The sequence below is a fragment of the Pseudomonas sp. FW300-N1A1 genome (assembly GCF_058789115.1).
This window is the reverse complement of record NZ_JBYTBK010000023.1, coordinates 1-57,671: the sequence shown is the minus strand read 5'-3', so window position 1 is coordinate 57,671 and position 57,671 is coordinate 1. Positions and strand designations below refer to the sequence as shown.

Annotated in this window: 53 protein-coding genes (1 of these 53 running past the window's edge); 33 read left to right on the top strand and 20 right to left on the bottom strand. The window is 60.1% G+C overall.

Annotated features, from left to right (window positions below; all coding sequences use genetic code 11):
• The 4 genes from AC3WQN_RS16490 to AC3WQN_RS16475 all read left to right on the top strand — a co-directional run.
• On the top strand, positions 1-988 hold the 3' portion of the coding sequence (locus tag AC3WQN_RS16490) for an imelysin family protein (protein ID WP_103400825.1). It extends 77 nt beyond the left edge of the window; 988 of the gene's 1,065 nt are visible here — the last part of the coding sequence; its start codon lies off the left edge, out of view; the stop codon is at positions 986-988.
• A gap of 14 nt (positions 989-1,002) precedes the next feature.
• Complete coding sequence (locus AC3WQN_RS16485) at positions 1,003-2,100, top strand: DUF1513 domain-containing protein (protein WP_103400826.1); 1,098 nt, start codon at positions 1,003-1,005, stop codon at positions 2,098-2,100.
• A 267-nt stretch (positions 2,101-2,367) separates the two neighbouring features.
• Positions 2,368-3,519: an efflux RND transporter periplasmic adaptor subunit gene (locus AC3WQN_RS16480; protein ID WP_492589411.1), complete on the top strand. Its 1,152-nt coding sequence runs from the start codon at positions 2,368-2,370 to the stop codon at positions 3,517-3,519.
• A gap of 13 nt (positions 3,520-3,532) precedes the next feature.
• The gene (locus AC3WQN_RS16475; RefSeq protein ID WP_103400828.1) at positions 3,533-6,559 is read left to right on the top strand and encodes a multidrug efflux RND transporter permease subunit; all 3,027 of its coding nucleotides are present in this window, start codon (positions 3,533-3,535) and stop codon (positions 6,557-6,559) included.
• 95 nt (positions 6,560-6,654) lie between these two features.
• On the opposite strand, the gene AC3WQN_RS16470 is transcribed toward AC3WQN_RS16475, so the two are convergent.
• The 5 genes from AC3WQN_RS16470 to colR all read right to left on the bottom strand — a co-directional run bounded on the left by AC3WQN_RS16470 (position 6,655) and on the right by colR (position 10,405).
• Positions 6,655-6,882 carry a hypothetical protein gene (locus AC3WQN_RS16470; protein ID WP_103400829.1) on the bottom strand — a complete coding sequence of 76 codons (228 nt, stop codon included), beginning with the start codon at positions 6,880-6,882 and terminating at the stop codon, positions 6,655-6,657.
• Between the two features lie 2 nt (positions 6,883-6,884).
• A complete protein-coding gene (locus AC3WQN_RS16465; protein ID WP_103400830.1) occupies positions 6,885-7,598 on the bottom strand; it encodes a lipopolysaccharide kinase InaA family protein in 714 nt (237 codons plus the stop codon).
• A gap of 4 nt (positions 7,599-7,602) precedes the next feature.
• Positions 7,603-8,274 carry a class I SAM-dependent methyltransferase gene (locus AC3WQN_RS16460; RefSeq protein WP_371918515.1) on the bottom strand — a complete coding sequence of 224 codons (672 nt, stop codon included), beginning with the start codon at positions 8,272-8,274 and terminating at the stop codon, positions 7,603-7,605.
• 171 nt (positions 8,275-8,445) lie between these two features.
• A complete protein-coding gene (locus AC3WQN_RS16455) occupies positions 8,446-9,732 on the bottom strand; it encodes a sensor histidine kinase (RefSeq protein WP_103400831.1) in 1,287 nt (428 codons plus the stop codon).
• Positions 9,722-10,405: a two-component system response regulator ColR gene (gene colR, locus AC3WQN_RS16450; RefSeq protein WP_095080045.1), complete on the bottom strand. Its 684-nt coding sequence runs from the start codon at positions 10,403-10,405 to the stop codon at positions 9,722-9,724. Before colR ends, AC3WQN_RS16455 begins: the two co-directional genes overlap by 11 nt.
• Before the next feature lie 233 nt (positions 10,406-10,638).
• On the opposite strand from colR, the gene AC3WQN_RS16445 reads away from it, so the two are divergent.
• Complete coding sequence (locus AC3WQN_RS16445) at positions 10,639-11,370, top strand: phosphatase PAP2 family protein (protein WP_103400832.1); 732 nt, start codon at positions 10,639-10,641, stop codon at positions 11,368-11,370.
• 77 nt (positions 11,371-11,447) lie between these two features.
• On the opposite strand, the gene groL is transcribed toward AC3WQN_RS16445, so the two are convergent.
• The 4 genes from groL to AC3WQN_RS16425 form a co-directional block, all read right to left on the bottom strand.
• Positions 11,448-13,088, bottom strand: a complete 1,641-nt coding sequence (groL, locus tag AC3WQN_RS16440; protein ID WP_103400833.1) for a chaperonin GroEL — start codon at positions 13,086-13,088, stop codon at positions 11,448-11,450.
• Positions 13,089-13,138: 50 nt separating this feature from the next.
• Entirely contained in the window at positions 13,139-13,432 is a 294-nt protein-coding gene (locus AC3WQN_RS16435; RefSeq protein ID WP_019827816.1) for a co-chaperone GroES, read from the bottom strand.
• Between the two features lie 245 nt (positions 13,433-13,677).
• Complete coding sequence (locus tag AC3WQN_RS16430) at positions 13,678-14,154, bottom strand: FxsA family protein (RefSeq protein WP_095145183.1); 477 nt, start codon at positions 14,152-14,154, stop codon at positions 13,678-13,680.
• Between the two features lie 66 nt (positions 14,155-14,220).
• Entirely contained in the window at positions 14,221-14,952 is a 732-nt protein-coding gene (locus AC3WQN_RS16425; RefSeq protein WP_103400834.1) for a HugZ family pyridoxamine 5'-phosphate oxidase, read from the bottom strand.
• A 164-nt stretch (positions 14,953-15,116) separates the two neighbouring features.
• On the opposite strand from AC3WQN_RS16425, the gene AC3WQN_RS16420 reads away from it, so the two are divergent.
• Positions 15,117-15,875 carry an SDR family oxidoreductase gene (locus tag AC3WQN_RS16420; protein ID WP_095145181.1) on the top strand — a complete coding sequence of 253 codons (759 nt, stop codon included), beginning with the start codon at positions 15,117-15,119 and terminating at the stop codon, positions 15,873-15,875.
• 142 nt (positions 15,876-16,017) lie between these two features.
• Here the strand turns inward: AC3WQN_RS16420 and apbC are convergent, their stop codons facing one another.
• Positions 16,018-17,112: an iron-sulfur cluster carrier protein ApbC gene (gene apbC, locus AC3WQN_RS16415; protein WP_095080039.1), complete on the bottom strand. Its 1,095-nt coding sequence runs from the start codon at positions 17,110-17,112 to the stop codon at positions 16,018-16,020.
• Positions 17,113-17,445: 333 nt separating this feature from the next.
• Here apbC and metG point away from each other — a divergent pair, with 333 nt between their 5' ends.
• The 8 genes from metG (at position 17,446) to AC3WQN_RS16375 (ending at position 24,540) form a co-directional block, all read left to right on the top strand.
• Positions 17,446-19,497, top strand: coding sequence for a methionine--tRNA ligase (gene metG / locus AC3WQN_RS16410; RefSeq protein WP_103400835.1), 2,052 nt, complete (start codon positions 17,446-17,448; stop codon positions 19,495-19,497).
• A 119-nt stretch (positions 19,498-19,616) separates the two neighbouring features.
• On the top strand, positions 19,617-20,204 hold the full coding sequence (locus AC3WQN_RS16405) for an Rnf-Nqr domain containing protein (protein WP_103400836.1): 588 nt from the start codon (positions 19,617-19,619) through the stop codon (positions 20,202-20,204).
• Positions 20,201-21,415 carry an electron transport complex subunit RsxB gene (gene rsxB / locus AC3WQN_RS16400; protein WP_103400837.1) on the top strand — a complete coding sequence of 405 codons (1,215 nt, stop codon included), beginning with the start codon at positions 20,201-20,203 and terminating at the stop codon, positions 21,413-21,415. The genes AC3WQN_RS16405 and rsxB overlap by 4 nt, the downstream gene beginning before the upstream one ends.
• Positions 21,402-22,400 carry an RnfABCDGE type electron transport complex subunit D gene (locus tag AC3WQN_RS16395; RefSeq protein ID WP_103400838.1) on the top strand — a complete coding sequence of 333 codons (999 nt, stop codon included), beginning with the start codon at positions 21,402-21,404 and terminating at the stop codon, positions 22,398-22,400. The genes rsxB and AC3WQN_RS16395 overlap by 14 nt, the downstream gene beginning before the upstream one ends.
• On the top strand, positions 22,397-23,002 hold the full coding sequence (locus AC3WQN_RS16390) for an RnfABCDGE type electron transport complex subunit G (protein WP_103400839.1): 606 nt from the start codon (positions 22,397-22,399) through the stop codon (positions 23,000-23,002). The genes AC3WQN_RS16395 and AC3WQN_RS16390 overlap by 4 nt, the downstream gene beginning before the upstream one ends.
• Complete coding sequence (locus AC3WQN_RS16385) at positions 22,999-23,589, top strand: Rnf-Nqr domain containing protein (protein WP_103400840.1); 591 nt, start codon at positions 22,999-23,001, stop codon at positions 23,587-23,589. The genes AC3WQN_RS16390 and AC3WQN_RS16385 overlap by 4 nt, the downstream gene beginning before the upstream one ends.
• Positions 23,590-23,614: 25 nt before the next feature.
• Positions 23,615-24,253, top strand: a complete 639-nt coding sequence (nth, locus tag AC3WQN_RS16380) for an endonuclease III (protein ID WP_095080032.1) — start codon at positions 23,615-23,617, stop codon at positions 24,251-24,253.
• Positions 24,254-24,360: 107 nt separating this feature from the next.
• Positions 24,361-24,540 (top strand): PA3496 family putative envelope integrity protein, encoded by a 180-nt coding sequence (locus AC3WQN_RS16375; protein WP_095080031.1) that lies wholly within the window; start codon positions 24,361-24,363, stop codon positions 24,538-24,540.
• Positions 24,541-24,708: 168 nt separating this feature from the next.
• On the opposite strand, the gene AC3WQN_RS16370 is transcribed toward AC3WQN_RS16375, so the two are convergent.
• Positions 24,709-25,335 (bottom strand): response regulator transcription factor, encoded by a 627-nt coding sequence (locus tag AC3WQN_RS16370; protein WP_095080030.1) that lies wholly within the window; start codon positions 25,333-25,335, stop codon positions 24,709-24,711.
• 405 nt (positions 25,336-25,740) lie between these two features.
• Here AC3WQN_RS16370 and AC3WQN_RS16365 point away from each other — a divergent pair, with 405 nt between their 5' ends.
• Positions 25,741-26,556, top strand: coding sequence for a hypothetical protein (locus tag AC3WQN_RS16365; RefSeq protein WP_256587310.1), 816 nt, complete (start codon positions 25,741-25,743; stop codon positions 26,554-26,556).
• Positions 26,557-26,669: 113 nt separating this feature from the next.
• On the opposite strand, the gene AC3WQN_RS16360 is transcribed toward AC3WQN_RS16365, so the two are convergent.
• Complete coding sequence (locus AC3WQN_RS16360; protein WP_103400841.1) at positions 26,670-27,887, bottom strand: argininosuccinate synthase; 1,218 nt, start codon at positions 27,885-27,887, stop codon at positions 26,670-26,672.
• Between the two features lie 128 nt (positions 27,888-28,015).
• Positions 28,016-28,924, bottom strand: a complete 909-nt coding sequence (locus AC3WQN_RS16355) for a flagellar protein MotY (protein ID WP_103400842.1) — start codon at positions 28,922-28,924, stop codon at positions 28,016-28,018.
• 156 nt (positions 28,925-29,080) lie between these two features.
• On the opposite strand from AC3WQN_RS16355, the gene pyrC reads away from it, so the two are divergent.
• Both pyrC and rnt read left to right on the top strand, forming a co-directional pair.
• A complete protein-coding gene (pyrC, locus tag AC3WQN_RS16350; RefSeq protein WP_103400843.1) occupies positions 29,081-30,127 on the top strand; it encodes a dihydroorotase in 1,047 nt (348 codons plus the stop codon).
• The gene (gene rnt, locus AC3WQN_RS16345; protein ID WP_095080027.1) at positions 30,124-30,795 is read left to right on the top strand and encodes a ribonuclease T; all 672 of its coding nucleotides are present in this window, start codon (positions 30,124-30,126) and stop codon (positions 30,793-30,795) included. The genes pyrC and rnt overlap by 4 nt, the downstream gene beginning before the upstream one ends.
• 72 nt (positions 30,796-30,867) lie before the next feature.
• Here rnt and AC3WQN_RS16340 read toward each other — a convergent pair whose 3' ends face one another.
• A complete protein-coding gene (locus tag AC3WQN_RS16340; protein WP_103400844.1) occupies positions 30,868-31,470 on the bottom strand; it encodes a peroxiredoxin in 603 nt (200 codons plus the stop codon).
• 316 nt (positions 31,471-31,786) lie between these two features.
• Here AC3WQN_RS16340 and AC3WQN_RS16335 point away from each other — a divergent pair, with 316 nt between their 5' ends.
• Both AC3WQN_RS16335 and bfr read left to right on the top strand, forming a co-directional pair.
• On the top strand, positions 31,787-32,005 hold the full coding sequence (locus tag AC3WQN_RS16335) for a bacterioferritin-associated ferredoxin (protein WP_093423249.1): 219 nt from the start codon (positions 31,787-31,789) through the stop codon (positions 32,003-32,005).
• A gap of 200 nt (positions 32,006-32,205) precedes the next feature.
• Positions 32,206-32,679, top strand: a complete 474-nt coding sequence (gene bfr / locus AC3WQN_RS16330; protein WP_095080025.1) for a bacterioferritin — start codon at positions 32,206-32,208, stop codon at positions 32,677-32,679.
• Between the two features lie 98 nt (positions 32,680-32,777).
• Here bfr and grxD read toward each other — a convergent pair whose 3' ends face one another.
• A complete protein-coding gene (gene grxD / locus AC3WQN_RS16325) occupies positions 32,778-33,119 on the bottom strand; it encodes a Grx4 family monothiol glutaredoxin (protein ID WP_095080024.1) in 342 nt (113 codons plus the stop codon).
• A gap of 97 nt (positions 33,120-33,216) precedes the next feature.
• Entirely contained in the window at positions 33,217-35,325 is a 2,109-nt protein-coding gene (locus AC3WQN_RS16320) for a molybdopterin oxidoreductase family protein (RefSeq protein WP_103400845.1), read from the bottom strand.
• 452 nt (positions 35,326-35,777) lie between these two features.
• Here AC3WQN_RS16320 and argF point away from each other — a divergent pair, with 452 nt between their 5' ends.
• Entirely contained in the window at positions 35,778-36,698 is a 921-nt protein-coding gene (gene argF, locus AC3WQN_RS16315) for an ornithine carbamoyltransferase (RefSeq protein WP_103400846.1), read from the top strand.
• Positions 36,695-37,804 (top strand): ABC transporter ATP-binding protein, encoded by a 1,110-nt coding sequence (locus tag AC3WQN_RS16310; protein WP_103400847.1) that lies wholly within the window; start codon positions 36,695-36,697, stop codon positions 37,802-37,804. The genes argF and AC3WQN_RS16310 overlap by 4 nt, the downstream gene beginning before the upstream one ends.
• 106 nt (positions 37,805-37,910) lie before the next feature.
• On the opposite strand, the gene AC3WQN_RS16305 is transcribed toward AC3WQN_RS16310, so the two are convergent.
• Both AC3WQN_RS16305 and ybaK read right to left on the bottom strand, forming a co-directional pair.
• Positions 37,911-38,693 carry a PhzF family phenazine biosynthesis protein gene (locus tag AC3WQN_RS16305; protein ID WP_103400848.1) on the bottom strand — a complete coding sequence of 261 codons (783 nt, stop codon included), beginning with the start codon at positions 38,691-38,693 and terminating at the stop codon, positions 37,911-37,913.
• Positions 38,694-38,793: 100 nt separating this feature from the next.
• On the bottom strand, positions 38,794-39,264 hold the full coding sequence (gene ybaK / locus AC3WQN_RS16300; protein ID WP_103400849.1) for a Cys-tRNA(Pro) deacylase: 471 nt from the start codon (positions 39,262-39,264) through the stop codon (positions 38,794-38,796).
• Between the two features lie 369 nt (positions 39,265-39,633).
• On the opposite strand from ybaK, the gene AC3WQN_RS16295 reads away from it, so the two are divergent.
• The 11 genes from AC3WQN_RS16295 to AC3WQN_RS16245 all read left to right on the top strand — a co-directional run bounded on the left by AC3WQN_RS16295 (position 39,634) and on the right by AC3WQN_RS16245 (position 52,582).
• The gene (locus AC3WQN_RS16295) at positions 39,634-40,485 is read left to right on the top strand and encodes an MIP/aquaporin family protein (RefSeq protein WP_103400850.1); all 852 of its coding nucleotides are present in this window, start codon (positions 39,634-39,636) and stop codon (positions 40,483-40,485) included.
• Positions 40,486-40,562: 77 nt separating this feature from the next.
• Positions 40,563-42,068, top strand: a complete 1,506-nt coding sequence (gene glpK, locus AC3WQN_RS16290) for a glycerol kinase GlpK (protein ID WP_103400851.1) — start codon at positions 40,563-40,565, stop codon at positions 42,066-42,068.
• Between the two features lie 275 nt (positions 42,069-42,343).
• Entirely contained in the window at positions 42,344-43,099 is a 756-nt protein-coding gene (locus AC3WQN_RS16285; protein WP_095080016.1) for a DeoR/GlpR family transcriptional regulator, read from the top strand.
• A 343-nt stretch (positions 43,100-43,442) separates the two neighbouring features.
• Positions 43,443-44,978 (top strand): glycerol-3-phosphate dehydrogenase, encoded by a 1,536-nt coding sequence (glpD, locus tag AC3WQN_RS16280; RefSeq protein ID WP_103400852.1) that lies wholly within the window; start codon positions 43,443-43,445, stop codon positions 44,976-44,978.
• Between the two features lie 365 nt (positions 44,979-45,343).
• Entirely contained in the window at positions 45,344-46,258 is a 915-nt protein-coding gene (locus AC3WQN_RS16275) for a glutamate/aspartate ABC transporter substrate-binding protein (protein ID WP_103400853.1), read from the top strand.
• A 355-nt stretch (positions 46,259-46,613) separates the two neighbouring features.
• Positions 46,614-47,360: an amino acid ABC transporter permease gene (locus tag AC3WQN_RS16270; RefSeq protein WP_095080013.1), complete on the top strand. Its 747-nt coding sequence runs from the start codon at positions 46,614-46,616 to the stop codon at positions 47,358-47,360.
• Complete coding sequence (locus tag AC3WQN_RS16265; protein ID WP_095080012.1) at positions 47,360-48,031, top strand: amino acid ABC transporter permease; 672 nt, start codon at positions 47,360-47,362, stop codon at positions 48,029-48,031. Before AC3WQN_RS16270 ends, AC3WQN_RS16265 begins: the two co-directional genes overlap by 1 nt.
• Positions 48,028-48,762, top strand: coding sequence for an amino acid ABC transporter ATP-binding protein (locus tag AC3WQN_RS16260; RefSeq protein WP_095145155.1), 735 nt, complete (start codon positions 48,028-48,030; stop codon positions 48,760-48,762). Before AC3WQN_RS16265 ends, AC3WQN_RS16260 begins: the two co-directional genes overlap by 4 nt.
• Positions 48,763-49,000: 238 nt before the next feature.
• Positions 49,001-50,902 carry a two-component sensor histidine kinase AauS gene (gene aauS, locus AC3WQN_RS16255; protein ID WP_103400854.1) on the top strand — a complete coding sequence of 634 codons (1,902 nt, stop codon included), beginning with the start codon at positions 49,001-49,003 and terminating at the stop codon, positions 50,900-50,902.
• A 44-nt stretch (positions 50,903-50,946) separates the two neighbouring features.
• Positions 50,947-52,224, top strand: a complete 1,278-nt coding sequence (gene aauR, locus AC3WQN_RS16250) for a two-component response regulator AauR (RefSeq protein WP_371918516.1) — start codon at positions 50,947-50,949, stop codon at positions 52,222-52,224.
• 28 nt (positions 52,225-52,252) lie between these two features.
• Positions 52,253-52,582 carry a GlpM family protein gene (locus AC3WQN_RS16245; RefSeq protein WP_172736522.1) on the top strand — a complete coding sequence of 110 codons (330 nt, stop codon included), beginning with the start codon at positions 52,253-52,255 and terminating at the stop codon, positions 52,580-52,582.
• Positions 52,583-52,713: 131 nt separating this feature from the next.
• On the opposite strand, the gene AC3WQN_RS16240 is transcribed toward AC3WQN_RS16245, so the two are convergent.
• A complete protein-coding gene (locus AC3WQN_RS16240; RefSeq protein WP_103400856.1) occupies positions 52,714-53,748 on the bottom strand; it encodes an alpha/beta fold hydrolase in 1,035 nt (344 codons plus the stop codon).
• Between the two features lie 335 nt (positions 53,749-54,083).
• Positions 54,084-56,396, bottom strand: coding sequence for a 5-methyltetrahydropteroyltriglutamate--homocysteine S-methyltransferase (metE, locus tag AC3WQN_RS16235; RefSeq protein ID WP_103400857.1), 2,313 nt, complete (start codon positions 56,394-56,396; stop codon positions 54,084-54,086).
• A gap of 108 nt (positions 56,397-56,504) precedes the next feature.
• Between metE and metR the strand changes: the two genes are divergently transcribed.
• Positions 56,505-57,422: a transcriptional regulator MetR gene (gene metR / locus AC3WQN_RS16230; protein ID WP_103400858.1), complete on the top strand. Its 918-nt coding sequence runs from the start codon at positions 56,505-56,507 to the stop codon at positions 57,420-57,422.
• Positions 57,423-57,671 lie beyond the last annotated feature (249 nt).

Genomic DNA, 57,671 nt, shown 5'->3' with positions numbered 1-57,671 from the left:
CGTCACCTCCGCCGCCATTGCCAAGCAAGTGATCCTGCCGACCTACAGCCGCTGGGTCGACGCCGACCGCCAACTGGCCGTCAGCGCGCTGGCTTACTGCGAAGGCAAGTCGGACCTGGCGACCGCCCGTGCCGACTTCCTGCATGCGCAAAAAGCCTGGGCCGAACTGCAGCCCCTGCTCGTAGGCCCACTGGCTGAGGGCAACCGCTCCTGGCAGATCCAGTTCTGGCCGGACAAGAAAAACCTGGTCGGTCGCCAGGTCGAACAATTGCTGACCGCGCAGCCGCAAATCGACGCCGCCGCCCTGGCCAAGTCCAGCGTAGTCGTCCAGGGCCTCTCGGCCTATGAGTACATTCTGTTCGACGAGAAGAGCAACGTCGCCGATGCAGCGCAAAAAGCCCGTTATTGCCCGCTGCTGACCGCCATCGGCGAGCGCCAGAAGCAATTGGCCGAAGAGATCCTGGCGAGCTGGAACAGCACCGACGGCATGCTCGCGCAGATGACCAAGTTCCCGAACCAGCGCTACGCCGACTCCCATGAGGCCATCGCCGATTTGCTACGCGCGCAAGTGACGGCACTGGACACTTTGAAGAAAAAACTCGGTACGCCGATGGGACGTCAGAGCAAGGGCATCCCGCAACCCTTCCAGGCGGACGCTTGGCGCAGCCAGTCCTCGCTGCAAAGCCTGGAAGCCAGCCTCGCGGCCGCCCGGACCGTCTGGGTTGGCGTCGACAACAAAGGCCTGCGCGGCCTGTTGCCCGCCGAGCAGAAGCCACTGGCCGACAAGATCGATGCTGCCTATGCCGCCTCGATCAAGCTGTTCGACAGCAGCCAGCGCTCACTGACCGAAATGCTCAACGACGATGCCGGCCGCCAGCAACTCAACGACCTCTACGACAGCCTCAACGTCGTGCATCGCCTGCACGAGGGCGAACTGGCCAAGGCGCTGGGCATTCAACTGGGCTTCAACGCCAACGACGGTGACTGATGAGGGTTAGCTCCATGCTGCGACGCCAGGCTCTGACTTTCGGCAGTTTGTTGCTGGGTGCCGTGACGCTGGGCGGCTGGAAGCTGTTCAAGCAAAAGGACACCGGTCCTTTGCTGCTTTCGGCCCGCGACGACAGCGACGGCAAGCACTACGCCGTCGGCTATCGACTGGATGGCACGCGCGTGTTCGCCACCGAAGTCGGCCAGCGCTGCCACGACATCATCAATCACCCCGAGCTGCCGATTGCGCTGTTCGTTGCCCGGCGACCGGGTACCGAGAGCTACCTGGTCGACCTGCGCGACGGCACGCTGCTGCAGACCCTGGCCTCGCAAGCGAACCGGCACTTCTATGGCCATGCGGTCATTCACAAAGGCGGTGAGTGGCTGTACGCCACGGAAAATGACACCACCGACCCGGGCCGCGGCCTGCTCGGGGTGTACCGTTTCGAGAACGAGCGACTGGTGCACCGCGGTGAAATCTCCACCCACGGCGTCGGCCCCCATCAAGTGTCGTGGATGCCTGATGGTGAAACCCTGGTGGTGGCCAACGGCGGCATCCGCACCGAGGCCGAAAGCCGGGTGGAGATGAACCTCGATGCCATGGAGCCGAGCCTGGTGTTGATGCAGCGCGACGGCACCCTGCTGAGCAAGGAAACCCTGGCCCAGCAGATGAACAGCGTTCGGCACATGGGCATTGCCAGCGACGGCACCATCGTCACCGGCCAGCAATTCATGGGGGCCGCCCACGAATCGTCCGAACTGCTGGCGATCAAGCGTCCCGGCCAGCCCTTTGTCCCGTTCCCGGTCGATGAGCAGCAGTTGCAAGCCATGGGGCATTACACCGCCAGCGTCGCGGTGCACAGTGACCTGCGGCTGGTGGCGCTGACCGCTCCACGGGGCAACCGGTTTTTCATCTGGGACCTGGACAGCGGTGAAGTAAAACTCGATGCGCCCCTCCCCGATTGCGCCGGGGTCGGCGCGGTGGCCGATGGTTTTGTCGTGACCTCGGGTCAAGGGCGTTGCCGCTACTACGATTGTCGCCAGGCAACGTTGGTGGCCAAACCCCTCGAACTCCCCGCAGGACTCTGGGATAACCATCTGCACCTGGTCTGATCGTCATGTTCCCCGTGGCGAGCGAGCTTGCTCGCGCTGGGGCGCGCAGAGCCCCCATTCAGGCGACCGCGGTCTTTCAGCAAGCCCTCGTCCACTTTTTTAGGGGCTGCTGCGCAGCCCAGCGCGAGCAAGCTCGCTCGCCACGGGCAGGTGTTCGTGAGTTCAAGGCCGTCGCTCCGACAGCCCCCAAAACATCCATTGGAAACGCCAGCACTCTCGGAGTAATGTGCGGCCTGTCTCACCTGATTTTTTCCAAGGAAGTGGAATATGCTGCGTCGCCGCATGCTGATCATGTTGGGGGGTGTACTGCTGATCGTCCTGGTGCTGGGAGGCTACAAGGCCTTTTCCATTTACCAGGTGATGCAGACCTTCGCTGTGCCGAAACCACCGGTAAGTGTTGCCGTGGCCACCGCCACCGAACGCCCCTGGCAAGTGCGCCTGCCCAGCGTCGGCACCCTCAAGGCGCTGCAAGGGGTCGACCTGAGCCTGGAGGTCGCCGGCACCGTCACCGAGGTGCAATTCCAGTCCGGGCAGAAGGTCAAGGCCGGCCAGCCGATCCTCCAGCTCGACAGCGCCGTTGAAAGCGCCCTGCTGGAAACCGCCCGGGCCGACCTTGGCCTGGCACAACTGGACTATGGCCGGGGCAGCCAACTGGTGGGCAGCGAGGCCATTTCCAAGGGCGAGTTCGACCGACTCACCGCACAACTGGCCAAGAGCAAGGCGACGGTCAATCAACTCAAGGCCTCCCTGGAAAAGAAACACATCGTTGCCCCCTTCAGCGGCACCATCGGGATTCGCCAGGCCGACGTCGGCGACTTCCTGGCCAGCGGCACCGTGATTGCCACCCTGCAGGACCTCAGCAGCCTGTATGTCGACTTCTACGTTCCGGAACAGGCGGTGCCGAAAATCGCCCTCGGCCAGCCGGTACAGGTAAGCGTCTCGGCCTACCCGACCCTCAACTTCCCCGGCACCATCAGCGCCATCAATCCCAAGGTCGAAAACACCACCCGCAACGTGCTGGTGCGCGCCACGCTGGCCAACCCCGACGGCAAACTGCTGCCCGGCATGTTTGCCAGCCTGCAGGTGCTGCTGCCCGACCCTCAGCCAAAGATCGTCGTCCCTGAAAGCGTGATCACCTACACCCTGTACGGCAACTCACTCTATGTGGCGGCGCAGAAAAAAGACGCGCAAGGCAACCTCGAAAAAGACGACCAGGGTCAGCCGGTGCTGGTCGCCGAGCGTCGGTTCATCGAAACCGGTGAGCGCCGCGACGGTCTGGTGTTGATCAACAAAGGCGTGAGCAACGGCGAGCAAGTGATCAGTGCCGGCCAGATCAAGCTCGACAACGGCGCTCACATCGTCATCAGCCCCGACAAGAACCTGCCGGCCGAACAGAACAGCCAGCCGCACGCTGACTGATCAGGGAATCACCATGGCATTTACCGACCCGTTCATCCGCCGCCCGGTGCTCGCGACCGTGGTCAGCCTGCTGATCGTGCTGCTGGGCTTCCAGGCCTGGAGCAAGCTGCAGCTGCGCCAGTATCCACAGATGGAAAACGCCCTGATCACCGTCACCACGGCTTACCCCGGGGCCAACGCCGAAACGATTCAGGGCTACATCACCCAGCCCTTGCAACAAAGCCTGGCGAGCGCCGAAGGCATCGACTACATGACCTCGGTCAGCCGACAGAACTTCTCGGTGATCTCGATCTACGCCCGCATCGGCGCCAACACCGACCGCTTGTTCACCGAGTTGCTGGCCAAGGCCAACGAGGTCAAGAACCAGCTGCCGCAAGACGCCGAAGACCCGGTACTGAGCAAAGAGGCGGCTGACGCCTCGGTGCTGATGTACATCAGTTTCTTCAGCGAGGATTTGAAGAATCCGCAGATCACCGACTACCTGTCGCGGGTGATCCAGCCCAAGCTCGCCACCCTGCCCGGCATGGCCGAAGCCGAAATCCTCGGCAATCAGGTGTTTGCCATGCGCCTGTGGCTGGACCCGGTAAAGCTCGCAGGTTTCGGCCTGAGCGCCGCCGACGTGACGACTGCCGTGCGCCAGTACAACTTCCTGTCCGCCGCCGGTGAAGTCAAAGGCGAGTATGTCGTCACCAGCGTCAACGCCAACACCGAACTGAAATCCGCCGAAGCCTTTGCCGCGATCCCGCTGAAAGTCGATGGCGACAGCCGAGTACTGCTCAGCGATGTCGCTCGTGTGGAAATGGGCGCGGAAAACTACGACACCATCAGCTCATTCGGCGGCATCCCCTCGGTGTACATCGGGATCAGGCCCACCCCCGGCGCCAACCCGCTGGACGTGATCAAGGAAGTGCGCAAGCTGATGCCGGAGCTGGAATCCCAGCTGCCGCCCAACCTCAAGGCCGACATTGCCTATGACGCCACGGAGTTCATTCAAGCCTCGATCGACGAAGTGGTGAAAACCCTGTTCGAAGCGGTGCTGATCGTGATTGTCGTGGTGTTCCTGTTCCTGGGCGCACTGCGCTCTGTGGTCATTCCGGTGATCACGATCCCGCTGTCGATGATCGGCGTGATGTTTTTCATGCAGCTGATGGGCTACTCGATCAACCTGCTGACCCTGCTGGCCATGGTACTGGCCATCGGCTTGGTGGTGGACGACGCCATCGTGGTGGTGGAGAACATTCACCGCCACATCGAAGAAGGTAAAACGCCGCTGGACGCGGCGCTTGAGGGCGCGCAGGAGATCGCCATGCCCGTGGTCTCGATGACCATCACCCTGGCCGCGGTTTACGCGCCTATCGGCTTCCTGACGGGGCTCACGGGGGCACTGTTCAAGGAGTTCGCCTTGACCCTGGCCGGTGCCGTGGTGATTTCGGGGATCGTGGCCCTGACCCTGTCGCCGATGATGTGCGCCATGCTCCTGCGCCACGATGAAAACCCGACGGGGCTCGCCCATCGCCTGGACCTGATTTTCGAAGGTCTCAAGCAGCGTTACCAGCGCCTGCTGCATGGCACGCTGAACACCCGGCCGGTGGTGCTGGTGTTTGCGGTGATTGTGTTATGCCTGATTCCGGTGCTGCTGATGTTCACCAAGTCGGAACTGGCACCGGATGAGGACCAGGGCATCATTTTCATGATGGCCAATGCGCCGCAACCGACCAACCTGGATTACCTGAACGCCTATACGGACCAATTCATCACGATCTTCAAGGAGTTTCCCGAGTACTACTCCTCGTTCCAGATCAACGGCTTCAACGGCGTCCAGTCGGGTATCGGCGGCTTCCTGCTCAAGCCCTGGAACGAACGCAGCCGCACCCAGATGGAGATCCTGCCCGAGGTCCAGGCCCGGCTGGCGGCGATCTCCGGGCTGCAGATATTTGGCTTCAACCTGCCCTCGCTGCCCGGTACCGGCGAAGGCCTGCCCTTCCAGTTCGTGATCAACACCGCCAATGACTATGAGGCGCTGCTGGCCGTAGTCGACCGGGTAAAAAAGCGTGCGCTGGAGTCTGGCAAGTTCGCCTTCGTCGACATCGACCTGGCCTTTGACAAACCGGAGGTGGTGGTGGATATCGACCGCGCCAAGGCCGCACAGATGGGCGTATCGATGCTCGACCTGGGCACCACGCTGGCAACGTTGCTGGCGGAGGCCGAGATTAACCGCTTCACCCTCGAAGGCCGCAGTTACAAGGTGATCGCCCAGGTCGAGCGGGCCTACCGGGACAACCCCGACTGGTTGAGCCACTACTACGTGAAAAACACTCAGGGACAACTGCTGCCCCTGTCGACCTTGATCACTGTCAACGACCGTGCCCGACCGCGCCAGCTCAACCAGTTCCAGCAATTGAACTCGGCGATACTCTCAGGCTTCCCGACGGTCAGCATGGGCGAAGCGATCGATGCCGTACGCCAGATCGCCGAGGAAGAAGCGCCACCCGGCTTTGCCTTTGATTACGCGGGGGCTTCACGGCAGTACATTCAGGAAGGCCGCGCGTTGTGGGTGACCTTCGCCCTGGCCCTGGCGATCATCTTCCTGGTGCTGGCCGCGCAGTTTGAAAGCTTCCGTGATCCACTGGTGATCCTGGTGACCGTACCGCTGTCGATCTGCGGCGCGTTGATTCCGCTGTTTCTGGGCTGGTCGAGCATGAACATCTATACCCAGGTCGGGTTGGTGACCTTGATCGGCCTGATCAGCAAGCACGGGATCCTGATCGTCGAGTTTGCCAATCAGTTGCGCAAGGACAAAGGCCTGAGCGCCCGTGAAGCCGTGGAAGAAGCCGCTGCCATTCGCCTGCGCCCGGTATTGATGACCACGGCCGCCATGGTGTTTGGCATGGTGCCGTTGATCCTCGCCACAGGCGCCGGGGCCGTGAGCCGCTTCGATATCGGCACCGTCATCGCCACCGGGATGTCCATCGGGACGCTGTTCACCCTGTTCGTGTTGCCCTGCGTCTACACCGTGCTCGCCAAATCCGATCAACCGTAAGGACGGCCGGCCAGGCGGCGTGCCTGTGACACCGTTTCGCAGGCAAAACAAAAGGCCCCGCATGTGCGAGGCCTTTTCGTTGCGCTTCAATGTCTTCAGCTCTGCGGTCTCATTCCCTGGCTCATACTGAACATGAACAACAACAAATCATGATCAGGCTGGGTCGCCACTGACGATTTCTCAACCCGTGGCAATAAACAATGCTCGCTGCCGTGCGCGGTACTGAGGACTTGCGTGCGGGGCTGCTCCCATGCGGCCACCGCCAATGAAGCAACTGCCAAGGCTCCTACTAGAAACAAACCTCGCGCAATTTCGAGTTTCATCACTATAAACCTTTGATAGCGCTGCCAAACGCCGTCCTATAAAAATAGACGAGCTTGTCCCAGTCTGCCGGTTTCCACGACGAATGGCGCCGTAACTGCTTCATGTCGTGCACGGCCGCCTGCTTGCTCAGCAAACGTTGACGGCATTTCTCCAGGTCCAGCAAGGCCACTTCGGCCTTGGCCGCTGCCCCCTCGCCGGTGACCCGCACAAAGATATGCTTGATGTACAAGCAACCGTGCTGCCAACGACCCTTGTGCATTCGCGCCAGGTTTTCAGCCAGTTCCTTGAGCATACTGTCATGCAAGGCCTCGCCATGACGCTCGCGGCCACCATTGGCATACCAGTCTTCAATCTCGACAAAGCCGTCCAGAGACTTGGTGACCAGCAACGCACGCCACTGGTGTACCGGGTCTGGCTGGGCACCGCAGAACACGATTTCCGGCACTCGGACGTTCAACGCCTGCAGGCCGGTCAGGGCATCAAGCTCGCGCAACACGGTCGGACGGCCGAACGGATGCAACCAGTCTCGATAGATATGCCCGGTCTGGCGCTTGGCATACAGCAATTGGCCACTAGGTGTATGGATACGCTGTACGCCACTTTCTCCACCGCGACGTACATTGGGCTCTTCCACCCATTCGCCACGCTGGCTCCAGAAATACTCGAAGCGATCGTCGGGCGCGTGTTGCGTTTCCGATACCTGTTCAACTGCCATGCTGTTACCTCTTTCGCAAAATATAAACGCGCCACATGGCGTAGAGCGGAATGAAGTCCAAATGTTCCTGAATGCGGAAACCCGCCTGCTCAAACTCTGCTTCTACCGTTGCGGCTGGTAATACAAAGCGGTTTTGGTAGCCCTGTTGCGCACGGTTTTTCTCCAAACGCTTGCGTTTCCAGGCCTTGAAATTGCCGTCGACCCACAAGGAAAGGATGACGCTGTCGCGAGTGACACGCTGGAATTCCTTCAAGATGGCCAGTCGATGCTCGGCCTCACCAATGTGGTGCAGCAAACGCATGCAGAAGATGCTGTCCACGGAGCTGTCAGGCAAGGCGATATCGAATGCAGAGGTCTGCAAAGGGCGTACCCGCTTGACCACGTCGGCAGGTTGCGCCTGGGTTGCGATCTTTACCATTGACGCGGAGTTGTCTGCCCCGATGATCACACGGTTGGATTTTTCCGCCAGCATCGGCCAGAAGCGTCCGGCACCGCAGGGCAAGTCCAGCACCAGGCCCGGTTCACCTACGCGTTTGAGCGCGGTACGCGCCAATTGCAAGTCACGCTTGTGCGACAGTTGGCGACCGAGACCGTCCTTATGCTTGCGCAGATAGCGCTTGGCATGTTCGTCATCGTACTTTTCGGAAAATTCAAGTTTGACCGGGTCATCCATCATCAATGTCTCCTGAACTGATGACGGCTACCTTAGGGAGCGCAATGTGAGTTCCAAGTCATCCAGTTGTGAAAGTTTCGTTAAAAAAATAAGAAATCATTACAGAATTTTACACATTCAAAGTGAGCTTAGCCGGTCTGTGACACAGGATACGCCTCAAGAATGCCTGCCCACCTACGCCTCCCCTCCCTCGAGGAGTAACTCGACATGGAAGCGACAACCGTTCGGTTCCATGGTGCTGAGGCTGACGCTCCACCCCTGGTTCTCACAGATCCGCTGTACCAGCGACAGGCCCAGCCCCAGGCCCTCACCGCGATTTTCTGAGCCACGCACAAAGGGTTCGAACATGGCCTCGCGCTTCTCCTCGGGAATCCCCACGCCACTGTCCTCGACCAGAAAGCCGCTGGGCAGGAGCGTCAGCCGGATAAAACCGCTGTCGGTGTAATGCAATGCATTGCGCAGCAGGTTGCCCATGACGGCGTGCAGCAATGTCGCGTTGTAACGCGTATCCAGCGGGTTCCCGGTGTTGTAGACCAGTTCCAGTCCCTTGGACTCGACCGGCGCGCGCCACAAGCCGATCAGGTCCTGCGCCACCTGCCCCAGGGTCATCTGCGGCGCCACGCTGGTTTCGTCACGCTGCGAACGGGCCAGCATCAGGAAGGTCTGCACCAGCTCACGCATCTCTCCACAGGCCCTTGCAATGCGCTCGACCTGGGCCCGGCCGCGCTGGTCGAGGCCCGGGTTCTCCAGCAGCAACTCACAGGAGCTGGCCAGCACCATCAAGGGGGTGCGCAACTCATGACTGACGTCACTGGTAAACAGCCGCTCGCGGTTCAATGCCTGGCGCAAGCGACCGAGCGTGGCGTCGAAGGCGACCGCCAACTCGCCCACTTCATCGGTGGCATAGTCTGGGGCCAAAGGGGGGGCAAGACCGAGCAACTGGTCACGGTGACGCACCTGGCGAGCCAACCGGACCACCGGCGCCATCACTTTACGGGCCAGGACCCAGCCCAGGAATACCGCTAATGCCAGGCTCAACACAAACCCCACTAGCACCACGGCAAACAGCACCCGCTCACGCTCTTCGAAATCGCTCTGATCCTGCAGCAGCACGTAACGCCTGCCGTCGACGATCTCGACCATCGCGTGGTACGACAGCTGCTCGCGAAACACCTCATGGAACCCGGAGTCCAGATGACGCAGGTCCTTGGGCAAGTCGAAGGCACCGGGGCCGCCACTGAAATAGAACAGCTGGTCAGGCTCCGGCCGATGGCTCCATTCGGACATGTTGTCCATCAGCAGCATCCGCTGCAAATCGCCCCCCAGCCCGGCAGAGATCAGCTTCTCCTCAACCACGTGCACAGTCGCCACGATGCCCATGGCGAATGCCCCTGCGACCAACGCACTCATCAACGCAAAGGCGATGATGATCCGTTGTGCAAGGCTCTGCTTAAACTCCATCACGCCCCTCGGCCAAGCGATAGCCCACACCGTGCACCGTATGCAGCAACGGCTTGGCGAACGGCTTGTCGATCACCTGGCGCAATTGGTGGACATGGCTGCGCAAGCTGTCACTGTCCGGGCAATCATCGCCCCACAGGGCTTCTTCGAGAATTTCACGACGCAGCACATGCGGACTCTTCTGCATCAACACGGCCAACAACTTGAGGCCTACCGGGTTGAGCTTGAGCAGGCGCCCTTCGCGGGTCACCTCCAGGGTATCGAGGTCATAGCTCAAATCGCCGACCTGCAACGCACGTCGACCGCCCCCTTGGGTACGTCGCATGACCGCCTCGACGCGCGCGGCAAGTTCCGACAGCGCAAAGGGTTTGATCAGGTAATCGTCGGCACCGGACTTGAAGCCCTGCAAGCGGTCATCCAACTGGTCACGGGCGGTCAGCATGATCACCGGCGTATCGCGCCGGGCGTCTTCGCGCAGGCGTTTGCAAAGCGTGTAACCGTCAATGCCGGGCAACATGATATCGAGCACGATCAGGTCGTAATGCTCGGTGGCCGCCAGGTGCAACCCGGACAGGCCATCCTGTGCGCAATCCACGGTATAGCCTTTGAGCCCCAGGTAATCCGCCAGGTTGGCGAGGATATCGCGGTTGTCTTCAACCAATAGAATTCGCATGGGCATCTGCTCCGTACACAGTTACGGCCGTCTTGGCTCGCGCAGCTTAAGGCCAAGTCTGGCTCAGGGCCAGCGCTGTCTGATGGGCCAAATCCCGTCAAACCCATTCACGAAAGGCATCACGAAATTTTCACCCTGAGTTCACGTACAGCTTACGGCGTCAGGCGCAGAGTGCGGCCCTTTGAGTACACGAACCGTCGCTGGCCCTCTCTTCCTCGTTCAGGACTCCTTACATGCCATCCACTGTTTCACGCCCCCTGAATTTCTGGATCTGCCTGGGCATCCCCGCCGTGACGGCAGTCACGTTGGTGTTGCTGGAACTGACGTCGCTGGACATGAACCTGGCTCAGCTGTTCTACGACCCAACGGCCGGAGGCTTCATCGGTCGCCACAGCTACTTTCTGGAAAATATCCTGCATGACCGGGCCAAGCAGGTGGTGATCGGGTTTTCGGTGCTGGCCATCCTTGGCTTCATCGGCTCGTTCATGCTGACACGGCTCAAGCCGTTCAAGCGTGAGCTGGGCTGCCTGGTGCTGTCATTGGGCCTGGCGACCGCGTTCGTCACGCCCGTCAAAGCGGTGACTGCCGTGCAGTGCCCCTGGAGCCTGAAGGAGTTCGGCGGCAAGGAAACCTACAGCGAACTGCTCAGCCCCCGCCCCGCCACTGACAAGCCTGGGCGTTGCTGGCCGGGCGGTCATGCGGCCACGGGCTTTGCCTTGTTTGCATTGTTCTTCGTATTGCGTGACCGGCGGCCGAAACTGGCCCGCGCGGCCTTCCTGCTTGCATTCGGCCTGGGCACGGTGTTTTCCATCAGCCGGATGATGCAGGGCGCGCATTTCTTCTCGCACAACGTATGGACAGCGGTGTTTTGCTGGCTGATTTGCCTGGGGTCTTACTACTACGTGCTGTATCGGCCGGCGACCAGGATCGAGGTTGCGGCCAGGACACAACCTGCCCGTGCCTGAGTCGACTTAATCGCGGGCAATAAAAAACCCCGCTGGCTTAACGCCGGCGGGGTTTTTTCGTACAGGGTGAGGCTGGCTTACATCATGCCGCCCATGCCGCCCATACCGCCCATGTCTGGCATGCCGCCAGCTGGAGCGTCTTCCTTGATCTCGGCGATCATGGCTTCGGTGGTGATCATCAGGCTGGCAATCGACGAAGCCGCTTGCAGAGCCGAACGAGTCACTTTGGCCGGGTCCAGGATACCCATTTCGATCATGTCGCCGTATTCGCCGGTCGCTGCGTTGTAACCGAAGTTACCCACGCCTTGCTTGACCTTGTCGACGACAACGCTTGGCTCGTCACCGGAGTTGGCAACGATCTGACGCAGCGGCGCTTCAACAGCGCGACGCAGCAACTGGATGCCCACGTTCTGGTCATCGTTGTCGCCTTTCAGCTCGCTGATGGCCTGCAGAGCGCGAACCAGTGCCACGCCACCGCCAGGTACCACGCCTTCTTCAACGGCTGCACGGGTAGCGTGCAGGGCGTCTTCAACGCGGGCTTTCTTCTCTTTCATTTCAACTTCGGAGCCAGCGCCAACCTTGATCACTGCAACGCCGCCAGACAGCTTGGCCAGACGCTCTTGCAGTTTTTCACGGTCGTAGTCCGAGGAAGTTTCGGCAACCTGGGCACGGATCTGGGTGATGCGCGCTTCGATGTCGCCTTGTACGCCAGCACCGTCAACGATGATGGTGTTTTCCTTGGACAGGGTCACGCGCTTGGCGCTACCCAGGTGTTCCAGGGTGGTGCTTTCCAGGCTCAGGCCGATCTCTTCGGAGATAACGGTACCGCCGGTCAGAACGGCGATGTCCTGCAACATGGCCTTGCGACGGTCGCCGAAGCCTGGAGCCTTGACGGCTGCGACTTTGACGATGCCACGCATGTTGTTCACAACCAGAGTCGCCAGGGCTTCGCCTTCAACGTCTTCAGCCACGATCAGCAGTGGGCGGCCGGCTTTGGCAACGGCTTCCAGCACTGGCAGCATTTCGCGGATGTTCGAGATCTTTTTGTCGACCAGCAGGATCAGCGGACCGTCGAGCTCGGCAGTCATGGTCTCTGGCTTGTTGACGAAGTACGGGGACAGGTAGCCACGGTCGAACTGCATGCCTTCTACAACCGACAGTTCGTTTTCCAGGCCCGAGCCTTCTTCAACGGTGATCACGCCTTCTTTACCGACTTTTTCCATGGCTTCGGCAATGATGTCGCCGATGGAGTTGTCGGAGTTGGCCGAGATGGTGCCGACCTGAGCGATTGCCTTGGTGTCAGCGCATGGCTTGGACAGGGCCTTGAGCTCTTTGACGATAGCGATGGTCGCTTTGTCGATACCGCGCTTGAGGTCCATCGGGTTCATGCCGGCAGCGACGGCTTTCAGGCCTTCGTTGACGATCGATTGAGCCAGAACGGTAGCGGTGGTGGTGCCGTCGCCTGCGTCATCGTTGGCACGGGAAGCAACGTCCTTGACCAGTTGCGCGCCCATGTTTTCGAAGCGATCTTTCAGTTCGATTTCTTTGGCAACCGAAACGCCGTCCTTGGTGATGGTCGGAGCGCCGAAGCTCTTCTCGATGATCACGTTACGGCCTTTAGGGCCCAGGGTCGCTTTTACTGCGTCAGCCAGGACGTTGACACCGGCGAGCATTTTCTTACGGGCGGAATCGCCGAATTTAACTTCTTTAGCAGCCATGATCGATATTCCTTAAATACTTGAGTAGTCGCGGGAAAATGAGCGGGGTATCAGCCTTCGATAACAGCGAGAATCTCGTTCTCAGCCATTACCAACAGGTCTTCGCCGTCGACTTTGACGGTGTTGCTGCCCGAGTACGGGCCAAACACAACCTTGTCACCCACTTTCACGGCCAGCGCACGCACTTCACCGTTGTCCAGCACGCGGCCGGTACCGACAGCGAGGATCTCGCCGCTGTTGGCTTTTTCAGCAGCCGAACCTGGCAGAACGATACCGCCAGCGGTTTTCTTTTCTTCTTCGCTGCGACGGATGACGACGCGGTCATGCAGAGGACGAAGCTTCATTGTCGATCTCTCCTAATTGTGGTTTCAGCGGCCGGTGTAGTCCCGGCGGGTTAATTTCCGGCGTGGCCGGTTGCGGCTCGTCGAGCGAGACGCGGAAGTCTGTCTGGCGATCATCGCCAGAAACCTTGCGGTGACCGTTACATAAGGGCGCGCAAGCTCATTACAAGGGCAGCACAGCGAAATTTTTTACTGCACGGCCCGGCAAAACGAACACGGCACCCGAAGGTGCCGTGTGGTACATGCGCTTACTTGGAATCACGGTGCTCGAATTCACCCTCGATCACGTCAGGTTCACGCCCCAACGGTTGCCGCGGAACCGGACCTCCACGCGGTTGCAGGTCATCGGCAAAGGCGCGCTGGCGAATGGCTTGTTCCTCGGCACGCTGGCGCATCTTGTTGGCCAGCAGGCGCCGGGTGAGCGGCAGCATCATGACCAGGCCCAGCACACTGCTGATGAAGCCCGGGATGATCAACAGGCCACCACCCAGGGCCAGCATCAGGCCTTCGAGCATGGTCTGGGCGGGCAGTTCGCCACGGCTCAGGCTTTCACGGGCACGCAACGCGGTCGCCAGGCCGGCGATACGCAGTACAAACACCCCGAACATCGAGCCGAGGATGATCAGCAGCAGCGCCGGGAAAAACCCGATGGCCGCACTGACTTTTACGAATACGAACAGCTCCAGCACCGGAAACAGCAGAAAGAGCAATAGAAAAGGGCGCATCAAAAGGTTCCTCAACGCAAGAATGCCTTGCAAGTAAGCCTTAGATGACGTCGCCATTTCGTGATTTCAAGCCTCGCTCGTCTCATTTGTTGGCCAGTGCTCGGCGCGAGCCAGTAAAACCAGGGCTTCACGCACTTGTGTCGGCGTATTGCAAAGCGTTGGGAACGGCAACCAGTACACACCTTGGCCAATCCGCAGGTGCATGCCTTCGGGGTCGATACCGACCATTTCGGCCGGAGATGTCTTCGGCAAACCGGCCAGCTCGACGTAATGGGCAATGGCCTTGGCGTGGTCGGCATTCATGTGCTCGATCATGCTCGCCTCTGCCTTGCCGGCAAACGGGTTGGCCAGGGTCAGTTCGTTGACCCAGTGAATGGCGCCGAAACCGCCAATGTAGCGATGACGAACAGGCTCCAGCACCCAGAAGTCGAAATCATGGGCCTTGTGATAGTTCCTCGAGTCCGGGAAATAGCGGTAGTAGCGCTCGGCGGCGGCTTCGATCGCGGCGGCGTCCTCGATCATCCGTGCCTCGGCCAGATAGGTCAGTCGCCCCACGGCCTGTACGTCTTCGGCCTCGCGCTCACCCACCAGCAGTGAACATTTAGGGTCTTTTTGCAAGTTGTGGGTGTGCTGGGCGATTCGACTGATCAATATCAGTGGGCGGCCCTGCTCGTTCAGGCAGTATGGAACCACGGAGCCAAACGGGAAACCGGGCATCGCCTTGGAGAGTGTCGAGAGCACCCCGCGGTATTCCTTGAGCAGCAATTCTCGTGCATGCTTGGCAGCTTCAACGCTCAATTTATGACTCCTTATATAGAACTAGTCGAAAAAACGGACAGGCTTCTGGAGAAAGTTCCAGCAATGCCTTCGGGGCAGTTCTCATGTGCAGCCAGGCCACGTCAGGCGCAGATCGAGAGGCTCTCTAAAAGGAATCCACTCAGACCTGCAATTAAGGCATGCGAATGCAACTCACTGACAAAGTAATCATTATCACTGGCGGCTGCCAGGGTTTAGGCCGCTCGATGGCCGAGTATTTCGCCGCCAAGGGCGCGAAGCTGGCACTGGTCGACCTGAACCAGGAGAAACTCGACCAGGCCGTTGCCGCGTGCAAAGCCGCCGGCGTCGAGGCGCGCGCCTACCTGTGCAACGTCGCCAATGAAGAACAGGTGACCCACATGGTCGCCCAGGTGGCCGAAGACTTCGGCGCGATCCACGGCCTGATCAACAACGCCGGGATCCTGCGCGACGGCCTGCTGATCAAGGTCAAGGACGGCGAAATGAGCAAAATGAGCCTGGCCCAATGGCAAGCCGTCATCGACGTCAACCTGACCGGCGTGTTCCTGTGCACCCGTGAAGTGGCGGCGAAGATGATCGAACTGAAGTCGTCCGGCGCGATCATCAACATCTCCTCGATCTCGCGCGCCGGCAACGTCGGCCAGACCAACTACTCCGCCGCCAAGGCCGGTGTCGCTGCGGCCACCGTGACCTGGGCCAAGGAACTGGCGCGCTACGGCATCCGCGTGGCCGGCATCGCACCGGGGTTCATCGAAACCGAAATGACCCTGGGCATGAAGCCTGAAGCCCTGGACAAAATGACCGCCGGTATCCCGCTCAAGCGCATGGGCAAGCCGGAAGAAATCGCCCATTCGGCGGCTTACATTTTCGAGAACGACTACTACACCGGCCGGATTCTGGAAATGGATGGCGGGTTGCGGATCTAAGGCCCGACTCAAAACCAATGTGGGAGCCGCGGTGCGGCGATCCGACTTGCTCGCGAAGGTGGTGTGTCATTCAAAAAATAAATTGACTGAACTACCGTCTTCGCGAGCAAGCCCGCTCCCACAATGGATCGTATTCAGATCATCAATCGTCGCTGATGCTGATACTCGGCATGGCTGGCGACAAAGCCTCCTGCAGGACAATCCGCGCGCCCACGTGGCGGGCCAGTTCCTGGTAGACCATGGCGATCTGGCTGTCGGGTTCTGCGATCACCGTTGGCTTGCCGCCATCGGCCTGCTCGCGGATAACCATCGACAACGGCAACGAGGCCAGCAACTCGACGCCATACTGGCTGGCCAGCTTCTCGCCACCGCCTTCGCCGAACAGGTGCTCGGCGTGACCGCAGTTGGAGCAGATGTGCACGGCCATGTTTTCCACCACGCCCAGCACCGGGATGTTGACCTTGCGGAACATTTCCACGCCTTTGCGCGCATCCAGCAATGCCAGGTCCTGCGGCGTGGTAACGATGACCGCACCGGCCACCGGGACCTTTTGTGCCAGGGTCAACTGGATGTCACCGGTGCCTGGCGGCATGTCGATCACCAGGTAGTCCAGGTCGCCCCAGGCGGTCTGCGTCACCAACTGCAGCAAGGCGCCGGACACCATCGGACCGCGCCAGACCATCGGGGTGTTGTCATCGGTCAGGAACGCCATGGACATCACTTCGACGCCATGGGACTCGATGGGCACGAACCACTTCTGGTCCTTGACCTTGGGCCGGGTGCCTTCAGGGATACCAAACATGATGCCCTGGCTCGGACCGTAGATATCCGCATCAAGAATCCCGACCCTGGCGCCTTCACGGGCCAGGGCCAGCGCGAGGTTGGCGGCGGTGGTGGATTTGCCCACGCCGCCCTTGCCGGATGCCACGGCGACCACGTTCTTGACGTTGGCAAGCCCGGGGATCTGCGCCTGTGCCTTATGTGCCGCGATCCGGGTGGTGATCTCGACGCGGGCCGACGCCACGCCGTCCAGGCTTTCGATCGCCATCTGCAGCATCTGCGCCCAACCGCTGTTGAACAGACCCGCGGCATAACCCTGTTCCAGCTGGACGCTGACGCGATCGCCCTGGATATCGATGCCACGCAGGCAGCCGGCGCTGATCGGATCCTGGTTCAGGTAAGGGTCGGTGTACTGGCGAAGGACGGCTTCCACCGCTGCGCGATTGACGGCGCTCATGGGTAACTCCGATAACAGGACTTGGAAAAGATGACGGGTATCGTACCTGTTCCGCGACCGAGGCGGCATGCCTGTAGATCATTTGTTGCCCAGGAAATCCTGTGCCGAGGGAGCTTGCTCCCGCTGGATGGCAAAGCCGCCCCAATTCCGGCTACCCGGTTCGACAGATAGATCGCATCAGTCTGATTACGACTACTGCGCAGCCGAACGGGAGCAAGCTCCCTCGCCACAGGTTTTGGCAATCGATACGTCCGGAAACAGGCCTTGAGGGTGAAAAAACTTCGCCGGCGCTTTATAGTGGCCGACCTCCGTTTCATCAAGTAGCCGAGCCCCATGTCCGAGCCACGCAAGATCCTCGTCACCAGCGCCCTGCCCTATGCCAATGGTTCGATCCACCTTGGCCATATGCTGGAATACATCCAGACCGATATGTGGGTGCGCTTCCAGAAGCACCGCGGCAATCAATGCATTTATGTCTGCGCCGACGACGCCCACGGATCGGCGATCATGCTGCGCGCGGAAAAGGAAGGCATCACCCCGGAACAACTGATCGCCAACGTCCAGGCTGAACACAGCGCCGACTTTGCCGAGTTCCTGGTGGACTTCGACAATTTCCACTCCACTCACGCTGAAGAAAACCGTGAGCTGTCGAGCCAGATCTACCTGAAGTTGCGTGACGCCGGGCACATTGCCACGCGTTCGATCACCCAGTACTTCGACCCGGAAAAGAAAATGTTCCTGGCCGACCGCTTCATCAAGGGCACCTGCCCGAAATGCGGCACCGAAGACCAGTACGGCGACAACTGCGAAAAATGCGGCGCGACCTACGCACCGACCGACCTGAAGGATCCGAAGTCGGCGATCTCCGGCGCCACTCCGGTGCTCAAGGATTCCCAGCACTTCTTCTTCAAGCTGCCAGACTTCCAGCAAATGCTGCAAACCTGGACCCGCAGCGGCACCCTGCAGGATGCCGTGGCCAACAAGATCGCCGAATGGCTGGATGCCGGCTTGCAACAGTGGGACATCTCCCGCGATGCGCCGTATTTCGGTTTCGAGATTCCTGACGAGCCGGGCAAATACTTCTACGTGTGGCTGGATGCGCCGATCGGCTACATGGCCAGCTTCAAGAACCTGTGCAACCGCACGCCGGAGCTGGACTTCGATGCGTTCTGGGGCAAGGACTCCACCGCCGAGCTGTACCATTTCATCGGCAAGGACATCGTCAACTTCCACGCCCTGTTCTGGCCGGCCATGCTCGAAGGCGCGGGTTACCGCAAGCCGACCGGCATCAACGTTCACGGCTACCTGACCGTCAACGGCCAGAAAATGTCCAAGTCCCGCGGCACCTTCATCAAGGCCCGTACCTACCTGGACCACCTGTCGCCGGAATACCTGCGTTACTACTACGCGTCCAAGCTGGGCCGTGGCGTCGACGACCTGGACCTGAACCTCGAAGACTTCGTGCAGAAGGTCAACTCCGACCTGGTGGGCAAGGTCGTCAACATCGCCAGCCGCTGCGCCGGTTTCATCAACAAGGGCAATGCCGGCGTGATGGTCGACACCAACGCCGCGCCTGAGCTGACCGAAGCCTTCCTGGCCGCCGCGCCAGGTATCGCCGACGCCTATGAGGCCCGCGACTTCGCCCGCGCCATGCGCGAGATCATGGGCCTGGCCGACCGCGCCAACGCCTGGATCGCCGACAAGGCGCCGTGGTCGTTGAACAAACAGGAAGGCAAGCAGGATGAAGTCCAGGCCATCTGCGCCACGGGCGTCAACCTGTTCCGCCAGTTGGTGATTTTCCTCAAGCCTGTACTGCCGTTGCTGGCCGCCGACGCCGAGGCATTCCTCAACGTCGCGCCACTGACCTGGAACGACCACGCGACTTTGCTCAGCAACCATCAGTTGAACGAGTTCAAGCCGTTGATGACCCGGATCGACCCGGTCAAGGTGCAAGCCATGACCGACGCCTCGAAAGAAGACCTGACCGCCAGCCAGACCGACACCGGCGCAGCCGCACCTGCCGGCAATGGCGAACTGGCCAAGGATCCGCTGTCGCCGGAAATCGAGTTCGACACCTTCGCCGCAGTCGATTTGCGCGTCGCCCTGATCGTCAAGGCGGAACACGTGGAAGGCGCCGACAAGCTGTTGCGCCTGACCCTGGACATCGGTGACGAACAGCGCAACGTGTTCTCCGGGATCAAGAGCGCTTACCCGGATCCGTCCAAGCTCGATGGTCGCCTGACCATGATGATCGCCAACCTCAAGCCACGGAAAATGAAGTTCGGTATCTCCGAAGGCATGGTGATGGCGGCCGGCCCTGGCGGTGAAGAGATCTACCTGCTCAGCCCTGACAGCGGCGCCAAGCCGGGCCAGCGCATCAAGTAATTCGCCTGGCTGGACCGATCCCACCGTCACGCTGACGCGCGACGGTGGGATTTTCATATCTGCGCCGCCGGATACTGCCTAATCTTTAAGCACAGGCCCTCGTTCAACCCGGCTCACCCATGACCGACATTCTACTTACGCTCATCAGCACCGCCCTGATCAACAACTTCCTGTTGTACTGGCCGCTGGGCGTCGATCCGCTGTTGCAGTCGACGCGCGATCCCGCGGCCGAACGACGTCAGGTGCATGCCCTGGGCATTGCGACCACAGGCTTGATGCTGCTCAATGGCGTGTTGGGCTATGGGGTGTATCACTGGCTGCTCGAGCCGCTTGGGCTTGCGTCCCTGCACCTGATGGTGTTTTTGCCACTGAGCGTGTTGCTCATCACGCCGCTGCTCAAGGTGCTGGCGCGCGTGCTGCCTCAGCTACCGTTCGACGGCCTGTGGCCGTTGTTGCTGGGTAACGCGGGCGTGCTAGGGCTGAGCCTGCTCGGTTTGCAGAATGACAACGGTTTTGCCGGTCACGCCGCGTTGAGCCTCGGTGCCGGGCTGGGATTCTGGCTGGTTCTGAGCCTGTTCAGCGATTTGCGCCAACGCACTCTCAATAACGATGTGCCCCTACCCTTTCGCGGCTTGCCGATCGACCTGATCAGCGCCGGATTGATCGCCGTGGCATTTCTCGGTTTCAGCGGACTGATCAAACTATGAGTCTGATTCAACGCATCGACGCCCTTCTGCCACAGACTCAATGCGGCAAGTGCGGTCACCCAGGGTGCAAGCCCTACGCCGAGGGCATTGCCAACGGTGAAGCCATCAACAAGTGCCCGCCAGGTGGTCGTGAAACCCTTGCCGCGCTGGCCAGACTGCTGAACGTCCCGGAGCTGGAACTCGACACCAGTCGTGGCACCGCACCGGCACAGATTGCGTTTATCCGTGAAGCCGAGTGCATCGGTTGCACCAAGTGCATTCAGGCGTGCCCGATCGATGCGATTGTCGGCGCGGCCAAGCTGATGCACACAGTGCTGATCGACGAATGCACGGGCTGTGATTTATGCGTAGCACCCTGCCCGGTGGATTGCATCGAGATGCATCCCCTGCCCTCGCCACAGGTGGTGCCCATTGTCGGCGACCTGGCCTTCACCCCGGAACAACGCGACGCCAGAAGCGCCAAGCGCGACCATGCCCGACAACGCTTCGAGCTGCGCAACGCGCGCCTGCGTCATGAAGAAGAGCAGAAACTCGCTGAACGCGCCGCGCGTGCGCAAAAAGCCGCGCAACCCGACACGACCGGCAACAACCCGGTGCAAGACGCCATCGCCCGGGTGCAGGCGCAAAAAGCCGCAGCCGCCGATGCCGCGCTGAAAAAAGCCAAGATCGATGTGGCGATGAGCCGGGCGCAACTGCACAAATCACTGAAAGCCTTTGGTCACCCACCGACCTTCGAGCAACAGTCGCAGTTGATCGTTCTCCAGCAGCAGTTCGAAGCCGCCGAGCAGGCCTTGGCAGTCCTGGAGGCCAGCGCGACGCCGGTGCCCGCGAAGGTGGCACTGCCCGCCAACGACGCCGAACTCAAACGGGCGAAAATTCAGCTGGCCATGCGCCGTGCCGAACTGAAAAAAGCCCAGGCCGGCGACGCCCCGGCCGAGCAACTGGCCGCACTCGGTGAGGCGCTGAACCAGGCTGAACAGGCACTGCACGCGGCGGAAAACGCCAGCGAAAAACCGGCTCCGGATCTGGTACGCGTCGAGAAACGGCCGATCGACCCGCAGCTGCGGCACCTGAAAACCGAACTGGCCTACGCCCGCGCCGACCTCAACAAACTCGAACGCAGCGTCGATACGTCGACAGCGTTGCTGACCCAGGCTCGCGCCAGGCTGTGCGAGGCAGAACGTCGGGTGAACGACTATGTCGCCCCTTGAACCGGTTGACGATCGCCTGCAACAGGCGATGAAGCGGGTGTTGCTGGCCACCGTGCCCGGCGTGCTGGTGCTGTTCTGGTGGTTTGGCTGGGGAGTCCTGATCAACTTGCTGCTGGCCTGTGGCAGCGCGCTGGCGGTGGAAGCCGCCGTGCTCCGCCTGCGCAAGTACCCGCTCAAGCCATCCTTGAGCGATGGTAGCGCCTTGGTCAGCGCCACCCTGCTGGCCCTGGCATTACCGCCGTACTGCCCGTGGTGGCTGACGGTGAGCGCTACGGCCTTCGCGATGCTCTTCGGCAAGCACCTGTATGGCGGCGTGGGTAAAAACCCGTTCAACCCGGCGATGCTCGGTTTTGCCCTGGTGCTGGTGTGTTTCCCGCAACAGATGGTCCAGTGGCCAGCATCTCATGGAACGGGTCTACTTGAAGGTCTGCAGCACATTTTCGGCTTCGCTTTCAGCGATGCACCTCTTCCTGATGCCTGGGCGCAGGCCACCGCGCTGGACAGCCTGCGCATCAACAGAAGCCTGACCATGGATGAGCTCTTCGCCGGCAATCCGGCGTTTGGGCACGTTGGCGGTACCGGCATCGAATGGGTGAACCTGGCCTTTCTCGCCGGTGGCGCGTTTCTGTTGCAACAACGGGTGTTCAGTTGGCACGCCCCCGCCGGAATGCTGGGCAGTCTTTTCATCATCAGCCTGCTGTGCTGGAACGGCTCGGGCTCGGACTCCCATGGCTCTCCGCTGTTCCACCTGCTGACTGGTGCGAGCATGCTCGGCGCATTCTTTATCGTCACCGAACCGGTGTCGGGGGCAAGGGCCCCCAAGGCGCGGTTGTTGTTTGGGGTCGGCGTCGGCGTGCTGACCTACCTGATCCGGACCTGGGGCGGGTATCCCGACGGCGTGGCCTTTGCCGTGCTGTTGATGAACCTGTGCGTACCGGCTCTGGAGCGTCTCTTCGCTGGACAACCAGAGCCTAGTACGCCATGAACCGATACCTCAGCGTACTGATCCTGGTGCTCGTGGCCGGACTGGGAGCCGGTGCAACACTCCTTGTGCAGCGGGCCCTCACCCCCCATATTTCCAGCCAACAGCGCCTGATCGAAAACCAGCGCCTGCTCGACATGCTGCCAACGAGCAGCTACGACAATCAGCCGTTGGACCACCCCCTGGCGCTGAAGGACGTTGCCCTGGCTAACAGCACACTACTGGGCGGGTACCTGGCGACCCTCGAGGGCCAAACCAGCGCAATCCTGCTGCTGAGCCGGTCAATGGGCCATGAAGCGGCGATCGACCTGCTGATCGCCATCGATCCTCGCGGCAAACTGTTGGGCGTCAAAGCCCTCAAGCAAGCGGAAACACCGGGGCTGGGAGGTACAATCGCCACTCAGCCCAATCCGTGGCTACGAGGCTTTATCGGAAAATCCCGTCAGGACCCGACCGACAGTGGCTGGGCGCTGAAAAAGGATCAGGGGCGGTTTGATCAACTGGCCGGCGCAACTATCACCTCTCGAGCAGTGATCGGTGCCGTGCACGATGCGTTACGTTACTTCGACGAACATCAGCCCCAACTGGTCGGGAGCGGACAATGAACAACGCCAGGGCATTACAGAGCTCGCTGATGCTCACCCCGTTGATCGGGGCCAGCGACACACTGGTCAACGCCCTGAGCCTGGTACTGCTATCCCTGCTGGTCATCAGTGTCTATGGCATGAAGATGAGCCTGCTGCGCCCCCGGATCCTGCCGTCCCTGCAGTTGATCACCGCTACGCTGCTCGCGGCGGCGTTGACCAGCCTTGCCGCGCTGGCCCTGCAAGGCTGGGCGTTTGAACTGCACCAGCAGTTGGGCATTTATGTCGGGCTGCTGGCCCTGCAATGCGTGGTGCTGGAGTACAGCGGGTTTTTCAGCCAGCCCCTCATGCCTGATCGATTGCGCCTGTGTGCCCTGTTCGGCGCCGCGATGGTTATTCTGGGTGCTTTGCGCGAAGGCTTGGGCCACGGCTCATTCGCCAGTCACCTGCAATGGTTGGTCGGGATCACGGATTCGAACGGACCCGGCTGGGTATTGATCGAAGGTGGCGGCCTGCGACTGGCTGTCATCACGCCTGGCGGGTTTATTCTGCTGGGACTGCTCCTGGCAGCCAAACGAGCCTGGTCTGGCACCTCAACTTCACACTGAACGTCTTCAAGGAACTGCTCTGCCCATGAATGCCGCAAAACGCCTGGAAATTTTCCGTCGGCTTCACGAAGACAATCCGGAACCGAAAACGGAATTGGCCTATGCCTCCCCCTTCGAACTGCTGATTGCGGTGATCCTCTCCGCCCAGTCCACGGACGTCGGCGTGAACAAGGCCACGGCCAGGCTGTTTCCGGTCGCCAATACCCCCGCGGCGATCCATGCTCTCGGCGTAGAGGGCCTGTCGCACTACATCAAGACGATCGGCCTGTACAACAGCAAGGCGAAGAATGTCATCGAGACGTGCAGGTTGCTGGTGGAGCGCCATGGCGGCGAAGTCCCGCAAACCCGCGAAGAATTGGAGGCATTGCCCGGTGTGGGCAGGAAGACCGCAAACGTGGTGCTCAATACCGCCTTTCGACAACTGACCATGGCGGTGGACACCCATATTTTCCGGGTCAGTAATCGTACAGGTCTGGCGCCCGGGAAAAATGTGCTGGAAGTGGAAGCCAAATTGATGAAGTTTGTTCCCAAGGAATATCTCCTCGACTCCCATCACTGGCTCATCCTGCATGGACGCTACGTATGCCTGGCCCGCAAGCCTCGTTGCGGGAGTTGCCGGATCGAGGACCTGTGCGAATACAAGCACAAAACCTCCGACGATTGAGGCGCTATTGCATTTATTGATTTATCGATTGAAAAAATCTTTTTTACCCGCCAGGAGATTGTCGATATAAGAAGCGCCAATGGCAGTCTTAGCCTGGAGTTGACCTTATGAGCACTGGCAAAGAACAACTGGACGTAGAAGACGACTTCACCCCTGTTGAGGCCGATGATGTTGAGCCCGTGGCAGAGGTGGCAAAGACCAACCTGAGCAAGCGTCGCACCATCGATAACCTCCTGGAGGAGCGCCGCCTGCAAAAGCAACTGGCCGACTACGACTTTGATCTTTAACACTGAAAGCCTCCTTGACGGGAGGCTTTTCATTTAGCCATCACTCACTGCCCTCACCCATCACCTGAACAGTTTTCTCCGGATAAATCGCTCCAGGAGGACTAAAGCCGTTCAACAACCTCCCAAGCGCCCCCCACTGCTTACCAAAATCACTGGAGCCCTGCGCGCTCAAACCAGGCCGTTACGTTGCGCCAGCTCGATCAAATCGACCAGCGAGCGCGCGTTCAGTTTGAGCAGCAGACGGGTTTTGTAAGTGCTGACGGTCTTATTGCTCAAAAACATCCCATCGGCAATTTCCTTGTTGGTCTTGCCTCGCGCCAGCTGCTGCAACACCATCATTTCCCGTCCGGAAAGCCGATCCACCATATCGGCTTCACTGGCATTCCCCAAACTTGAACGGACCGTGTGCAACGCTTGATTCGGGAAGTAGCTGTACCCCGACAGCACAGCCTTGATAGCGCTCAACAATTCGGTGAGATCCTGCTGCTTGCAGACATACCCGGCAGACCCCGCCTGCATGCAGCGCATCGAGAAATGTCCCGGAGCCTGAGACGTCAGAACCAGTACTTTCGCAGGCGAGGGCGTCGAAGACAATCGCGCAATAACTTCCAGGCCATCAAGTTTCGGGATGCCGATGTCCAGTATTACAATATCCGGTAGATGCTCACGAGCAAGTTGCAACGCGTCTACGCCATTATCCGTTTCAGCAATGACTTCGTAGCCATGACGTTCCATTAGCATACGTACAGCAAGACGAATGACGGGGTGATCATCCACGATCAGCACTTTATTCATGGGCAATTCCAATTTTCGCTGTTCGAATGTTTAGAACCCGCACAATAGCCTAGTCGTTTCGACCTTGGGATGGTGACCTGCCCAACCACCCACACCAAGAGACATTCCCTACAAATATTAAGGACGCATCCTACAAGAACTCACAAAAAACTATGTCTCTTAAAGTTTACTTGGTGCTCCACAAGCCAGACTCCCTGACATTTCCCGCTCAGCACACAACACAAAAAAAAGCCGAGACAATGAAAATACTATTGCGACTTTCTTTCAACACTGACCTATCATAAAACAAACCACCAACAACAAACCGATACCAAAACACACTAACTCATCTAAAAAAAACATCATCCACCTAATAACTTTCACACACCTTAAAATCCAAGAACAGGACACTTACGAGAACCCAACATGAAAAAACCTCAAAAGAAAATAATAAACCCAATGAGTATCATCGCGATATTCGCGACTCTCTCCGAAACATCCGCGGCCGTCTCGCTCCCGTTCCTTGACGAGGATGACCGGGAGATTTACATCTGGTTCCTGATCAGCTTCCCCTTCTACCTGCTCTTCCTGTTCTTTTACACTTTAAACTTTAACTACAAGTCACTGTACGCGCCTTCCGACTTCCAAAAGAGCAAGCAGTTTATAAAAGTCATTGACGATACTGCACGATCAGAAACGAACAGAGGCACCAACCTTGCCAAGATGGATAAACAAACCCTGCAAGCGCCAGCAAAAAAAGAGCACGTGGAACGGTCAAATAAACGGCGTCGGGCAGAGCTGTACGCCAGGTCCGACTATCTGCCTCCAAGTATGCAAGACCCGCCAGGCATCGCTGCCAGTGACTACCTGAGCGCACAACATCAAATCTCTTTACCGAAATCGATACAGACTATTCGCATCATGGATGCCCGCTGGATCCGCAAGAAAAAAGAACTCAGACACCTGGCTGCCGGCGTCAATGAACGCGAACAAAATCACCGCAAAGCCATCATACTTCTTAGTTGCCATGACTCCGCACACATCGTTAACGGAAACTCATTCAAGGAGACGAGTACAAAGACACCCACCCTCACAAACGGTTTTTACATGATTTACAACTTGAGCACGCAGGCAGTAACCGTCATCGATCAGGACTCCAATTCACCCGACTACCCGAGTGAGGAAAAATCGCGACAGAACAACGCAAGAGAGAAGGAAGACAGGAAGATTTCAGAGCACTGAAGCGTCAACTTCAGTCACAGGGACTCAACGCAGGATCGACACACACAAAATTCTTCGCTCGAATTGTGGCCCCGCACCACGCGGGACCACAGTTCGTAACTAGCAAGGCAACATCAGAACAGCTTGCGGCCTTTATTCGCCGCGATGCGCATACGCAGCGCATTGAGCTTGATGAAGCCGGCGGCATCAGCCTGGTTGTACGCGCCGCCATCTTCTTCGAAGGTTGCGATGTTGGCGTCGAACAACGACTCGTCAGACTTGCGACCGGTGACGATCACGTTGCCCTTGTACAGTTTCAGGCGAACGACGCCACTCACGTGCGCCTGGGAGGCGTCGATCATCTGTTGCAGCATCAGGCGCTCAGGGCTCCACCAGTAGCCGGTGTAGATCAGGCTGGCATACTTGGGCATCAACTCGTCTTTGAGGTGAGCCACTTCGCGGTCCAGGGTGATCGATTCGATGGCACGGTGAGCGCGCAGCATGATGGTGCCGCCAGGTGTCTCGTAGCAGCCACGGGATTTCATGCCGACATAGCGGTTCTCGACGATATCGAGACGGCCGATACCGTGTTCGCCACCGATGCGGTTGAGGGTCGCCAGCACGGTAGCCGGGCTCATCTCGACGCCGTCCAGTGCAACGATGTCACCGTTACGGTAAGTCAGTTCCAGGTACTGCGGCTTGTCCGGTGCTTTCTCCGGGGAGACGGTCCAACGCCACATGTCTTCTTCATGCTCGGTCCAGGTGTCTTCCAGCACGCCGCCTTCATAGGAGATGTGCAGCAGGTTGGCATCCATCGAGTACGGGGATTTTTTCTTGCCGTGGCGCTCGATCGGGATCGCGTGCTTCTCGGCATAGTCCATCAGCTTCTCGCGGGACAGCAGGTCCCACTCGCGCCATGGAGCGATGACTTTCACGCCCGGCTTGAGTGCATACGCGCCCAGTTCGAAACGTACCTGATCGTTGCCCTTGCCCGTGGCGCCGTGAGAAATGGCGTCAGCGCCGGTTTCGTTGGCGATTTCGATCAAGCGCTTGGCGATCAGTGGACGCGCGATGGAAGTACCCAGCAGGTACTCGCCTTCGTAAACGGTGTTGGCGCGGAACATCGGGAACACGAAATCACGCACGAACTCTTCGCGCAGATCGTCGATGTAGATTTCTTTTACGCCCATGGCTTGTGCCTTGGCGCGAGCTGGTTCGACCTCTTCGCCCTGACCCAGGTCAGCGGTGAAGGTCACCACTTCACAGTTATAAGTATCCTGCAGCCACTTGAGGATCACCGAAGTGTCCAGGCCGCCGGAATACGCCAGAACGACCTTGTTTACGTCCGCCATGCCATCACTCCACGGGGTTCTACGGAAAGCCGATAAGTCTAACGCTGCGGGAGGATAATTTACAGAGGCGCGACAGCTTATGACGACGAAGCGACAGATTATGTCGAGCGGGCGACGATTTCAGCCGTTCAGGATGCCGTACCCGCGCTGCCGCTGGAGCTGACTTGCGGGGCAGGATCCTGCACGGGCTCGACCCGCTCAAGTTGTACATTGACCCGGCGGTTTTTCGCCCGATTGGCCGTATTGGTATTGGGGGCCAGGGGGTAACGTTCACCATGGAAGCGCAGGGTGATCTGCGACTCGGCAATGCCATTGGCCTTGAGGTAATCCATCACCGCCAGCGCCCTGCGCCGGGACAAATCACGATTGGTCAGACGGTTGCCGCTGTTATCGGAATGCCCGTCGACCTCAATGTGATTGACCGTCGGATCAGCCTTCATGAACACCAGCATCACCTGCAACCTGGCCTTGGCCTGTGCGTCCAGTTCAATACCGCCGCCCGGAAAACCGACCTGGGCCTGCTTCACCTGGTCATAATTCATGGGCAGCAACTTGGCGACACAGCCCTGGTAATCGGCATAGGCCTTGCTGAACCTGACCGGCAGCAAACGTACTTCCGACACCCGGCCATCACGCGCGTAATGCCGAACCAGTGGACTGCGCCCGTCCATCAAGCCGCCGATGAGGCGCCCGGCCTGAAGCTGCGAACTGTCGAACAACACGTCGCCGCTGCCCAGCCTGACTGAGCCCAGGTTGATATCACCCCGCCCAGGCTGCCACGGCGCCGCGGCGGCCAGCAAGGTCGCCGAGCCACCGGCCAGCATCGGGTTATAGGCCTTCAAGCGAAACGTCGCCTGCTCGCCCGCTCGCCGCACGAACTCACCCGAACCGAAATCGGTAATCGGCTGTGTCAGGCGGCATTCGAACTTGTCACCTTCGACCTTCCACTCAATGCTCTCCAGGCGTGTCTGGAAAGTGAGCGCCATGGCGGGAAGGCTGGCAAACACACTGAGCAAGGCTAGATAACGCTGGCGCACGGGAGGCTCCACTGACTTCTACAATAAAAAGACCGACACACACGTTTACGGCATACCTTTGTAATATCGGAAGCCTACGACAAAACTTGATAGCGGGTGCCTGCGAGAGTCTTTTCCGGTAGCATTCCCATGAGTTTTACCCGCCTGGAATCCCCAATGTCCGACCGCCTGACCCTGCTGCGTCCCGACGACTGGCATATTCATCTTCGCGATGGTGCTGTGTTGCCCAATACAGTGGCGGATGTCGCGCGCACCTTTGGTCGCGCCATCATCATGCCTAACCTGGTACCGCCGGTGCGTAACGCCGCTGAAGCCGACGCCTATCGCCAGCGTATTCTCGCTGCGCGCCCGGCCGGTAGCCGCTTCGAACCGCTGATGGTGCTCTACCTGACCGACCGCACGACCGCCGACGAAATTCGCACGGCCAAGGCCTGCGGTTTTGTTCACGCCGCCAAGCTGTATCCGGCCGGTGCGACCACCAACTCGGATTCTGGCGTAACCAGCATCGACAAGATCTTCCCTGCGATCGAGGCCATGGCCGAAGTCGGGATGCCCTTGCTGGTCCACGGTGAAATCACCCGTGGCGACGTCGACGTCTTCGACCGCGAAAAGATCTTCATCGACGAGCACATGCGTCGTGTCGTGGAACGTTTTCCAACGCTCAAGGTAGTGTTCGAACACATCACCACCAGCGATGCCGTGCAGTTCGTCAATGAGGCTTCGGCCAACGTGGGCGCGACCATCACCGCCCATCACCTGCTATACAACCGCAACCACATGCTGGTCGGCGGGATTCGCCCGCACTTCTATTGCCTGCCGATCCTCAAGCGCAACACCCACCAGGTCGCCCTGCTGGATGCCGCCACCAGCGGCAGCGAGAAGTTCTTCCTGGGCACCGACTCGGCGCCCCACGCCCAGCACGCCAAAGAAGCAGCCTGTGGCTGTGCCGGGTGCTACACCGCCTATGCCGCGATCGAGATGTACGCCGAAGCCTTTGAACAGCGCAACGCGCTGGACAAGCTCGAAGCCTTCGCCAGCCTCAACGGCCCGCGCTTCTATGGCCTGCCGGTGAACACTGACCGCATCACCCTGGTCCGCGAAGAATGGACCGCCCCAACCAGCCTGCCGTTCGGCGAGCTGACTGTCATCCCGCTGCGCGCCGGTGAAAAACTGCGCTGGCGCCTGCTGGAGGAACACGCGTGAGTGAAGACCATTACGACGACGAACAGGAAGGCCAGGGCGGCGGTTCACGCCACCCGATGGCTGCCCGGTTCCGTGGATATCTGCCCGTCGTCGTCGACGTTGAAACCGGTGGTTTCAACTGTGCCACTGACGCCTTGCTGGAAATCGCCGCGACAACCATCAGCATGGACGAAAAGGGCTTTGTGTACCCTGATCACACCTATTTCTTCCGTGTCGAGCCGTTCGAAGGCGCCAACATCGAAGCCGCTGCACTGGAGTTCACCGGGATCAAGCTCGATCACCCACTGCGCATGGCGGTGAGTGAAGAGAGCGCGCTGACCGACATCTTCCGTGGTGTGCGCAAGGCGTTGAAAGCCAACGGCTGCAAGCGGGCCATCCTGGTCGGCCACAACAGTAGCTTCGACCTGGGTTTCCTCAACGCCGCGGCCGCGCGCCTGGATATGAAGCGTAACCCGTTTCACCCGTTCTCCAGCTTCGACACCGCCACACTGGCCGGCCTGGCTTACGGCCAGACCGTACTGGCCAAGGCATGCCAGGCAGCGGACATCGACTTCGACGGACGTGAGGCCCACTCGGCTCGCTACGACACCGAGAAGACCGCTGATCTGTTCTGCGGCATCGTCAACCGCTGGAAGCAAATGGGCGGCTGGGAAGACTTCAACGACTGATCGAGTCGCAGGTTTCTTGCGCCCATGAAAAACCGGCCACTGAGGCCGGTTTTTTTATACCTGACGCTTGGCTTACAGTGCCGCAGCGTGCTCGGTCAGGTAAGCAGCAACGCCTTCTGGCGAAGCGGTCATGCCTTTGTCGCCTTTTTTCCAGTTGGCCGGGCAAACTTCACCGTGCTCTTCGTGGAATTGCAGGGCGTCGACCAGACGGATCAGCTCTTCCATGTTACGGCCCAGCGGCAGGTCGTTGACGATCTGCGAGCGGACAACGCCTTTGTCGTCGATCAGGAACGCGCCACGGAACGCCACGCCGCCTTCGGACTCAACGTCGTAGGCCTTGGCGATGTCGTGCTTCATGTCAGCAGCCATGATGTACTTGACCTGACCGATGCCGCCGGCGTTGACCGAGGTGTTGCGCCAGGCGTTGTGGGTGAAGTGCGAGTCGATCGAAACAGCGATCACTTCAACGTTACGCGCCTTGAAATCAGCCATGCGGTTGTCCAGAGCAATCAGCTCGGACGGGCAAACGAAGGTGAAGTCCAGCGGGTAGAAGAACACCAGGCCGTATTTGCCTTTGATGGCCGACGACAGGGTGAAGCTGTCGACGATTTCGCCATTGCCGAGTACGGCCGGAACGGTGAAGTCAGGGGCTTGTTTGCCTACGAGTACGCTCATTGAATATTTCCTGGTGTGGTGGCGTGATGAACGGTATCGAACCAGTCTGTCGGGATTAAACGACAGGTTGATGAATCGACTGCCCTTCGCGAGGACCGACCATCATACACTGCGTTTTTGACCTGTCCTCAACGGTTTTTCCAATGGGCCAAAAAACCCGGCAACGGGCCTGCAGACAACCTCAGGGAGCGCTTCGTACCGTTCGTCAGGCGAATGTGGATCCGCCACACATCGCCGGGAAAGCACTTTGACAATCATTCTCGTTAACATTAAGATCCATCGCAATTGAGCCCTAACCAGCGACGGTTCTCACCTTATGTATGTCTGCCTCTGCACTGGCGTCACCGACGGTAAAATCCGCGATGCAATCTACGAAGGTTGCTGCAGCTACCGTGAAGTGCGCGAAGCCACCGGCGTTGCCAGTCAATGCGGCAAATGTGCCTGCCTTGCCAAGCAAGTGGTCCGCGAAACCCTCGCCGACCTGCAGTTGAGCCAGGCCGCTATCCCCTACCCTGTAGAATTTTCTGCAGCGTGAAATAGAGCATTCCAAAGAACCGGACCCAGCGTCCGGTTTTTTTATGCCCATAATTCAATCGCTTAGCGTTCGGATGCGGAACACAAACATTCTTATTCCGATTAATTTTTATATATTATTCAATAACTTAGGTTTGACACTAAGTACTTGCCGGCTCAAACTCTGCCTTATATACGGTAATTAAAGGGCAGGACCCCATCATGAAAGGCGACGTCACAGTCATCCAGCACCTCAACAAGATTCTTGCCAATGAGCTGGTCGCAATCAATCAGTACTTCCTGCATGCGCGCATGTATGAAGATTGGGGCCTGAACAAGCTTGGCAAGCACGAGTACCACGAATCCATCGACGAGATGAAACACGCGGACAAGCTGATCAAGCGCATCCTGTTCCTCGAAGGCCTGCCCAACGTCCAGGACCTGGGCAAGCTGCAGATCGGCGAGCACACCAAGGAAATGCTGGAGTGCGACCTGCGTATCGAGCGTACCGGCCATGCCGACCTCAAGGTCGCGATCGCCCATTGCGAAACGGTCGGCGACTTCGGCAGCCGTGAACTGCTCGAAGATATTCTTGAATCCGAAGAAGAACATATCGACTGGCTGGAAACCCAACTGGGCCTGATCGACAAAGTGGGCATGGAAAACTATCTGCAATCGCAGATGGGCGACGAGTAAGTTACCGCTCGTTAAATCCGCCACACTAAAAAGCCCCGCCCTCTTACGAGAGGCGGGGCTTTTTATTACCTGCAGGGGCCGCGGCCCCTACTGGTGGATCAGGCTTCTGTCTTGGCTGCAGCGGCTTTGGCCGAAGCATCCTTGATCAGTGCCTGCAACGAACCGTCTGCAGCCATTTCGATCATGATGTCGCTACCGCCGACCAGTTCGCCACCTACCCACAGTTGCGGGAAGGTTGGCCAGTTGGCGTACTTTGGCAGGTTGGCGCGAATTTCCGGGTTCTGCAGGATGTCCACGTAAGCGAACTTCTCACCACAGCCCATGACCGCCTGAGCGGCTTTCGCGGAAAAGCCACACTGTGGCGCATTCGGCGAGCCTTTCATGTAAAGCAGAATGGTGTTGTTGGCAATCTGCTCTTTAATAGTTTCGATGATATCCATGAAGCACCTCGGCTGAACTTTCCGACTCAGTTGTCGGCACGGTGGCGCATTGTAACGGAAAGCCGGGCGCGATGCTCGGCCTCCCCGACAGACATGCCTACGCGGCGGCCACCGTCACCGGCACCCCATTGAGCGCCGCATTGCCGGACAACTCATCCAGTTGCTGCTCATCGGTCAGGTCATTGGCGCTGGAGCCAGGCTGCCCCATGGCGATGGTCATCTGCACGCCCGGCCGGGCATGTCCCCAGCCATGGGGCAGACTGACCACCCCCTTCATCATCTCGACACTGCCCAGCACCTCGACCTCGATCGCCCCGACCCGCGAGCTGACCCGCACCCGCTGACCGTCGTTGAGCCCGCGGCTGGCAAGATCCTCCGGGTGCATCAGCAACTGATGACGCGGCTTACCCTTCACCAGGCGGTGATAATTGTGCATCCACGAATTGTTGCTGCGCACATGGCGACGGCCGATCAACAACAACTCATCAGCGACCGGTACCTGTTGCGCGGCAAATCGCGCCAGGTCGCCCAGGATCGCTGGCGGCGCGGCCTGCACTCGCTGATTCGCAGTTTTCAGGCGCGGTGCAAGGTTGGCCTTGAGCGGCCCCAGGTCGATGCCATGGGGGTGATCGAACAGGCTCGCCACCGACAGTTTGTACGGTGAAGCATCGCCATAGCGGCCGGCGCGCAAACCAAAATCGATCATCTGCGCCGGTGGCATCGTGGGCTTGAGTTCTTTGCCGGTCCGGGCCGCAAACGCCTTGGCCAACCCGACGAAAATCTCCCAGTCATGCAGCGCGCCCTCGGGCTTGGGCAGGATGGCCCGGTTGAATCGGCTGACATTGCGCACGGCGAACATATTGAACGTCGTATCGTAGTGATCGTTTTCCAGCGCAGAGGTCGACGGCAGGATCAGATCGGCATAGCGCGTGGTCTCGTTGATGTACAAGTCGATGCTGACCATGAACTCCAGCCCATCCAGCGCCTGTTCCAGCTGTCGACCATTGGGAGTCGACAGCACCGGGTTACCGGCCACGGTCACCAGCGCACGCACCTGCCCCTCCCCTTCGGTGAGCATCTCTTCGGCCAGCGCCGACACCGGCAACTCACCGCCGTATTCCGGGCGCCCGGACACACGGCTTTGCCACTGATTGAAATGCCCGCCCGAGGTCGACGCCACCAGATCGACAGCCGGTTCGGTGCACAGTGCGCCTCCGACCCGATCCAGGTTACCGCTGACCAGGTTGATCAACTGCACCAGCCAATGGCACAGGGTACCGAACGCCTGGGTGGAAATGCCCATGCGGCCATAACAAACCGCGGTCCTGGCGGCGGCGAAATCCCGGGCCAGTTGCCGAATCTGCCCGGCCGGTACAGCGCACAGCGGGCTCATCGCTTCAGCACTGAAGCCGCTGACCGCCTGGCGAACCTCCTCAAGCCCATCGACCGGCAAATGACTGTCGCGCGTCAGGCCTTCGCTGAACAGGGTATTGAGCAAGCCGAACAACAGCGCCGCATCGCCTCCCGGGCGGACAAACAGATGCTGGTCGGCAATCGCCGCTGTCTCGCTGCGCCTCGGGTCGACCACCACCACCTTGCCGCCCCGTGCCTGAATCGCCTTCAGGCGCTTTTCCACGTCCGGCACGGTCATGATGCTGCCATTGGAGGCCAGCGGGTTGCCGCCCAGGATCAGCATGAAGTCGGTGTGATCGATGTCGGGAATCGGCAACAGCAGCCCGTGGCCGTACATCAAATGACTGGTCAGGTGATGGGGCAACTGGTCGACCGAAGTCGCGGAGTAGCGGTTTCGGGTTTTCAGCAGGCCGAGAAAATAGTTGCTGTGGGTCATCAACCCATAGTTGTGCACGCTGGGGTTGCCCTGATACACCGCGACGGCGTTCTGGCCATGGCGCTCCTGAATCGCTGCAAGGCGCTCAGCCACCAGGGCAAAAGCGTCTTCCCAGGCAATCGCTTGCCACTCGCTGCCCACGCGTTGCATGGGGTGGCGCAGGCGATCGGGATCGTTCTGGATATCCTGCAAGGCCACTGCCTTGGGGCAGATATGGCCGCGACTGAAGCTGTCTTGCGCGTCGCCCTTGATCGAGGTGATCTGCAGGCCGGCATCGTCGGTTGCCGTGGCTTCGATGGTCAAGCCGCAAATGGCTTCACACAGGTGGCACGCACGGTAATTGAGAGTCTTGGTCATGGCCAGTCTCTGTTTTATTCGGGGCAACCAACGCACGGTTGCGGGAACAAAACTATGGGCCGTGACCGGCCGCCGCGCCAGCGACGTTCGTCTTGTGAATCGCCGGCCATCAGGCCTGCCGATAGCGGCCCCGGGCACCGGGCCCTATCAGTCAGAAACCGACCAGGGCGACACCTTGAACGCCTCGCTCGATTGCCAAGGCGCGCGAGGGCAGTGTACAAAGGAGTGGCTGCAGTCAGGAAACAGGCTTCATAAGCGCTACCGCGATCGTCCCGTAGCCCCTCTGAAATCCCCTAAAAACCGTAGCCTATTGGTAAGACGCGACATTTAGTGTCAATATCGCGCCTTCCCCTATTTCGTCGCCCCGTGCGGCTTACGCCGCAGGTCTCGCCCGTTTTCCAATGAAACAAGGCTTTGAGTATCTGCGGTCCGTTGCAAAAAGGTAGTCAATGATGAGCGCAAGGCACTTTCTCTCCCTGATGGATTGCACGCCCGAAGAGCTGGTCAGCGTGATCCGTCGAGGCATTGAGCTCAAAGACCTGCGTAACCGCGGCGTACTGTTCGAGCCGTTGAAAAACCGCGTCCTGGGCATGATTTTCGAGAAGTCCTCGACCCGCACTCGCCTGTCGTTCGAAGCCGGCATGATCCAACTGGGCGGCCAGGCGATTTTCCTTTCGCCGCGCGACACCCAACTGGGGCGCGGCGAGCCGATCGGCGACTGCGCCATCGTCATGTCGCGCATGCTCGATGCGGTGATGATCCGCACCTTCGCCCACAGCACCCTGACCGAATTTGCCGCCAACTCGCGCGTACCGGTGATCAACGGCTTGTCCGATGACCTGCACCCGTGCCAGCTGCTGGCCGACATGCAAACCTTCCTTGAGCATCGTGGTTCGATCCAGGGCAAGACCGTCGCCTGGATCGGCGATGGCAACAACATGTGCAACAGCTATATAGAAGCCGCCATCCAGTTCGACTTCCAGTTGCGCATCGCCTGCCCCGAGGGTTACGAACCCAACCCGGAATTCGTGGCAAGAGCAGGTGACCGCGTGACCATCGTCCGCGATCCCAAGGATGCCGTGCTGGGCGCTCATCTGGTCAGCACCGACGTCTGGACCTCCATGGGCCAGGAAGAAGAAACCGCCAAGCGCCTTACATTGTTCGCGCCGTTCCAGGTCAATCGCGCCCTGCTCGATCTGGCCGCAGAGGATGTCCTGTTCATGCACTGCCTACCCGCCCACCGCGGCGAAGAAATCAGCCTCGACCTGCTGGATGACCCGCGCTCGGTCGCCTGGGACCAGGCAGAAAACCGTCTTCACGCACAAAAGGCCTTGCTCGAGTTTCTCGTCGAGCCTGCGTACCATCACGCATGAGCCATCCATTACTGCTGAACCTGCGCAACCTGGCCTGCGGTTATCAAGACCAGCGGGTCGTTCAGAACCTCAACCTGCACCTCAATGCCGGTGACATCGGCTGCCTGCTCGGTTCATCCGGTTGCGGCAAGACCACAACCCTGCGTGCGATTGCAGGCTTCGAGCCGATTCACGAAGGGGAAATCCAGCTGGCGGGTGAAACCATCTCCAGCGCCGGCTTTACCCTCGCCCCGGAGAAACGCCGGATCGGCATGGTGTTCCAGGACTATGCCCTGTTTCCGCACCTGAGCGTGGCCGACAACATTGCCTTCGGCATTCGCAAGCACCCGGACAAAGAACGGGTCACCGCCGAGATGCTGGAGCTGGTCAATCTCAAGCACCTGGGCAAGCGCTTCCCCCACGAACTGTCTGGCGGCCAGCAGCAACGGGTCGCACTGGCCCGGGCCCTGGCGCCAGAGCCACAACTCTTGTTGCTGGACGAACCGTTTTCCAACCTCGATGGCGAATTGCGCCGCAAGTTGAGCCACGAAGTCCGGGATATCCTCAAGAGCCGGGGCACCAGCGCGATTCTAGTGACCCACGACCAGGAAGAAGCCTTCGCGGTCAGCGACCAGGTCGGGGTGTTCAAGGAAGGTCGACTGGAACAGTGGGACACGCCCTACAACCTGTACCACGAACCACTGACGCCTTTCGTTGCCAGTTTCATCGGCCAGGGCTACTTCATTCGTGGTCAGTTGCAGACCCCCGAATCGGTGCAAACCGAGCTCGGCGAGCTGCGCGGTAATCGTGCTTACACTTGGCCAATCGGCGGTGCCGTGGACGTGTTGCTGCGTCCCGACGACATTGTCTATGCCCCCGACAGCCCGTTGAGAGCGCGGATCGTGGGCAAGTCGTTCCTCGGTGCCTCGACCCTGTATCGCCTGCAACTGCCGACGGGCAGCCAGCTGGAGTCGATCTTTCCAAGCCACGCCGACCACCTGGTCGGTGCCGAAGTCGGGATTCGCGTGGCGGCTGAACACCTGGTGCTGTTCCAGGCGTCCGGTAGCATGGCCGCGCAGATTGAGTCGATCGAGTCAGGGGTTCGGCGGTACAGTACTGCCATCTGAACAGAGTTCGCTTGATCATTCCCACGCTCTGCGTGGGAATGCCTCAAGGGACGCTCCCTCGGAGCGTCACGAACTGCATTCCCACGCGAAAGCATGGGTACAATCATCAATCCAACATCAACGTCCCGCTGGCCACCAGCGTCGCGTGACCGCCGATTTTCACCCGACTGCCTTCCAGGCGGCAGAACAACTCCCCTCCCCGCGCCGAACGCTGAAACGCCGTCAGCCTGGTTTTGTCCAGACGCTGCGCCCAATAGGGGATCAACAGGCAATGGGTCGACCCGGTGACCGGGTCCTCGTTGATACCGATGGCCGGGGCAAAATACCTCGACACGAAATCATGCTGTGCTCCACGGGCCGTCACGATCGCCCCCAGCCAAGGCAGCTTCGCCAGCGCAGCCATGTCAGGCTGGCAATCGATGACTGCCTGCTCTGACTCCAGCACCACCAACAATTCGTTTGAACCCAGCACCTCGACCGGTTGCACCCCCAGCGCCCGCGCCACTTGCTGGTGATCCTGCACTTCACGGGCCTCGATGGCAGGAAAGTCCAGCCACAGCCGCCCGTCTTCCCGAGTCACACTCAAGGGCCCGGACTGGCTGATGAAGTCCAGGCGCTCGGCCGGCTCGTGAAAGACCTCAAACAATACATAGGCACTGGCCAGCGTCGCATGCCCACACAAGGGTACTTCGGTAGCTGGCGTGAACCAGCGGATGCGCCAACCCTCGGCTTCGCGCACCACAAACGCTGTTTCGGCGAGGTTGTGTTCGGCGGCGATTTGTTGCATCAGCTCATCGTTGAGCCAGGTATCGAGCCGATAGACCATCGCCGGGTTGCCACTGAACGGGCGCTCGCTGAACGCATCGACCTGATGAAACGCTAACTGCATGGCACTGACCTCCTTGTGATAAGTCGGACGCGAGCATGCAGTAACCGTCGCCAGCCGGGCAGAGACAGAGCCGGCCAATTTTCACCATACAGCGCGGTCGTCAGCCGCGACCGATATCGGCAAAGGTGGCTTGGGTGTGCTCGGCCAGCACCGACGCCGCCAACTCGACCTCCAGGCCCCGCCGCCCGGCACTGACATAAACACTTGCAAAAGGTTGGGCACTGTTATCGATGAAGGTGCGCAGACGCTTCTTTTGTCCCAGCGGGCTGATGCCACCCAACAAATAGCCGGTCGCCCGTTGCGCGGCGGCCGGGTCAGCCATCTCGACTTTCTTCACCCCCGCGGCCTGGGCCAGCGCCTTGAGGTCCAGGCTTCCGACGACTGGCACCACAGCGACCAGCAACTCGCCCTTTTCACTCGCCGCCAGCAACGTCTTGAACACTTGCGCGGGGTCCAGCCCCAGTTTTTCCGCAGCCTCCAGCCCATACGAGGCGGCCTTCGGATCATGTTCATAACTGTGCACGCGATGTTCGGCTCGAACTTTTTTCAGCAGATCCAATGCGGGGGTCATGGCAGCTCCAAGCGTGGCAAAACAACAAAAAAGTTGCGCCGGATTCTAGGACATCAGACAGCAAAAGGCTCCATGGCCAGCGTTTTATCCCTCAACAGGCGCCAACCTGGAGAGCCAGGCCAGGACGGTTCCACACCTCGAACCCGCAGTCATTCATCAAGCTGACAGTTTAAAAGTGACTGATAGTTCACTTTCGACCTTTGACAGCAGCGTTTCTTGTCTATATTTTTTCGAATCTGAATATATGCGAAGATTCCTACGCAACACCCGGCAGCAAGCCGAGACCAGGATGGGGATCCTGCCTCGGTGAAAATCGCGCTCAGTCCTTTCGGAAACAGCGCCAGACAACAACAAAAACCGAGGTTTTCAATGACAACTGCTTTACAGCAACCTTCGCTCTCGAGCCAATGCATGGCCGAATTCCTGGGCACGGCCTTACTGATCTTCTTTGGTACCGGCTGCGTTGCCGCGCTCAAAGTCGCCGGTGCCAGCTTTGGCCTGTGGGAAATCAGCATTATCTGGGGGGTTGGCGTGAGCATGGCGATCTACCTGACCGCGGGCGTTTCCGGCGCGCACCTGAACCCGGCCGTCAGTATTGCCCTGAGCATTTTTACCGACTTTGAAAAACGCAAACTGCCGTTCTACATCCTCTCCCAGGTCGCTGGCGCCTTCTGCGCCGCCTTGTTGGTTTACACGCTTTACAGCAACCTGTTCTTCGATTTCGAACAAAGCCATCAAATGGTCCGCGGCAGCCTGGCCAGCCTTGAACTGGCATCCGTGTTCTCCACCTTCCCTAACCCTGCCCTGTCGACAGGCCAGGCGTTCCTGGTCGAGATCATCATCACTGCGATCCTGATGGGCGTGATCATGTCCCTGACCGACGACAACAATGGCCTGCCGAAAGGCCCGCTGGCGCCGTTGCTGATTGGCCTGCTGATCGCGGTGATTGGCAGTTCGATGGGCCCGCTGACCGGCTTCGCGATGAACCCGGCACGTGACTTCGGTCCGAAACTGATGACTTTCTTCGCTGGCTGGGGTGAAATTTCCTTTACTGGCGGCCGCGATATTCCTTACTTCCTGATTCCTGTCTTTGCACCGATTGTTGGTGCCTGCCTCGGTGCCGCGGCCTATCGTGGGCTCATTGCCCGTCATCTGCCTGGCGCCGAACCTGCTACAAAGGATGCAGAACCTGCCATTGACGGCAAACCACGAGTTTCCTGAAAGCGGCGGCGCGCAGTCCTGCCCATCCTTGACCACGCGCCCCCATCCACTCCCTTATTTCGTCCAAGGCAATCGACATGACCGACACACAGAATAAGAACTACATCATTGCCCTCGATCAGGGTACGACCAGCTCGCGCGCGATCATTTTCGACCGTGACGCCAACGTGGTCTGCACCGCACAACGCGAATTCGCCCAGCACTACCCGCAAGCCGGCTGGGTCGAGCACGACCCGATGGAAATCTTCGCCACCCAAAGCGCGGTGATGGTCGAGGCCCTGGCACAAGCCGGCCTGCACCATGACCAGGTGGCCGCCATCGGCATCACCAACCAGCGCGAAACCACCGTGGTCTGGGACAAGACCACCGGCCGCCCGATCTATAACGCGATCGTCTGGCAGTGCCGCCGCAGCACCGAGATCTGCGAGCAGCTCAAGCGCGACGGTCACGAACAATACATCCGCGACACCACGGGCCTGGTCACCGACCCGTACTTCTCCGGCACCAAGCTCAAGTGGATCCTGGACAACGTCGAGGGCAGCCGCGAGCGGGCGCGCAAGGGCGAATTGCTGTTCGGCACCGTCGACAGCTGGCTGATCTGGAAATTCACGGGCGGCAAGACCCACGTCACGGACTACACCAACGCCTCGCGCACCATGCTCTTCAACATCCACACCCTGGAGTGGGACGCGAAGATGCTGGAGGTGCTGGACATCCCGCGCGAGATGCTGCCAGAGGTGAAGTCTTCGTCGGAAATCTACGGGCACACCAAGAGCGGCATCGCCATCGGCGGTATCGCCGGCGACCAGCAGGCTGCCCTGTTCGGCCAGATGTGCGTGGAGCCAGGCCAGGCAAAAAACACCTACGGCACCGGCTGCTTCCTGCTGATGAACACCGGCACCAAAGCGGTGAAATCCAGCCACGGCATGCTCACCACCATCGCCTGCGGCCCACGGGGTGAAGTCGCTTACGCGCTGGAAGGTGCGGTGTTCAACGGCGGCTCCACCGTGCAGTGGTTGCGCGACGAGCTGAAGATCATCAATGACGCCCACGACACCGAGTACTTCGCCAACAAGGTCAAGGACAGCAACGGCGTGTACCTGGTGCCCGCCTTTACCGGCCTGGGCGCTCCGTACTGGGACCCCTATGCCCGTGGCGCACTGTTCGGCCTGACCCGCGGCGTACGGGTGGACCACATCATTCGTGCCGCCCTGGAGTCGATTGCCTTCCAGACCCGCGACGTACTCGACGCCATGCAACAGGATTCCGGCGAACGCCTCAAGGCCCTGCGCGTGGACGGTGGCGCGGTCGCCAACAACTTCCTGATGCAGTTCCAGGCCGACATCCTCGGCACCCAGGTCGAGCGTCCGCAAATGCGTGAAACCACCGCGCTCGGCGCCGCCTACCTGGCCGGCCTGGCCTGTGGCTTCTGGGGCAGCCTGGAAGAGCTGCGTGGCAAGGCGGTAATCGAACGCGAGTTCGACCCACAACTGGACGAAGCAACAAAGGAAAAACTCTACGCTGGCTGGAAAAAAGCCGTCAGCCGCACCCGTGACTGGGAGCCGCACGAAGGCGCGGAGTAAACCAGGCCGAGCACTCGTGCCTGTATGTCAAAACAGCGTGAAAGCGTAGCGAGCGAAGGAAAGACAAGGCAAAGACAGGCGAGGACCGGCTGGGGTCGCACCCGACTTTACGAGGTTGTAAATGAGCAGTCCGAGCCTGTTTTTAACGCAGGTTTGCTTGCGTAACGCAGAAGGCGTCTAGCACGAAGTAGCTTTCACGTTGTTTGGAAACTGGTAGGGAGCAGATTCCTGCGTCATCATGGGCAAATTTTGCACGGCAGCCCAAAGGAAGCCCCATGAATCTGCCTCCCCGTCAGCAGCAAATCCTCGAACTGGTCCGCGAACGCGGCTACGTCAGCATCGAGGAAATGGCCCAACTGTTCGTTGTGACACCGCAGACCATCCGCCGCGACATCAATCAACTGGCCGAAGACAACCTGTTACGTCGCTACCATGGCGGCGCGGCCTATGATTCAAGCGTGGAAAACACCGCGTATGCCATGCGCGCCGACCAGATGCGCGACGAAAAACAGCGCATCGGCGAAGCCATTGCCCGGCAAATCCCCGACCACGCCTCGCTGTTCATCAATATCGGCACCACCACCGAATCCATCGCTCGGGCGCTGCTCAACCACAGCCACCTGAAGATCATCACCAACAACCTGCATGTCGCCTCGATGCTCAGCGCCAAGGACGACTTCGATGTACTGCTCACCGGTGGCAACGTGCGCCGCGATGGCGGCGTTGTCGGTCAAGCCAGCGTCGACTTCATCAACCAGTTCAAGGTCGACTATGCCCTGGTGGGCATCAGCGGCATCGACGAGGACGGCAGCCTGCTGGACTTCGACTACCAGGAAGTGCGGGTCTCCCAGGCGATCATCGCCAACGCCCGGCAAGTGATCCTGGCGGCCGACTCCAGCAAGTTCGGGCGCAACGCCATGATTCGCCTGGGGCCCATCAGCCTGATCGACTGCCTGGTAACTGACCAGCAGCCGGTACCTGCCCTGGCGCAACTGCTGAACCAGCACAAGATTCGCCTGGAAGTCGTTTAATCCCCCCAGCAGCAAAGCTCCCCCGTGGCGAGGGAGCTTGCTCCCGCTCGGCGGCGAAGCCGTCGCACACCCGGCGGGTCGGGTGCCTCTGAATGAACTCGGTTGAATGGTTTCGGGGCTGCTTTGCCCCGAACGCGGACCCGCCCAGCGGGAGCAAGCTCCCTCGCCACAAAAGCGCTGCGCCTCACATTAATGTTCGAAAATTTTCCTTTAGCGGCCCTTCGATGAGTTTTTTCAATCGAAGTCGACTGGCCGTGCCCGGCTTTATGAGCTAACATTTTCGCAAATGAACATTAATGTTCGAATTCCAATACAGATAATCAAAAGAGTCCGAGGCCAGCCAATGCCCACTTCCACCCTGACGCCCCCACTTGCCGAGATCTATGACATTGCCGTTATCGGTGGCGGGATCAACGGTGTCGGGATTGCAGCGGATGCCGCCGGCCGCGATCTCTCGGTGTTCCTTTGCGAAAAGGACGATCTGGCCAGCCATACCTCGTCCGCCAGCAGCAAGCTGATCCACGGCGGCCTGCGCTACCTCGAACATTACGAATTCCGCCTGGTGCGCGAGGCCCTGGCAGAACGGGAAGTGCTGCTGGCCAAGGCGCCACACATCGTCAAGCAGATGCGCTTCGTGCTGCCTCACCGCCCGCACCTGCGTCCGGCGTGGATGATTCGTGCCGGCCTGTTCCTGTATGACCACCTGGGCAAGCGCGAGAAACTCGCTGGTTCCAGAAGCCTGAAATTCGGCACCGACAGCGCACTGAAGAGCGAAATCACCAAGGGCTTCGAGTACTCCGACTGCTGGGTCGACGACGCCCGCCTCGTGGTGCTCAACGCCATGGCTGCCCGCGAAAAAGGTGCCCACGTCCACACCCAGACCCGTTGTGTCAGCGCCCGTCGTAGCAAAGGCCTGTGGCACCTGCACCTGGAGCGTGCCGACGGCAGCCTGTTCTCGATCTGCGCCAAGGCGCTGGTGAACGCGGCCGGCCCATGGGTCGCCAAGTTCATTCGCGACGACCTGAAGATGGAATCGCCTTACGGCATCCGCCTGATCCAGGGCAGCCACTTGATCGTGCCAAAGCTGTACGAAGGCGAACACGCGCATATCCTGCAAAACGAAGATCAGCGCATCGTGTTCACGATCCCGTACCTCAATCACTTCACCCTGATTGGTACCACGGACCGTGAATACACGGGCGATCCAGCCAAAGTCGCGATCACCGAGGGCGAGACCGACTACCTGATCAAGGTCGTCAATGCGCACTTCAAGAAACAGATCAGCCGCGAGGACATCCTGCACACCTACTCCGGTGTTCGCCCACTGTGTAACGACGAGTCCGACAACCCGTCGGCCGTGACCCGGGACTACACCCTGGCGCTGTCCGGCAGCGGCGAAGAAGCCCCGCTGCTGTCAGTGTTCGGCGGCAAGCTGACCACCTACCGCAAGCTGGCCGAATCGGCCATGGCGCAACTGGCCCCTTACTTCAAGGACATCAAGCCAAGCTGGACCGCCAGTGCGACCCTGCCAGGCGGTGAAGACATGACCACCCCCCAGGCCTTGAGTGCGTTGATTCGCGACAAATTCGACTGGGTACCAACGGAAATCGCCCGGCGCTGGGCCACCACCTACGGCAGCCGCACCTGGCGCATGCTCGAAGGCGTGCAGAACCTGAACGACCTGGGTGAACACCTGGGCGGCGGTCTCTACAGCCGCGAAGTCGATTACCTGTGCAGTGAGGAATGGGCTACCACCGCTCACGACATCCTCTGGCGCCGCAGCAAACTGGGCTTGTTCACCACCCAGGACGAGCAAGCGAAGGTTCAGCAGTACTTGAACACGGTAGAAATGAACCGCCGGAAGATCGAAGCGGCCTGATTACCGATTCGATGGATCAAAAGCCCCTGGCACCGAAAGGTCCAGGGGCTTTGTACATTCTGATACCCCTGATCGCTCCCGGGCAAAGTGGGCAATACCGACAGAAATGCATTCGGTTTTCCGAACGCGACTCTGCGGTCGATTCGGTTAACCGGACCTTCCTTCTCGCACACCGCCGCCACAAAAATTTAATATCCTTATAAATCAATAATTTAACTATAAAACCCTGGCCTGGCACGACTCATGCTCTACACTCTTGGACGAATGTTTGAGGTGCCAACACTTCAGGAGCCCTCCAGGCATTCAGCTGCACAAGAGAGCCGAAGAACTGGCTCCATAAAAAAAACAATGTCGAGGAAAATTTGATGCGCATCGTTCCCCATATCCTGGGCGCAGCCATTGCTGCCGCTCTGATCAGCACGCCAGTTTTCGCAGCCGAACTCACCGGCACCCTGAAGAAGATCAAAGAGTCCGGCACCATCACTCTGGGCCATCGCGACGCTTCCATTCCGTTTTCCTACATTGCAGACGCTTCCGGCAAACCGGTCGGCTACTCCCACGACATTCAACTGAAAGTCGTTGAAGCCCTGAAAAAAGACCTGGACATACCGAACCTCCAGGTCAAATACAACCTGGTGACTTCGCAAACCCGTATCCCGCTGGTGCAGAACGGCACCGTGGACCTCGAGTGCGGTTCCACCACCAACAACGTCGAGCGTCAGCAGCAAGTTGACTTCTCCGTCGGCATCTTCGAAATCGGTACTCGCCTGCTGTCCAAGGCAGACTCCAAGTACAAGGATTTCCCTGACCTGGCCGGCAAGAACGTCGTGACCACCGCTGGCACCACGTCCGAGCGCATCCTCAAGGCGATGAACGCCGACAAGCAGATGGGCATGAACGTCATCTCCGCCAAAGACCATGGCGAGTCGTTCCAGATGCTGGAAACCGGCCGCGCAGTGGCCTTCATGATGGACGACGCCCTGTTGGCGGGTGAAGCGGCCAAGGCCAAGAAGGCAAGCGACTGGGCCGTGACCGGCACTCCACAGTCCTACGAAATCTACGGCTGCATGGTGCGCAAAGGCGACGAGCCGTTCAAAAAGGCTGTGGATGACGCCATCAAGGCCACCTACGCATCGGGCGAGATCAACAAGATCTACGAAAAATGGTTCATGCAACCGATCCCGCCAAAAGGCCTGAACCTGAACTTCCCGATGAGCGACGAGCTCAAGGCACTGATCGCCAAACCGACTGATAAAGCGGCTGACGACAAGAAGTCCTGATTTCTGACTAACCTTATCTCCTGAGGGGGCCGCGGCCCTTTCAGGAGGTTGTCACTCCCTGCTGGCATTTTTTGGAAACACTCGAACCGGTGGCTGTCGAGCCGAGCGCGTGTGCCTGATCGGAGTGGCCTGTACGGTTAGTTCGTTGGCTCAAATTCGGATGCCAGAAGTTCATAGCCAAGGCGCTGTGACGAGTCATAGCCCGCTATGGCGAGGAACAGCAACGCAGGATATGGACTTCTGGCGCCGAAGTTGAGCTAACAGAACTGACCACACAGGCCACCTGGGTCGGGCGGGAACGGAGCTTCCCCCAAGCGGGTATTTGTACATTGATCGAATCCGAGGGGAGACCCTAATGAATTACAACTGGGACTGGGGCGTGTTCTTCAAGTCCACCGGCGTGGGCAGCGAGACGTATCTCGACTGGTACGTGTCCGGTCTGGCCTGGACCATCGGCATCGCCATCGCGGCCTGGATCATCGCCCTGACACTGGGCTCGGTCCTGGGCGTCATGCGTACTGTGCCGAACCGCATCGTATCGGGCATCGCCACCTGCTACGTCGAACTCTTCCGTAACGTGCCGCTGCTGGTTCAGCTGTTCATCTGGTACTTCCTGGTACCCGACCTGCTGCCGGCGGACCTGCAAGAGTGGTACAAGCAGGACCTGAACCCGACCACCTCGGCCTTCCTCAGCGTCGTCGTGTGCCTGGGCCTGTTCACCACGGCCCGCGTTTGCGAACAGGTGCGTACCGGTATCCAGGCCCTGCCCACAGGCCAGGAATCCGCCGCCCGCGCCATGGGCTTCAAGCTGCCACAGATCTACTGGAACGTGCTGCTGCCCCAGGCCTACCGGATCATCATTCCGCCGCTTACCTCGGAATTCCTGAACGTATTCAAGAACACCTCCGTAGCCTCGCTGATCGGCCTGATGGAACTGCTCGCGCAGACCAAGCAGACCGCCGAGTTCTCCGCCAACCTGTTCGAAGCCTTCACCCTGGCAACGCTGATCTACTTCACCCTGAACATGAGCCTGATGCTGCTGATGCGTTTGGTCGAGAAGAAAGTCGCCGTACCGGGCCTGATTTCCGTAGGGGGTAAATGATGGAATTCGACTTCTCGGGCATCATTCCGTCCCTGCCGGGTTTGTGGAACGGTATGGTCATGACCCTGCAACTGATGGTGCTGGGCGTCGTCGGCGGGATCATCCTTGGCACTATCCTGGCGTTGATGCGTCTGTCCCACAACAAACTGCTGTCGAACATTGCCGGTGCCTACGTCAACTACTTCCGCTCGATCCCGTTGCTGCTGGTGATCACCTGGTTCTACCTGGCGGTGCCATTCGTACTGCGCTGGATCACTGGCGAAGACACGCCGATCGGCGCGTTCGGCTCGTGCATCGTGGCGTTCATGATGTTCGAAGCGGCGTACTTCTGCGAAATCGTCCGTGCTGGCGTGCAGTCGATTCCCAAGGGCCAGATGGGCGCTGCCCAGGCTCTGGGCATGAGCTATGGCCAGATGATGCGCTTGATCATCCTGCCGCAAGCGTTCCGCAAGATGACCCCGTTGCTGCTGCAACAGAGCATCATCCTGTTCCAGGACACCTCGCTGGTCTACGCGGTCGGCCTGGTGGACTTCCTCAATGCTTCGCGCGCCAGTGGCGACATCATTGGTCGCTCCAATGAGTTCCTGATCTTCGCAGGTCTCACGTACTTCATCATCAGCTTTGCCGCCTCGCAGCTGGTCAAGCGTCTGCAAAAAAGGTTCGCCGTATGATCTCTATCAAGAACATCAACAAGTGGTATGGGGACTTCCAGGTGCTGACTGATTGCAGCACCGAGGTCAAAAAAGGTGAAGTGATCGTGGTCTGCGGGCCGTCCGGCTCCGGCAAATCGACCCTGATCAAGTGCGTCAACGCCCTGGAACCGTTCCAGAAAGGCGACATCGTGGTCGACGGTACTTCCATCGCCGACCCGAAGACCAACCTGCCGAAACTGCGTTCGCGCGTGGGCATGGTGTTCCAGCACTTCGAACTGTTCCCGCACCTGACCATTACCGAAAACCTGACCATCGCGCAGATCAAGGTACTGGGCCGCAGCAAGGAAGAGGCCACCAAGAAAGGCCTGCAACTGCTTGAGCGCGTCGGTCTGTCGGCTCACGCCCACAAACACCCGGGCCAGCTCTCGGGTGGTCAGCAGCAGCGTGTGGCGATTGCCCGTGCACTGGCGATGGATCCGATCGTCATGCTGTTCGACGAACCGACCTCGGCCCTGGACCCGGAAATGGTCAACGAAGTGCTCGACGTCATGGTGCAACTGGCCCACGAAGGCATGACCATGATGTGCGTGACCCACGAAATGGGCTTCGCCCGTAAAGTGGCGGACCGGGTGATCTTCATGGACGCCGGCAAGATCATCGAAGACTGCAAGAAAGAGGAGTTCTTCGGCGACATCAACGCCCGCGCCGAACGTACACAGCACTTCCTCAACAAGATCCTGCAACACTAAAACCGGCACTGCCCTCAATTAGGAGGGCAGGCTTGCCCTTGTGGCGAGAGAGCTGGCTCCCGCTGGGTCGTGTAGCGACCCCAAAACCTGTAAATGCATGTTGACTGACACACCGCATTGACCGGTTTTACGACTGCTTTGCAGCCGAGCGGGAGCAAGCTCCCTCGCCACAGGTTCCGCGTACCATTGGAAACCAGAACAAGCCCGCTGCCACACTGGTTGACCCAAGGCATCTGTGATGAAATGCGACCCTAGCCATTATCGCGCCGCACCGCCATCACTCGCCGTGAAACCCCGTCTGATTCGCCATCTGTTTCTGCCGCCGTTGGTCATCCTGTTGATGGCCGCATTGGGCTACCTCGGCTTTTGGGTCAGCGAGCATTACGGTGTTCGCAACCTCAGCGAAAACGGCCAACGCCAGTTGGAACTGCACGCCCGTGCCGTGGAAAGCGAAATCAGCAAGTACACCTACCTGCCCAGCCTGCTGGAACTCGAATCGAGCGTTTCCCAGTTGCTGGCCGACCCGACGCCAGAGCACCGACAAACGGTCAACACTTACCTCGAAGGCCTGAACCGACGCAGCCGCAGTCGGGCGATCTACGTGATGGACACCACCGGCCGAGTGCTGGCCACCAGTAACTGGCGCGATTTCGACAGCTACCTGGGGGAAGACCTGTCCTTCCGTGCCTACTTCCAGAATGCCGTACGGGGTCAGCCAGGACGCTTCTATGGCATCGGCAGCACCAACGGCGAACCCGGCTACTACCTGGCTCATGGCCTGGAAGAACAGGGCAAGATCATCGGCGTCGCCGTGGTCAAGGTACGCCTGGAAGCCTTGGAAGAGCGCTGGCAGCGCGCGCGCCTGGAGGCCTTTGTCAGCGACGAGAACAGCATCATCATTCTCTCCAGCGACCCGGCGCGGCGACTCAAGGCGGTGCGTCCGCTCAGCGAGGACACCAAGGAGCGCCTGGCCCGCAGCCTGCAGTACTACTGGTTCCCGCTGAACGAACTGGAACCGCTGGCCCGCGAACGACTGGCCGAAGGCGTGGAGAAGCTGACCTTCCCGGCCAACGCCGAAGTGGCCTCCGATGAAGAAGCCATCAGCTACCTGTCCCAGACCCGGCCGCTGAGCGACACGCCGTGGAATTTCACCCTGCTCACGCCGCTGCAAGACCTGCGGCGCGAGGCCATTAACCAGGGGATTCTGGTGGCCGTGGCGTTCGCCTTGTGTGCCTTCCTGCTGATTGCCTGGAATGAGCGACGCAAGGTGGTCGCGACCCGTCTGGCGGCTCGCGAGGCGCTGGAAGAAGCCAACAATCAACTGGAGCGTCGGATTACCGAACGCACCACCGACCTGCGGGCCAGTAACGATCGGCTCAAGAGTCAGATCCGTGAACGGCGCCAGGCCGAAGAAACCCTGCGCCACGCGCAGGATGAACTGGTACAGGCCGGTAAGCTCGCCGCCATCGGCCAGATGTCCACCAGCATTGCCCATGAATTGAACCAGCCGCTGGCAGCGCTGCGCACCTTGTCCGGCAACACCGTGCGGTTCCTCGAGCGCGGGCAACTGGACACCGCCAGTGCCAATCTGAAGACCATCAACGAATTGATCGACCGCATGGGCCGGATCACCGCCAGCCTTCGCTCTTTCGCCCGCCGGGGTGAAGACAAGGGCCAGGCCAGCCTCGGCAAAGCGATCGATGCCGCCCTGCAAGTGCTTGGCCCGCGCCTGGAAAATGCGCCGTTGCAAGTGCACCGTGCGTTCAGTGACGAGCAGGTGCAGATTGACCAGACCCGCCTGGAACAGATCCTGGTCAACCTGATCGGCAACGCCCTGGACGCCATGCACGCCCAGCCCGCGCCCGAGCTGTGGCTCGAAGGCGACATCGTCGACGGCAAGTATCGCCTGTGCGTACGTGACAACGGTCACGGCATCGACGCCGAGACCCGCAAACATCTGTTCGAACCCTTCTTTACCACCAAACCCGGCGAACAAGGCCTGGGGCTGGGCCTGACCTTGTCGGCAAGCCTGGCGGCCGCCACGGGCGGCAGCCTGGGTGTCGAGCACCCGGCCAGCGGTGGTACCGCTTTTGTCCTCAGTTTACCGTGGGTAAGCCCCCTTCCCGCCGAGCAAATATGAACAACGATCTTAGTGTGCTGATCGTCGAAGACGATCCCCATGTCCTGCTCGGTTGCCAGCAGGCCCTGGCCCTGGAAGACATTCCCTGCCAAGGCGTCGGCAGCGCCGAAGAAGCCCTGGAACAGGTCGGCGACAACTTCGCCGGTATTGTCATCAGCGACATTCGCCTGCCGGGCATTGATGGCCTGGAGCTGCTGGGCCGACTCAAAGCCCGCGACCGCAGCCTGCCGGTGGTGCTGATCACCGGCCATGGCGACATTTCGATGGCCGTCGACGCCATGCAAAAAGGCGCCTACGACTTCATGGAGAAACCCTTCTCCCCCGAACGCCTGGTGGACGTTGCGCGCCGCGCCCTAGAGCAGCGCAGCCTGGCCCGTGAAGTGACGTCGTTGCGCCGGCAACTGGCCGAACGCGACTCACTGGAGGGGCGGATCATCGGCCGCTCGCCCGCCATGCAGCACCTGCGCGAGCTGATCGCCAACGTCGCCGACACCTCGGCCAACGTGCTGATCGAAGGTGAAACCGGCACCGGTAAAGAACTGGTTGCCCGCTGCCTGCACGATTTCAGTCGCCGACAGTCCCAGCAGTTTGTCGCGTTGAACTGCGGTGGCCTGCCGGAGAACCTGTTCGAAAGCGAAATCTTCGGCCACGAAGCCAATGCCTTTACCGGTGCCGGCAAACGACGGATCGGCAAGATCGAGCACGCCGATGGCGGCACGCTGTTCCTCGACGAAGTGGAAAGCATGCCACTGGCGCTGCAGATCAAGCTGCTGCGGGTGTTGCAGGAGCGCACCCTGGAACGACTGGGTTCGAACCAGAGCGTGGCCGTCGACTGCCGGGTGATTGCCGCCACCAAGTCCGACCTCGACGAACTGGGCCGCGCCGGTCAGTTTCGCAGCGACCTGTATTACCGGTTGAACGTGGTGACCCTGGAACTGCCGCCGCTGCGCGAACGCCGCGAAGACATCCTGCAATTGTTCGAGCACTTCCTGCAGCAGTCGTCCCTGCGCTTTGACCGCAGCCCGCCGGAACTGGACAACCAGACCCTGTCCAACCTGATGAGCCACGACTGGCCGGGCAACGTGCGCGAACTGCGCAACGTCGCCGAACGCTTTGCCCTCGGCTTGCCAGCCTTCAAGAAATCCGGCAGCGGTGCCGCCCAGGGCTTGGCCTTCTCCGAAGCGGTGGAAGCCTTCGAACGCAACCTGCTCAACGACGCCTTGCAGCGCAGTGGCGGCAACCTGACCCAGGCCAGCCTGGAGTTGGGAATGGCCAAGACCACGCTGTTCGACAAGGTCAAGAAATACGGCCTGAGCCACTAACCCCTAATCGAGAAGACGTGTGGATCTACTGTTAAAAGCTGCGCTGGGCGCCGCGGTGGTGGTGATTCTCGCCGCACTGGCCAAGACCAGGAACTACTACATCGCGGGCCTGGTGCCGCTGTTCCCGACCTTCGCCCTGATCGCCCACTACATCGTCGGCAAAGGCCGCTCGCTGGAGGACCTCAAGACCACCATCGTGTTTGGCATGTGGTCGATCATTCCGTACTTCGTGTACCTGGCGACCCTGTATGTGATGGTGGACAAAATGCGCCTGGAGGCTTCGCTGGCCGTGGCCGCCGTGGCCTGGTTGATGGCCGCCACCGTCCTGGTCAGCGTCTGGGTGCGGGTGCATGCCTGACACTGTCGGAGCGAGCTTGCTCCGGGCGGTGTTCCGACGAAAAGCGTGAGGACCACGCGCGTTTATCCAGATAGCGCGCGTTATCGTTAACGTCCATCGCGAGCGGGCTCGCTCCTACGGGTGGCGTTGTCTTAAAGCAGATTCATACCCGGTAATGGATCAATCTGCGCCCAGTGCGAGATGTCTTCCCGGTGTTGCTGCAGATACGGCAGTACCGCCGCCAGCAACGGCGCCTTGAAGGCCTCCTGGAAACGATGGGCCAGCCCCGGGATCAGCTTCAGTTGGCTGCCCTGGATATGGGCCGCCAGGTGAATGCCGTGCATCACCGGCAGCAACGGGTCGGCCGTGCCGTGCACCACCAGGGTGGGCACCCGCAACAGATTGAGCAGCGCGACCCGGCTCGGTTCGGCGAGGATGGCCATGATCTGGCGCTTCACACCTTCGGGGTTGAACGCCCGGTCATAGGATTGCGCCGCCTGTTGCAACAGTGCCTGGCGATCATCGGCGATGTTCGGACTGCCGAGCGCGGCCAGCAGATCGGCCTGCTGCTCCAGAGCCACATCACGGTTCGGTGCACTGCGGCGCGAGAGTAACTGCACCAGCGCCGCGTTCGGTGCCGGCAACCCTTCGGCCCCGGAGCTGCTCATGATCAGCGTCAGGCTTTCCACCCGCTGCGGCGCCATCGCCGCCATATGCTGGGCAATCATCCCGCCCATGCTCGCGCCCAGCACATGGAATTGCTCCACCTGCAGGGCATCCATCAGGCCAAGGCCGTCCTCCGCCATGTCGGTGAGGGTGTACGGTGCCGATACCGGCAAGCCCAGCTTGTAGCGCAGCGCTTCGAAGGTCAGGTTGGCGTCGGCAGGCGGCTGGCGCCAGGTCGACAAGCCGACATCGCGATTGTCGTAGCGAATCACCCGAAAACCCTGCTCACAGAGCGCCTGCACCACCTCGTCCGGCCAGTGGATCAGTTGCCCGCCCAGGCCCATCACCAGCAGCAACGCCGGATCGGACGCGCGACCGATGCTCTGGTACGCCAGGCTCACTTGTGGCAGATCGGCCCGCTGGGTAGCCACGTTGACATCGCAGCGCGGCGCAGCAAATGACGCCGTGCCAAATAACAGCGCGGCCAGGAACATGGCCGCGGATAAAAACAAAGCACGCATGAAAAACACCGAAACGCAGAACTCCAGTAGAGCGCGAGTCTGATGATGTTTGTTCAAGCGCGCTGCCACAGTTACGTGACAGTTTGATGAAGGCCGCCGAACGGTCATTTTCAATGACCGCACGCTCGTTCTCCGCAAGTAAGCGGAACGCCGAACACCTACCCCGTGGCGAGCGAGCTTGCTCGCGCCGGGCTGTGCAACAGCCCCAAAATCGGTCACCGCGTTTTATCTGAAAGCCTGCAATCGTCTTGTCGGGGGGCGCTTCGCACCCCAGCGCGAGCAAGCTCGCTCGCCACAGAGGCCACGTTCGCGCTTGATTGAGGCGCCGCAGGACGTCAAGCCAACTGACTGCGCAACTGACGGGCCGCCGCCACCATGTTCACCAGTGCCGCCTCGGTCTCCGGCCAGGCGCGAGTTTTCAGGCCGCAATCGGGGTTGACCCACAGCCGCTCGGCCGGGACACGCTCAACCGCCTTGCGCATCAACGCGACTATCTCAGAGGTGTTCGGTACCCGCGGCGAGTGAATGTCGTAGACACCCGGGCCGATGTCGTTCGGGTAGTCGAAGGCCTTGAAGGCCTCCAGCAGCTCCATGTCCGAGCGCGAAGTCTCGATGGTGATCACGTCCGCGTCCATGGCCGCGATAGCCTTGATCACATCGTTGAACTCGCTGTAGCACATGTGGGTGTGGATCTGGGTTTCGTCACGCACACCGCTGGCGCTCAAGCGGAAGGCTTCCACTGCCCAATCCAGATACTCCTGCCATTGCGACCGGCGCAGCGGCAACCCTTCACGGAATGCGGCCTCGTCGATCTGCACGATCTTGATCCCGGCGGCTTCCAGGTCGAGCACTTCATCGCGCAGGGCCAGGGCCAGTTGTTGCGCCTGGACTTTGCGCGAAACGTCCTCGCGGGGGAACGACCACATCAGCATGGTCACGGGGCCGGTGAGCATGCCCTTCATGACCTTGCCAGTCAGGCTCTGGGCGTAAGTGATCCAGTCCACCGTCATGGCGTTCGCACGACTGAGGTCGCCGTAGATGATCGCCGGCTTGACGCAGCGCGAACCGTAGCTCTGGACCCAGCCGAAACGGGTGAAGGCATAACCATCCAGCTGCTCGGCGAAGTACTCGACCATGTCGTTGCGCTCGGCTTCACCGTGCACCAGCACATCCAGCCCCAGGCGCTCCTGGATGTGCACCGCGTGGCGAATTTCAGTGTGCATGGCATCGGTGTAGTCATTGGCCGACAACTTGCCTTGTTTGAACGCCTGACGCGCCAGACGAATCGCCCCGGTCTGCGGGAACGAGCCGATGGTGGTGGTCGGGAACGCCGGCAACTTCAGTCGCGCACGCTGCTGTTCGATGCGTTTGGCGAACGGCGACTGACGTTGGCTGTCCGCCGCACCGATGGCGCTGATGCGTGCTTGCACCTGGGCCTTGTGAATGCGTGGCGACTCGGCGCGGCTAGCGGCAATCGCGCGACTTTCAGCCAGGGCCGCTTGTACCTTGGGCGCTTGCGGATCGTTCAGGGCATCGCGCAGTACAGCGATTTCGCCACACTTTTGCACGGCAAACGCCAGCCAGCTTTTCAGCTCGGGATCGAGTTTGTCTTCGCGCTCAAGGTCCACCGGGCTGTGCAGCAGCGAACAGGAACTGCTGACCCACAGGTTGTCGCCAAAGCGTTCCTGGGCAAATTGCAGTTGTGCAAGCACCGGCTCCAGTTCGCAGCGCCAGACGTTGCGACCGTTGACCAGGCCCACCGAGAGAATCTTGTAGATGGGCAGGCGATCCAGCACCTGGCCGAGCTGATCCGGCGCGCGCACCGCGTCGATGTGCAGGCCCTGCACCGGCAGGCCGACGGCCAGACCGAGGTTGTCTTGCAGGCCGCTGAAGTAGGTCGCCAGCAGTTTTTTCAGCGGTGAATACTGCAGGATGTGGTAAGCGCGTTCGAAGGCGTTTTTCCAGGCTTGCGGCAGGTCCAGGGTCAGGATCGGTTCGTCGATCTGCACCCACTCCACGCCCAGGGCAGCGAGGCGGCCGAGGATTTCGCCATAAACTGGCAGCAAGCGTTCCAGCAGGTCGAGCTTGTCGAAGTCATTGCCTTTGGCCTTGCCCAGCCACAGGTAGGTCATCGGGCCGATGATCACCGGTTTGACGTCGTGCCCCAGGGCCTTGGCTTCTTCGACCTCATCGAACAACTGTTCCCAGCTCAACTTGAACTGCTGGTCAGCGCTGAATTCCGGGACCAGATAGTGGTAGTTGGTGTCGAACCACTTGGTCAATTCCTGGGCGTACCGTGCTTTGCCGTGTTCACCGCCGCAGCAGGTGGCGGTGGCGCCACGGGCCATGGCGAACAGCGTGTCGAGGGTCGGCAGGCCGCGCTCGTCCTTGGTACTGTCAAAACGCTCGGGGATCACACCGAAGCTCAGGGAATGGGTCAGCACCTGGTCGTACCAGGCGAAGTCGCCCACCGGCAGCAGGTCGATTCCGGCATCTTTCTGCAATTGCCAGTGCCTGGCCCGCAGTTCACGGCCAACGGCTTGCAGCGCGGCCTGGTCGAGATCGCCCTTCCAGTAGGCTTCAAGGGCTTTTTTCAGTTCGCGGTCGGCGCCAATGCGAGGAAAACCGAGGGTGTGGGCCAAGGCCATGGCGAGTAACTCCTGAGTAAATGATGGCGCTATTGTCGACAGCCGACCCATCATGAGACAAACTCAACCTTTTCGTGTTGATCACAAAATTTACTCATGGAGGCCACGGTGCTCGAAATCCGTCACCTGAAGACCCTGCACGCCTTGCGCGAAGCCGATAGCCTGGTCGAAGCCGCCGAACGCCTGCACCTGACCCAGTCAGCCCTGTCCCACCAGTTCAAGGAGCTGGAAGAGCGCATGGGGATGCCATTGTTCGTGCGCAAAACCAAACCGGTGCGTTTCACCAGCGCCGGACTGCGCCTGCTGCAACTGGCCGACGCGACCCTGCCGCTGCTGCGTGGCGCCGAGCGCGACATCGCGCGCCTGGCGGGCGGCACTGCCGGACGGCTGCACATGGCGATCGAATGCCATAGTTGCTTCCAGTGGCTGATGCCGACCATCGACCAGTTCCGCGATGCCTGGCCAGAAGTCGAGCTGGACCTGGCCTCCGGCTTTTCCTTCGCCCCGCTGCCTGCCCTGGCCCGTGGCGACCTGGACCTGGTGGTGACGTCCGACCCGCTGGAACTGGCCGGGATCACCTACGTACCGCTGTTCACCTACGAAGCGATGCTCGCAGTGGCCAATCAGCATCGGTTGGCGAGCAAGCCTTATATCGTGCCCGAAGACTTGCTCAGCGAAACCCTGATCACCTACCCGGTAGAGCGCGACCGCCTGGACATCTTCACCCGCTTCCTGGAGCCGGCCGACATCGAGCCGGCGCAAGTGCGCACCTCGGAACTGACCGTGATGATGATGCAACTGGTGGCCAGCGGTCGTGGCGTCTGCGGCATGCCCCATTGGGCACTGCATGAATACAGCTCACGGGGTTATGTGAAGGCCAAGCGGCTGGGTGAGAAAGGTCTGTTTGCCACGCTGTACGCCGGCATCCGCGCCGATATGCTCGACGCGCCGTACATGCGCGACTTCTTGCTGACGGCCAAGGACACCTCGTTCTCGACCCTGGATGGGGTGAGCGCGGTACGCTAACCGGCACTGATCGCTCCGACGCGCCGCCCATAAATTGTGGCGAGGGCGCTTGCTCCCGCTGGGCGCAAAGCGCCCCAAAACAGGTTATCGAGGTCTTTCAGAAAGGACTCGGCGACCGTTCCAAGGGCTGCTGCGCAGCCCAGCGGGAGCAAGCTCCCTCGCCACAGGTGTGTGTTTGGACCGGGGACATGGTGGACACATGTTCGGAGACATGGTGGACAGTTAACGAAGCCGTTTACCTGATATTAC

Coding starts and splice junctions, on each gene's coding strand:
- AC3WQN_RS16485 (WP_103400826.1), top strand. CDS start 1,003: ATGCTGCGACGCCAGGCTCTGACTTTCGGCAGTTTGTTGCTGGGTGCC.
- AC3WQN_RS16480 (WP_492589411.1), top strand. CDS start 2,368: ATGCTGCGTCGCCGCATGCTGATCATGTTGGGGGGTGTACTGCTGATC.
- AC3WQN_RS16475 (WP_103400828.1), top strand. CDS start 3,533: ATGGCATTTACCGACCCGTTCATCCGCCGCCCGGTGCTCGCGACCGTG.
- AC3WQN_RS16470 (WP_103400829.1), bottom strand. CDS start 6,882: ATGAAACTCGAAATTGCGCGAGGTTTGTTTCTAGTAGGAGCCTTGGCA.
- AC3WQN_RS16465 (WP_103400830.1), bottom strand. CDS start 7,598: ATGGCAGTTGAACAGGTATCGGAAACGCAACACGCGCCCGACGATCGC.
- AC3WQN_RS16460 (WP_371918515.1), bottom strand. CDS start 8,274: ATGATGGATGACCCGGTCAAACTTGAATTTTCCGAAAAGTACGATGAC.
- AC3WQN_RS16455 (WP_103400831.1), bottom strand. CDS start 9,732: ATGGAGTTTAAGCAGAGCCTTGCACAACGGATCATCATCGCCTTTGCG.
- colR (WP_095080045.1), bottom strand. CDS start 10,405: ATGCGAATTCTATTGGTTGAAGACAACCGCGATATCCTCGCCAACCTG.
- AC3WQN_RS16445 (WP_103400832.1), top strand. CDS start 10,639: ATGCCATCCACTGTTTCACGCCCCCTGAATTTCTGGATCTGCCTGGGC.
- groL (WP_103400833.1), bottom strand. CDS start 13,088: ATGGCTGCTAAAGAAGTTAAATTCGGCGATTCCGCCCGTAAGAAAATG.
- AC3WQN_RS16435 (WP_019827816.1), bottom strand. CDS start 13,432: ATGAAGCTTCGTCCTCTGCATGACCGCGTCGTCATCCGTCGCAGCGAA.
- AC3WQN_RS16430 (WP_095145183.1), bottom strand. CDS start 14,154: ATGCGCCCTTTTCTATTGCTCTTTCTGCTGTTTCCGGTGCTGGAGCTG.
- AC3WQN_RS16420 (WP_095145181.1), top strand. CDS start 15,117: ATGCAACTCACTGACAAAGTAATCATTATCACTGGCGGCTGCCAGGGT.
- apbC (WP_095080039.1), bottom strand. CDS start 17,112: ATGAGCGCCGTCAATCGCGCAGCGGTGGAAGCCGTCCTTCGCCAGTAC.
- metG (WP_103400835.1), top strand. CDS start 17,446: ATGTCCGAGCCACGCAAGATCCTCGTCACCAGCGCCCTGCCCTATGCC.
- AC3WQN_RS16405 (WP_103400836.1), top strand. CDS start 19,617: ATGACCGACATTCTACTTACGCTCATCAGCACCGCCCTGATCAACAAC.
- rsxB (WP_103400837.1), top strand. CDS start 20,201: ATGAGTCTGATTCAACGCATCGACGCCCTTCTGCCACAGACTCAATGC.
- AC3WQN_RS16395 (WP_103400838.1), top strand. CDS start 21,402: ATGTCGCCCCTTGAACCGGTTGACGATCGCCTGCAACAGGCGATGAAG.
- AC3WQN_RS16390 (WP_103400839.1), top strand. CDS start 22,397: ATGAACCGATACCTCAGCGTACTGATCCTGGTGCTCGTGGCCGGACTG.
- AC3WQN_RS16385 (WP_103400840.1), top strand. CDS start 22,999: ATGAACAACGCCAGGGCATTACAGAGCTCGCTGATGCTCACCCCGTTG.
- nth (WP_095080032.1), top strand. CDS start 23,615: ATGAATGCCGCAAAACGCCTGGAAATTTTCCGTCGGCTTCACGAAGAC.
- AC3WQN_RS16375 (WP_095080031.1), top strand. CDS start 24,361: ATGAGCACTGGCAAAGAACAACTGGACGTAGAAGACGACTTCACCCCT.
- AC3WQN_RS16370 (WP_095080030.1), bottom strand. CDS start 25,335: ATGAATAAAGTGCTGATCGTGGATGATCACCCCGTCATTCGTCTTGCT.
- AC3WQN_RS16365 (WP_256587310.1), top strand. CDS start 25,741: ATGAAAAAACCTCAAAAGAAAATAATAAACCCAATGAGTATCATCGCG.
- AC3WQN_RS16360 (WP_103400841.1), bottom strand. CDS start 27,887: ATGGCGGACGTAAACAAGGTCGTTCTGGCGTATTCCGGCGGCCTGGAC.
- pyrC (WP_103400843.1), top strand. CDS start 29,081: ATGTCCGACCGCCTGACCCTGCTGCGTCCCGACGACTGGCATATTCAT.
- AC3WQN_RS16340 (WP_103400844.1), bottom strand. CDS start 31,470: ATGAGCGTACTCGTAGGCAAACAAGCCCCTGACTTCACCGTTCCGGCC.
- AC3WQN_RS16335 (WP_093423249.1), top strand. CDS start 31,787: ATGTATGTCTGCCTCTGCACTGGCGTCACCGACGGTAAAATCCGCGAT.
- bfr (WP_095080025.1), top strand. CDS start 32,206: ATGAAAGGCGACGTCACAGTCATCCAGCACCTCAACAAGATTCTTGCC.
- grxD (WP_095080024.1), bottom strand. CDS start 33,119: ATGGATATCATCGAAACTATTAAAGAGCAGATTGCCAACAACACCATT.
- AC3WQN_RS16320 (WP_103400845.1), bottom strand. CDS start 35,325: ATGACCAAGACTCTCAATTACCGTGCGTGCCACCTGTGTGAAGCCATT.
- argF (WP_103400846.1), top strand. CDS start 35,778: ATGAGCGCAAGGCACTTTCTCTCCCTGATGGATTGCACGCCCGAAGAG.
- AC3WQN_RS16310 (WP_103400847.1), top strand. CDS start 36,695: ATGAGCCATCCATTACTGCTGAACCTGCGCAACCTGGCCTGCGGTTAT.
- AC3WQN_RS16305 (WP_103400848.1), bottom strand. CDS start 38,693: ATGCAGTTAGCGTTTCATCAGGTCGATGCGTTCAGCGAGCGCCCGTTC.
- ybaK (WP_103400849.1), bottom strand. CDS start 39,264: ATGACCCCCGCATTGGATCTGCTGAAAAAAGTTCGAGCCGAACATCGC.
- AC3WQN_RS16295 (WP_103400850.1), top strand. CDS start 39,634: ATGACAACTGCTTTACAGCAACCTTCGCTCTCGAGCCAATGCATGGCC.
- glpK (WP_103400851.1), top strand. CDS start 40,563: ATGACCGACACACAGAATAAGAACTACATCATTGCCCTCGATCAGGGT.
- AC3WQN_RS16285 (WP_095080016.1), top strand. CDS start 42,344: ATGAATCTGCCTCCCCGTCAGCAGCAAATCCTCGAACTGGTCCGCGAA.
- glpD (WP_103400852.1), top strand. CDS start 43,443: ATGCCCACTTCCACCCTGACGCCCCCACTTGCCGAGATCTATGACATT.
- AC3WQN_RS16275 (WP_103400853.1), top strand. CDS start 45,344: ATGCGCATCGTTCCCCATATCCTGGGCGCAGCCATTGCTGCCGCTCTG.
- AC3WQN_RS16270 (WP_095080013.1), top strand. CDS start 46,614: ATGAATTACAACTGGGACTGGGGCGTGTTCTTCAAGTCCACCGGCGTG.
- AC3WQN_RS16265 (WP_095080012.1), top strand. CDS start 47,360: ATGGAATTCGACTTCTCGGGCATCATTCCGTCCCTGCCGGGTTTGTGG.
- AC3WQN_RS16260 (WP_095145155.1), top strand. CDS start 48,028: ATGATCTCTATCAAGAACATCAACAAGTGGTATGGGGACTTCCAGGTG.
- aauS (WP_103400854.1), top strand. CDS start 49,001: ATGAAATGCGACCCTAGCCATTATCGCGCCGCACCGCCATCACTCGCC.
- AC3WQN_RS16240 (WP_103400856.1), bottom strand. CDS start 53,748: ATGCGTGCTTTGTTTTTATCCGCGGCCATGTTCCTGGCCGCGCTGTTA.
- metE (WP_103400857.1), bottom strand. CDS start 56,396: ATGGCCTTGGCCCACACCCTCGGTTTTCCTCGCATTGGCGCCGACCGC.